Source organism: Bacillus sp. J14TS2 (assembly GCF_018333015.1).
Lineage (GTDB): Bacteria > Bacillota > Bacilli > Bacillales > Bacillaceae_C > Lederbergia.
Window position 1 is genome coordinate 1 of record NZ_BORE01000023.1, and the last position, 57671, is coordinate 57671.

Genomic DNA, 57671 nt, shown 5'->3' on the forward strand with positions numbered 1-57671 from the left:
CCTTAATTCCCATTCTCCTTTTTTTTTTGCAAAGAGACGATATATAACTGAATATTCAGTTATATATCGTCTCTCGTAGAAAACAAATCACTTGACTTTATTATCGCTTTTTTATGCAACGCTAGTGCTTACGGGTAAGGTATTGATAATGAGCTATAGGGATGGGACGATGGCCTTGAAAGAGGAAAGTGACTGAAATATGAATAGGTCTTTTAAGGCTTCTCTGGAATCTATAGAGGAAATTTATTAGATAGTAAGGTACAATTTAGAATGGAAACATAAATTGAAAGGGGAATGAACATGACAGAGCGTAAAATAAAGTGGGGAATTATGGGTGCGGGGAATATCTCGCGGAAGTTTGCCTCAGATTTAGTGCAATCGGAAAATGCTGAACTATTGGCTGTTGCTTCAAGAACCGAGGGAAAGGCGGCTACCTTTGCAAGCGAATTCAATATTGCCCGTCCTTATGATAATTATGATCAATTTTTGCAAGATCAAGAGATTGAGATTGTTTATATTGGGACATTACATACTCAACATAAAGAATGTGCATTGCAATGTTTAAAGTCTGGTAAAGCAGTATTATGTGAGAAACCGTTTACGATGGATGCAGAAGAGGCTGAGGAATTAATTCAAGTGGCAAAAGAAAATAATACCTTTTTAATGGAAGCGATGTGGACACGTTATTTACCGGCTATTGTGAAAGCAAAGAAATGGTTAGAGGAAGGGAAAATTGGCGAAGTGCGAATGCTGACAGCTAATTTTGGCTTTAATGTGGGATGGAGCCCCAAGAGTCGCTTGTTAGATAAAGAACTAGGGGGCGGCGCAATGTTGGATGCTGGTATTTATCCAATTTCTTTCGCCTCATTCATTTTCGGTCAGCAACCATCGCAAATTAAAAGCAGTGCTCATATAGGAGAAACGGGTGTAGATGAACACTTTTCTGCTCTCTTCGAGTATCCAGATGGAAAAACAGCAATGCTAAACTCAGGAGTGCGGCTTAACTTAGCCAATGATGCGTATATTTATGGAACAGAAGGCTTTATCCGCCTTCCTAACTTCTTATTTGGAGATGGTGCCTATTTACACCAATCAGGTTCAGACGTAGTCGAATTTCAAGATGATCGAAAACTTCAAGGCTATCTTTTTGAAGCTGAAGAAGCGATGGCTTGTTTAAGAGCAGGGAAGCTTGAAAGCTCCACCATGCCTTTAGAAGAAACCCACGATATTATGAAAACAATGGATGCTCTTCGTAAGCAATGGGGCTTAGTATATTCATAATCAGCTAGATTTTTAAGAGGATGTTCAAAAAGACCGATAAAAGAGACATTGAATCCTGTGTCGAACGTCAAAGTCACCATAAACGGGCAGTCTGTCTCGAACTTTCGATATACGGGGCGCCAGCGCTTTTATCCCGCATTAACGGGCAGTAATACCCCCACCTCAAGGCTTTAGAGAATACGGAGAAGCATAGGTGGGGGATACACTGCCCGTAAAAGCTCGATTGGTTCGGGCCGACAGGAAGTTGGTCACAAAGGCGTTGCGACGTACAGGACGTACTAGTGCGGGCGAAACGACAGGATGTCGTGCTTTGAGCCTGCCGACAGGACGTCGCGAATTTAGCCTTTGATCTTCTGAAATCAGTGGGGATGAAAGAAAACCCCCACTGATTGAAGGTTCACTTTATCCGGTTTGGTTCTTTTTGATTGGGGGCGGCTGCAATTAGCGCCTCTTCGTACAAAGAAAGTGTTATAAAAAAGGTTGCGTTACAAAGTAGCCGCAGTTCAATAATGAAAAAATAGACCTGCCCTCCAAGTAAGGAGAGGCGAGGTCTATTTCTGTCTACACACGACACTAAGCAAATATTAAAAGAGAGGTTTCAAATCATCCCACCTTATTCTCCAGTCCTCTAGAGGATGTGGATTTCAAGACTTTATCGAAGCTCCCATATTTTTCTTGGACGAATAAGAAGGCCACCCCTCCTAGAATACTAGGAATGGCAAATGCCATAAAGGCGCTTTGAGGGGCCACATTTGTCGCAAGTAAGAGACCAATGATAACAGGTGCTAATATTGCCCCGATCCGCCCAATGCCAACTGTTACACTAAGTCCTGTTGCGCGGATTTCACGTGGGTAAAATTCGGATATATATGGATTCACCAAATTTTGTGTGCCGCCTGTGCAAGCTCCGCCAAGAGCAATCAATCCATATAAAACGAGTGTATGTGATGTCATGCTCAGGAAAATAAAGCAAACTGCTCCGATTAAGAACATGAATAACAGTACTTTTCGATGGCCAAGTCGTTCGACAAAGATTCCACCAAGTAAGGATCCGCCAATTTGCCCAACGGCTAATACTAGGTTAAATGATAGACTCGATGTAATGCCAAAGCCCGATTCTTGCATGATTTTAGGCAGCCAAGTATTTAAACCGTAAATCATAAGCAGGCAGCTAAAGACAGCCAGCCAGAACGCTAATGTACTAACAAGACGACGATCGGAAAATAGCTTTTTCACTGGCAGTCCTTTTGCTTGTTCTTGAACAGTCGCATATTCAAAATCGTCTGTTGCCTGATAGTCGCCTTTTGGATTCACTTTGTTAAGAATGGTGGCAATTTTGCCTCCTTGTTTCCGAAGAATCGAATAGGATAAAGATTCAGGAAATTGTTTGAGGAAAAATGGCAAAGTAAGCAAAGGAATAATTCCCAACCAATAGAGAAATCTCCATCCAAGACTCTCCATGGCATACATGCCAATCAGAGAGGCCAAAATTCCACCGATTGAATAGCCACAATACATTAATGCAACCGTTAAAGCCCGATTCTTCTTCGGAGAATATTCAGTCATGATCGCAATAACAGCTGGCATCAAGCCACCCATCCCAAGAGCAGAAATAAAGCGCATAATAGTAAAAGTGGTTGCATTAGGTGCAAAACCAGCTAATAAAGAGAACAAGCTGAATAATCCCATACAAATTGCTAATATTTTTTTACGGCCGATTAGGTCAGAAAGGGACCCGAGAACAAAGGAGCCGATCATCATGCCTACTAATGAATAACTACCAATCGCTCCTGCTTCAACGGTCGTTAAGCCGAAGTCATCCATCATAAAAGGCAATCCAATTCCGTAGAGAGCGATGTCAAACCCATCAAAGGCAATGGCATAAAAGCACCATAAAAATACTAATAAATGAAATTTATTGAATTTACTTTCGGCGATAACTTGTGTAGTCTGAACAACGCGCATGTCAATCTCCTTTGTTATTTGTAATATTTCGAAAACAGAACGGAAAAATGTTGATTTCATAAATCAGAGCGAGAGGGAAGAACGGCATGTTTAGCACGTTCTTCCTCATCAAATTGTTTGTCACTATAATCTTTCTAGTTCGTAATTATTTCCAAACATCTTCGGCAAGCTCGACTACATAACGAAGCTTTTCCCATTGTTCCTCTTCGGTCAACAGATTGCCCTCTTCGGTTGAAGCAAATCCACATTGAGGACTTAGTGCTAGTTGGCTAAAATCAACAAATTGGGAAGCTTCTTCAATTCTTCTTATAATATCTTCTTTTGGTTCCAGCTTTCCGTGCTTCGAAGTGATCAACCCTAGAACAATATTTAAATCCGATCGATTGACAAAGCGCAACGGTTCAAAACCGCCTGAACGATCATTGTCATACTCTAGAAAGAACCCATCGATATTTAAATGGCCAAAGAGTCTTTCCGCCACAGGTTCATATCCTCCCGAAGAAATCCAGGTAGAACGGAAATTCCCACGGCAAATATGCATGGTTACATTTAAGTCGTCAGGACGGTCGGCTACCGCTTTGTTTAATGTATCAAGATACATGTTAATTAAGTATTCCGGATCTTTTCCTTTGGCGCGCAATTGCTCTTTTTGTTCCTCTGAACATAGGTATGCCCAAGCTGTATCGTCTAGCTGAAGATAACGGCAACCAGCATCATAAAAAGTTTGTATCCCTTTTTTATAAGCTTTTGCTAAATCATCAAAGAATTCTTCTTCATCTGGATAAACAGCAGGATCGATTTCTCCTCGAAAATGAAGCATACTTGGACTTGGAATGGCAAATTTTGCAACATGATTTCCAGCTGCCGTATGAAGAAATTTATAATCATCTAACATAGGGTGCTGAGAAAAATCTAATTTACTTGTAACTTTAATCGCACGTGATCTTGTTTGTTGTTGTTGAAATTGAATTCCGCTTCCTGCCCAATAGCCGTCAACCCCAACTAAATCCTCTAAGAAATCGAAATGCCACCAAGCTCTGCGGAATTCACCATCTGTTACGGCTTGAAGCCCGATCTCTTTTTGCTTCGCGACGATTCTCTTGATCTCAGTATCCTCAATCGCACGCAGTTGCTCTGGTGTAATTTCTCCAGAAGCTTTCTGTAATCGTGCGTTTTTAATTGTTTCCGTTCTTAATAAGCTACCAACCTGGTCGGCTCGGAAAATTGTTGTCGTCTTCGTTTGCATGAAAGTCCCTCTTTTCCTCTTAAATAAAAAAGTCTATTTGAACATCCTTTTAAATCGAATATATTGAATCTTATCATGGGAACGTATTATAGTGTAACTGAAAAAAGATATAGTTGGTTATAACTTAAGGCTATAATAGATAGAGGTAGTTCTTGCGGGATTCAAGGAATAAAATACAGTGTTGAATATGAGGGACGAAAGATGAATTTACAACAATTAAAATATGTGATTGAAATCGTTAGAAGCGGCTCTATGAACGAAGCAGCTCGGAAACTTTATATTTCACAGCCGAGCCTGTCAAAAGCAATCAAGAATCTTGAAGGGGAAATTGGGAAAACGATTTTTACTCGAACATCAACCGGTATTACCCTTTCGCCGGATGGGGCGGAGTTTCTTGGTTATGCAAGGCAAGTAGTGGAGCAAGTAGAGCTTTTAGAAAGTCGCTATTTTAATGCTGACCCATCACCACAACTTTTTTCGGTCTCGACACAGCATTATGCCTTTGCTGTAAATGCACTTGTCGAAATGATTAAGAGGCATGGTTCCGATAAATACCAATTTACCATGCGTGAGACGAGAACCTATGAAATTATAGAAGATGTTAAAACATTGCGTAGTGAAATTGGGATTTTATATGTCAGTTTGTTTAATGAAAAAGTGATGATGCAGCTGCTTAAGGAAGAGGGACTTGAATTTCATTTGCTCTTTAAGGCAACTCCTCATATTTTTGTAAGCTCACAAAATCCGCTGGCTGGCAGGTCATCGGTTACTTTGCAGGACCTAGAAGACTATCCGCGTCTTACTTTTGAGCAAGGAGAATATAACTCGTTTTATTACTCTGAGGAAATCTTTAGTACGATCCCCAGCAAAAAAAGCATTCAAGTAAGCGACCGCGCGACCTTATTTAATTTATTAATCGGACTGAATGGATATACGATCTCAACAGGCATCCTAAGCGCCGACCTTAATGGGTCCGATATCGTCTCCGTCCCACTAGAAGAAGGAGAAGTCATCTCCGTCGGTTGGATCGTCCACAAAAAAGCCCAACTCAGCCGCATGGCCAAGCTATACTTAGAAGAACTTGAACGAATTATTGGGTTTTATGTTTAGGGGGGCCTGTCCCCCGCTGTTGTAACGCATTAACGGATCGGGGGACAGTCCCCCCGTTTGCTATTTTTTTAATTCATAATAGATAAATTTTTTATCTGGTGATCTCCCCGCTTCTTTAAAACCGAATTTTAAGAAGAGGTTTGTACTAATGGCATTTTTTTCATCAATGCCAGCGTAAATAATTTCTACTTTTTGACCTATGATTGTTTCAGTATTGGTTATCAGGTCAGATAGAATGAGTGTCCCATAACCTTGGTTGATATGTTGAGGATGAATTGCCATTGGATTAATGCCTAAAACTAATCTTTCATGATCATCCTTGAAATAATTAAGAATAAAAAATGCAAGGATTTCATTCTCCATTTCCACGACTTTAAAGTAATTAGCAATATTTGATCCTTCAGACGGGTGCTCTTTATACCAAATATATTGTTGGGAGATAGGCTCATGAAAAAAGGCATATTTATTTATTAAATTGGCGTTATCGCTGAATGATGGCAATATCCAGGCGTCAATCTTTTTGTCAATTTTTATATCGTAATCTCTCCATTTCAAAATATCTACCTCCGTGTATTCGATTCTATCATTATATAATAGTTTTGAGGTTTTCAGATTATTTCATTTATACTGATTAGTATATGATGCTTAAAATAGGAGGAGCTTTGTGGACCGATTATTGCTAATCTTACCTTTGTTATTTGTCGTTCTGGTAGCTGGCTGTCAATCATCTTCTCAAATTGACCCGAAGGAATTGGAGCAGTATAAGGTAGAACAAATGGAAGATCAGGTGAAGCAGGGGGATTTTATATTTCGGCTAGTGAGTGAAAAAGAAGAGTACAGTAAAGATGAAGAAGTCAAGCTATATGGGGAGATAGAATATGTTGGAGAAAAAGGGGAAGTTTCGATCGTTCATTCTGCCTCCGCCATTTTGTTCCCAATCGATGAAAAGATACGCGGTTATCAGATTCATAGCAGCGTCAGAGAAATCGGTGTGACAACTAAGTTGAAGCAGGGAGAGCCTTATCGTGAAGCGTATGCAAAGAAAGCGGAGGTGTTTTCTGAAGAAGATCCATCCTATCATAAATTTATAGATCTCTTTTTGGAAGGTAAAGGATTCCCGACTGGCTATTATCAGGTAAATGGATACACTGATTTTTTTGCGAAGTTGGGAGAAGAGGGAGAGTATGTTAAGATTGAGGCGACTGTTGATTTTAAGGTACTAGAATGAAGGCTTAATGTTTTCCCTTTCTCGTTAAGTAGACTGACAGAAAGGGTATAGTTTGAGATTAAAAAGTCTAAAATACATAAAATTAGAAGGATGTTTTCATGAAGAAAATCGTTTTATTGTTAAGTATGGTATTGTTTTTAGTTATGGCAGGTTGTGCAAGTAATGCTATTCCGAAGGATGATGAAAAGAATGAAAATACAACAACTGAGGAGGAAAAGGGGAAAGGAAAAGGGGAAGATTCTGAAGGGAATGAAGAGGAAACCTCTAGTACACCGTTAGCCTCTATTGATGATTTCGAGAGTATATCGATTGATGAGTATGATCAAGACAATTGGATTCGTATTGAAACAGACAAGAATATGGAAAACCGTGCCTTTTTAGACGGAGATCAATTTTTTATTAATACAGAAAACAATGAAACTGTTGCTTATACTAAGGATATGAAGGAAATTTGGCATAGTGAAGTCCCTTACCCGTTTAGAAGGCCGAGTGTGAAGACAGATGACTACATTTTGGTCAATAACGAAACCGAAGAGGGAACAGAAGCATTCATCGAGGCTCTAGATAAAGAAACAGGAGACTCTGTCTATAAAATCAACCTGGATAAATATAATGATCTGAGTGATATTTATGTGATCGATGATGCCCTTTATTTTGCAGCGGGACTACGGTCAAAGCCTGATGATATGTTATTCTCGGATGAATTTACGCTATATAAATATAATGTAAAGGATGGCTCTCTTATTTGGGAACAAGAAATAGGTGCACTAAAGGAGAATTCTAAAGGTTCTTTGTTTCAGCTCGCTTTTCATGGTGATCTTGTCTATTATGTGAGCAATGAATTGCAACTAACCGCATTGCAAAAGGAGACAGGTGAAGAAGAGTGGACACAGGATTTACCTGATAATTTACGCTATTTCATTCCCATTGTTGCGGGAGATATTTTATATATTTTAGATGGAGATAGTGTGTTCCACAGCTATGATGCAACGACAGGGGAACCAGTAGATGAGTATGAATTTCCAGGAAGTATTATAGGACCAGTTGCCCCGTATCCCATTTTCAAAGATTCACTTGTGATCTACCAAAATATGGATTTTGATAGTGGAGACACGACCCTGATTGCAGCTGATATGGAGGCGGGAGAAGAAACCTGGTCCATTGACTTTGGCCAACACTTTATATTTGGTGCCTATCTTATGGAGGACACCTTATATCTTCTAACCCAAGAAGGCGGAGAAGACTCCTCTGCCCCAACAAAGGTACTAAAACTAGAACCCGAAACAGGTGAACTAATAGAAAACATCGAACTAAACGATAAAATGGCCAAAGCCGCTAACAATCAGTATCTCTATATGGAAAACTATATCAACGATGAATACTTAGCCCTCTTCTTCGAAAGAACAGCTTATTTTATTAAATAAAGTGGGGCCTGTCCCCCGCTGTTGTAACGCATTAACGGATTGGGGGACAGTCCCCGTACAATTAAAGAAGGAGTTTTGCGCTCTGTTGGTGAAACTAGTAAGTGAATGGATTAAAAGTCGCCAATGAAGAGAAGAGGGGCCTTGATGAAGACTAGAGGTAAGTTTATTCGTATGTTCAAGGTGTTGTCTTTGTTTTTTATTATATTTATGCAAATTTACTGGTATAAAGTAAGCAGGAAGTCTGAGGCGGATTGGGAAGATTTATGGGGGAGTATTGGGAGAAGATTTCGACGATTACTTTTTGAATTAGAGGGTTTGCTAATTAAGGTGGGGCAGATTATTAGTACCCGCGCAGATCTATTGCCACCAGCGTTTATTAAGGAAATAGAAGATCTTACAGACCATGTCCCCCCTTCTGCCTGGAAAGAAATTCGGGAGTCGCTCAAAGCTGAGTGGGGAAGTGATTATAGCGAATTGTTGCTTTCGATCGAAAAGGAGGCGATTGCTTCTGCGTCGATTGGAGAAGTGTATAGAGGTGTTCTAAAAGATGGCTCCACAGTGGCGATTAAAGTACAACGCCCTCATATACAATCCATTGTTCAGACCGACTTTCGTACGCTGAGCATCGTTATGTGGTTTGCTAGACATGTTGTCCCCTTTCCTAAAGGATTTATTAATCTGAAGGTCTTGTTTACAGAGTTAAAGCAAGTGATTGAGCGAGAACTCGACTTTTCCAAGGAGAAAGAAACGCTTCTTTACTTCAGGGATCGTTTTAAAGATCTTGATATTGTCCAAGTTCCGTTTGTTTATCCCGCCCTTTGTACACCTAAAGTGTTGGTGATGGAATGGGTCGACGGGGTGAAAATAACTGATTCCGAGGCTGTTGAAAGATTACCAATTACTCGTAAAGAATTGGCTCAGCGTCTCATCAAAGTATTTCTTCCACAATGGCTTGAGGCAGGGAAATTCCATGCTGATCCGCACCAAGGAAACGTTCTTGTATCCAAGGAGGGGCGGGTCATTTTACTGGACTTTGGTATGGTGGGGGAAATATCTAAAAATGACGCGGCTGCCTTTCAAAGCCTAATTGAAAGCTTCCTAGCCAAAAATTATACAAAAGCTGTTGATTGCCTAACTCGTTTAGGATTCTTACTCCCAGAAGCAGATACTAGGTTAATGGAAAAGGTTTTAGCCGAATGGATGACCTTCCAACCTGCGCAATTAACAGAAGTTGATTTGCTGGCACTGAAACTGGAATTGAACGATATGATTCAAGCGCTTCCCATTCAGGTTCCAACTCGCTTTGTTTTTCTAGGGCGTTCTTTTGTGACGATTGAAGGGATCATTGTTCATTTAACACCAGACGAAGAGCTTCTTGAATTGGCTAAGCCTGTTTTCATGGAATGGGTAATGCACGAAGGAAGTAAATGGTCCTTTATTTGGCAATGGTTTCAGGCACAGCCAGTATTCAAGATCTTTCATTCCATTAAGGAATTTTTAAAAGCACCACAAACATTCGAACGTTTGAAGGAAAATGAACAAAGAAGACAATTTCGATTTACGATCTATGAAAATCGTAAAAAACAGCTATTTCAGCTAACATTGCTTAGCCTATTAGGTATTCTTGTTGGAGCATACTTATCAAATCCGTTTATTTTAAAGTTTACAATTGCTCTATCAGTCATTTCGATTGCCGGATATACAATTAATAGTTATAAGCTAAAAAAATGGATAAAATACATGCAATAGGGGGCCTGTCCCCCGCTCTGGCAACGCGTTAACAAGGTGGGGGTCTGTCCCCGAAAGGTGTGAGTAAATGGAAATTCGTAATATATTTTGTATTGGTCGTAATTATGTTAATCACGCGGTGGAACTTGGGAATGCTGTGCCAGATCAACCGATGGTGTTTTCCAAGCCTGTGAATTCTTTAGTGTATGCGGATGGGCAGGAGATCGATTATCCAGGAGATCGCGGGGAGATTCATCATGAGCTTGAGGTTGTTTTATACATAGGGGAAGACATAGTGGATGAGGATGTACAGGTTGATAAAGTCGTGACGAAGATGGCGCTTGGGGTGGATTTGACCTTAAGAGATGTGCAATCTGAGTTGAAAAAGAAGGGGCATCCATGGCTTCTCGCAAAAGGATTTAAAAATGCGGCGATTGTAACGGATTTTTGGGATTTTCCTAGTGAGGATGCCTGTAGGAAAGAGAACTTCAGCTTGTTACGTGATGGGGAGGCCGCGCAAAAGGGTAATATAACGTCGATGATCTTCTCTTTTCAAACCATTTTAGCATATATTCAAGCAAACTTTGGTTTGAAAAAAGGAGATATCATATATACAGGAACTCCTGAAGGGGTCGGTCCCATTGCAGATGGTGAAAAATACGAATTGCAGTGGGGAGAGGAACGAAAAGGAAGTTTTACTGTTCATATGAGTTGAAAATCCCGCTTGTTTCAAACCATGCTTTCTGATAATCAAGCCTAAGATCCACAGATGGAACAAACCGTTAGGAAAATTCAGGTTCACCAAGGAAATGCCAATAGTAAAAAGCCCACTTTCTCCATCTTACTCATGAGAAAGCGGGCTTTTTTGCAGCCTAGGAAATAGCTAGTGGATAACTAGCCTGCATCGCGGTCGCCATCCAGCTCCAGCGCCTAGCCCGAGAAGCTAACAGGATGTGAGTTCATCGATGAAGACATGCGGACGTGGCGAACTTAGCCGATGTTCTGCTTAATAACCCTTCCTAGGTTCAGGAACATTTGCTTGTCGGAGGACAACAAGATGTTGGTCACAAACGGCGTAGCGACGTACAGGAGGTAGTGCGGACGAAGCGACAGGACATCGTGTTTGAGTCTGCCGCCAGGACGGAGCGATTTTAGCCTTTGAACCTCTGAAATCAATGGGGGATGAAAGAAAACCCCACTGATTGAAGGTTCACTTTATTCCACCACTTCAAGTAATCCGTGTTCTAGGCAGGTGTCGATTGATAAGGTTTTTGAATCCTTTTTGAAACGAATGATTAGGGTGTCATTTGAGCTTTGCTCAATTTCGCCTGGCCCAAATACGCGATGTTTGATTTTTAGTCCGGAAAGGAGTTTCGCGGGATCTCTGATCACATTAGGGTTATCGGGAATTCTCCCTTTCTGATTCTTATTTTGGGATATGGCTATTCTGCTAGATTGCTGTTGCTTTTCTTCTTTAGGATGAAGAATCCTTTTGACATCTAGTACAAATTTAGAAGGGCCGACCTTTTTTCCGAATCTCTTCTTATAAGTGAGCAGTTCCAATTCCCTCTTTGCTCTTGTCATGCCAACATAGAAAAGGCGCACAGCTTCTTCCATTTCTTCTCTTTTTCCTTCTTTGAGCAGCTCATCTTCAGCCTTGGTAGGGATGACTCCCTTGATTAAGTCGATCATATAGACCTTCTCAAATTCCAAGCCTTTGGAACTATGGAAGGTGGAAAGTGTGATGGCATTTTGCTGTTTATTATATTTGGATTTCTTCAATAAGGAATCCAGGTGATTTAACCGCTTTGCAAATTCAACCATTGTATTCGTTGATTTGGCGATCTCTTCCAGTGTATTCAGCACTTCTAATAAATAGTCGATGTTAAAGCCTAGCTGTTCTGACATTTTTCTGAGCACTTGTTCATAACCAAATTCTTCGCGAATAATCAGCATCACTTGAAAAGGTGTTTTCCCATGCATTTGTTGATAGTGTTTTTGGTAAGCTTTCACTTTTTCCAGTTGCCAATCTTTTAAATCGTCTAATTTGATTAAAAGATCAAAGACTGATTGATTGGTTGAGCGTTGAGTCAGTTGTTGGATTTGTGCCTTTTTTAGATAAAGATGAAACTTAGAATAAATTCGTGCAAAAATATCTACTCGAGTCACGTCATACGACAAGCGCATAAAGTTTAGTACATCTTCCACAACCCAATGACTGAAAAAGCGATTATTGGAATCCTTCATATAAAAAGGAATATGCGCTTGATCCAATGCATCCAGAAGTAAAATTGATGAAGCATTATTACGGTATAAAATTGCGATTTCGCGCAGATTCTCTTCTTTGCCAATCTGATCGACTAAATAGCTGGATTGGTATTGATAATTGTCTAATGCTTTCAATTTGATTGGCGTATAAGCTGCATTTTCAGTAAACATATTTTTGTTGTAACGATTTTTGTTTTGTTTAATAAACGTATTTGCAACACTAACGATGTCTTGGGAGGAACGATAATTTTGTACCATCATTAAAGTCTGGGCGTCTGGATACACCTTTTTAAAATCAAGTAAATATTGTGGCTCCGCAGCTCGCCAACGATAAATCGATTGGTCATCATCTGCCACGACGCATAGATTTTTGTGATTATCGACCAATTTTTCTATAAGCGCATGCTGAACGAGGGAGGTATCCTGACTTTCATCGGTCAGCACATAATCGTACTTTCGTTGATATTTAGCTAGTAAGGTATGCTCCTTTTCAAATGCCTGTTTGGCAATTGTCAGCATATCATCATAGTCGACAAGTAGTTGATCGGTTCCAGCCCTTTTAAAGCGTTCGTATTTTTCAAAAATCTGTAAGGCATGTGGAACATCACAGGAAATATTGGCCCATTTTCCCTTGGGAATTAGTTTGTTTTTAATCAGACTAATATATGTAAGCAATTCGTCCAACTGATCATCTGTTATAGCCTTGTGATTGAACGACTTAAATAAATCCCGTAAAAGCATTTTTTTATTGAATGGGCTAGGATCGGTTCCTTCAATGATCTGATACTGAATCTTCCTGTTATAGAAATACTCACGTACAACCTGAAAGGCAAGGCTATGAATCGTTGAAAACTCGACAGGGGGGAGTGTCGGAAAGAAACGTTGATAGCGTTCTTTCATATCTCGTGCGGAAGCATTACTGAAGGTCACCGCCTTGATGCGTGAAGGAGTTAACCCTATTACCTCAATTAAGTATCCTATTTTCATAATAAGAGTTGTCGTTTTTCCAGAACCAGGCGATGCTAGAAGCAGCAATGGCCCTTCTGTATTCAAAACCGCCCTTTTCTGAACATCATTCAGCGAAACCCCTAGTTCCTGTTTCTTTCTATTAAAAAATTCTTCCCCTACAAGCATCATGCAAAATCCTTTCTGTTGCTTTAGCTATTAATAGATTATTTTAACATACTGCCTAGGAGTCCATAAGGTGATGTCTACATTTTATATAATTTTGTAAATAAAAGTTTAATTCGAAAAACAATAGGTAATATAACCACTAGATGCGTTTAGCTAAATAAATAAGGAGAGTGTATATATGAATATCTTTGATATGTATGCAACATCTGGTTTCCTCCACGGTGTGCAAAACTTTGTTGTGGCCATTCTTGTATTACTAGTTGGCTGGCTGATTGCCAAAATAATTGCTGGTGGGGTGGAAAAGGCCCTCAAAAAGACGAAATTAGATGAAAAGCTTTATAGAAAGGTTCGACCTGGAGAGCCACCTGTCGATTCGAATAAAATTATCGGCAAAATTATTTATTATATTTTACTTGTCTTTGTTTTGATTTTGTTCTTTAATGTTTTAAATTTAAATATGATCGCAAACCCATTGACCGATTTAATTTCAACATTCTTAGCATTTATTCCTGCGGTCCTCAAGGCGGTTTTAATCCTTGCTTTGGCATTTGTGGTTGGCGCTCTTCTTCAATGGGCGATTGTACATGGAAGTAAAAAAATCCATGTGAACCATTTGCTTGTAAAAATAAAATTAGCCAATACCATCGAAAAAGCGGATGAATATTTAGCAACAATTGGAAAAGTGGCCTTTTATCTCATTCTACTAATCTTTATTCCTGGTGTTATGGATGCTTTAAATATTCAAGGAGTTTCGGAGCCATTTAGTGGCTTGTTGGCGACGATCTTAGCTTTTATTCCTAAATTCATTGCTGCAGCCATCATTTTTGCAGTAGGCTGGTTCCTAGCAAGAATTGTTAAAAATATTGTTGTGAATCTTTTACAAGCGGTTGGATCGGAGAAACTGGTTAGTAAGTTGAAAATGGGTAAGATCTTTGGGGATTCGGGTTTAGCTACCTTTATCGGTAACCTTGTCTTTATCCTGATCTTGATTCCAGTTACCATTACAGCACTTGAAAAATTGGACTTAACAGGCATCACTGAACCTGCGATCAGTATGTTACATGAAGTAATGAATATGATTCCGAATATCCTTATCGCTATTGCCTTAGTCTTTGTCGGAATTTGGTTAGGTAAATTCATTGGCGGATTTGTGAGTGACTTTTTAAGCCGTACTGGCTTTGATAACATGACGGCTAAACTGCAAATGGGTCAGACAAAAGCAGATACAACCAAAATGCAGGCTTCTACTGTAGTCGGATATATTGTGCAAGTATTGATCATCTTTTTCCTAACGATACAGGCTCTTTACTTAATTAAACTTGACTTCCTAGTTGGTATTGCAACTGCTATCACAGCTTATTTACCAAATGTATTGGCTGCAGTGCTCATTCTTGGTGTTGCTTTAATCTTGGCGAACATCGTTGAAAAAGTACTGATCAATTTGCTCCATGGCCCTGCAATTAAGATTTTGGCTGGATTTGCAAAATATGCGATTATTGCATTGTCTGTCTTTATGGCACTAACACAATTAGGCATTGCCACATCCATAGTCGCATCGGCATTTACCTTGATCCTTGGAGCCCTTGCTCTTGCCTTTGGTTTAGCCTTCGGTCTTGGCGGAAAGGAATTTGCTAGTAAATATTTACGTAAATTTGATGAAACCATTGAAGAAACGAAAGTAAAAAATGACAATGAGATGGAGTAATCAATAGAAGGATGTAAAATGGACGATCGAATCAGGGGAAAGCCCCTATTTGATCGTCTTTTTTTGCTTTATAAAATCTGGCAGGGAGATTCCGCACAATAAAAGTGAAAGGACCTCGGTCATGCCCGAAATGGGGAGAAAAGAGAAAAGGCGTAAGGGCGGCTGGCTTGGCCGTGTCCGAAATAGCGAAAAGCAAGAAAAAGCGTAATAGCGGGCGACCCTGGCCGTCTCCAAAATGCCGAGGAGAAAGGCTAAATCGTAAGGTCGTGTCGATTGAAGGTTCACCTTATTAATCGGTCTTATGCTCAATAATAAGATAAATGAATTGGCAAGTAATTCACATAGCCGGATTGTGAATCAATGGTTATAATAAGAGAATGATTGATTTTTGGGGGGAGAATGGCCTTGACCTGGGAGATCCTTAACATCATCGGCACACTAGCTTTTGCAATAAGTGGTGCACTGATAGCGATAGAAGAAGATTATGATATATTAGGTGTTTTTATCTTAGGGTACACAACAGCTTTTGGCGGTGGTTTGATTCGGAATCTCTTAATTGGGATCCCGATAGAAAATATATGGCAGCAAGATTTGTTATTTGCTGTTGCTTTTTTCGTGATATTGATTGTATTTATTTTCCCTAGTAAATGGATACATTTTTGGCAAAGATGGGTCGTCTTTTTTGATGCGATTGGTTTAGGGGCCTTCGCCATTCAAGGGGCTAGATATGCGGTTTCTATTGATGCACCACTTATTGCTGTGATTATTGCAGCCACCATAACTGGTGCGGGGGGCGGGATGCTTCGGGATGTATTTGCTGGCCGAAAACCGATGATTTTCCATTCAGATATTTACGCTTTATGGGCGGCATTAGCAGGTCTTTCTATTGGTTTAGGTTTGATCAAAAGTCCATCGGCGACTTATCTGTTACTGGCTTTCATTGTTCTGTTTAGAATGTTATCAGTCTACTATAAATGGAATTTACCCCGAAAAGGAAATTGGAATCGACTGCACAGGGTTCAAAGTAGTAATGCCAAAAGCAAAATGTGATTAAAAGGGGAAAGTATTTCCATGTTCGGAACCATATTCCCCCTTTTTTTTACTTTCTCTAAAAACCCCACTGATTTATCGTATTACTTTTTGTCTATTTGGTAATAATTTCTCAATAAATAAGCAACCCATTTACAATGAGGGTGATTGCGGATATTTTCGATTAACCCATGAATAATGACCAGCCCGAGAGAAGGTTTTGTTAATTCCTGTTTTAGCAAGAGTAAAGATTCCTTTTCAAGTGATTCTTCCATTTCACTAATCTTTTTCTCTATGACAGACTGCAGTTGTTCCTTGGTGATGTTAAGGCTTTTCCCGTGTTCAATTAAAAGTGTGTAATCTTGGGAAATAAACGGTTTCGTCATGTGCTTAGCTAATAAATTGGTCTTCTCTACAAGGGTTTGGGACAATAAGTGAAAATCTAATTGAATATTTTCAAATAAAAATAGCTCCGCATACATCTTCATAAAACTTTTTATACAGAAGATGAGGTCGTATTTCGTATCCTTAACTTCGTCACCGTATAATCGTTCAATCATCGATAAGATTGCCTTTTCGTGAAATTTATCATAATCATGCATTTTCACAATAAGTTCTTGGTTCACGGTTTGCATTTGTTCTTTCATAAAAATTCGCGCAAAGTTCATATGTTTATGAAAATATGTATGACATGTGTAGTAAAATTCATATAGAAGCTTATCTTCAGATGAGGTTTTGACCAAGTAGTCAATATCTGAAGTGATTTGCATCATAAAATGATCAATGAGTGTTAAAATCAATTCATCCTTGGATTTAAAAGAAAGATAAAAGGCTCCTTTAGAAATTCCACAATGATCGGTAATTTGTTGAACAGAAGTAGCTTCAAACCCCTGTTTTGCAAAAAGTTCTGACGCCTTTTCCATAATTAATTGTTTTTTTAGCATTCGAATGTTTCTCCTCTAACTTTTTTGTTGACAATTGACTAATTAGTCATTAGTATAGGTAATTAAGTTAGGAAAGTCAATTGGGGGTAGGTATTGTAGTGAAGGGTTTAGTCAATTTTGTCATAAAAAATAAATTAGCCGTATGGCTTCTGACGATTATTATTGTAGTCTTTGGTTTATATTCGGGAAGTCGCATGAAGACGGAGACCATTCCTGATATTTCGATTCCGTATTTAATGGTGATGGATGTCTATCCTGGGGCCACTCCGGAAAAGGTTATGGAAGAAGTGTCCATGCCTCTAGAAAAAAAGATAGAAAATCTAAAGAATGTGAAAGCTGTTTATTCCAACTCTTATTCTAACATGTCTAATATTCAAGTGGAATATGATTATGGAATTGATATGGACGAAGCGAATCGAGAATTAAGCTCCGCTTTAGATGATGTAACATTGCCGGATGGGGCAGAGGTCCCAGAAATTACGGCAATTAATATGAATATGATGCCTGTCGTAGCTCTTAGTGTGAGTAGCACAGAGGAAGACATTGTTGAGCTGACATCCACGGTTGAAGATATTATTCTGCCGAAAATTCAGAAGCTAGACGGTGTTGCTTCTGCATCGATCACAGGTCAGCACATTGAAGAAGTCGATCTAACATATGATGATGAAAAAATGGCTGAACTGGATATAACGGAAGACACTGTAAAAGATATGATACAAGCAAGTGATATGGCTGTTTCATTAGGACTGTATGAATTTGAAGAAGGTGAACAGGCTGTTGCGATAGACGGAAAATTCATGACCGTTGATGAATTGAAGGACATGTTAATTCCTGTTACACCTTCAGAAACGAATCCATCTCCATTTGTCAAACTTAGTGATATTGCCAAAGTGGAATTAGTTGGTAAGGTAGAATCGGTTTCACGTACAAATGGGGAAGATGCGATTGCCATTCAAGTGATTAAAGGGCAAGAAGCGAATACTGTTGATGTTGTAAATGAAGTGAAGAAATTAGTCAAAGAGGAAGAGAAGAATATTGACGGTCTTGTTATGGACGTTTCACTTGACCAAGGAGAGCCAATTGAAGATTCAGTTGCAACCATGATCGAAAAGGCTCTATTTGGTGGACTGATCGCCATCTTGATTATCCTTCTATTCCTGCGTGATTTTAAATCGACGATTATATCGGTTGTATCGATTCCAGTCTCGATTTTCATGGCTTTATTATTATTACACTGGTTGGATATTACCCTAAACCTTATGACCCTAGGGGCTATAACGGTAGCAATTGGGCGGGTGATTGATGACTCGATTGTTGTTGTGGAGAATATTTATCGGCGACTTCACTTGAAAAATGAGAAGTTAACAGGACGTGCATTGATTAGAGAGGCAACGATTGAAATGTTTAAACCGATTATGTCCTCCACATTAGTTACGGTTGCCGTATTTGCGCCTCTAGTTTTTGTAGGAGGAATGGTTGGGGAACTATTCGTACCATTTGCCTTAACGATGGCATTTGCGCTTGGTGCTTCTTTAATCGTGGCGATCACGATCGTGCCTGCTTTATCTCATTTCTTATTTAGGAAAAAGATATACGGAAAGAAGACGGAAAGTCACCATAAAGAGGTTGGTAAACTAGCGAACGGCTATAAGAAAGCTCTTGAATGGACACTGAATCACAAGGCGATTACATCGATCATTTCGATTATCTTATTAATCGGTAGTTTGACATTAACGCCTCTGATTGGATTTAGTTTCTTAGGTAGTGATGAAGAGAAAGTAATGTATTTAACCTATACACCTGCAACAGGAGAATTGGAAGAAGATACGTTAGAGAATGTAGGAAAAGTGGAAGAAGAGTTATTAAAACGGGATGATATTGATATTTTACAATTATCGATTACCGAGAGTGGCGATTCCATGTCCGCTATGATGGGCGGGGGAGCTGGTGGTGCGCTAATGTACCTTATCTTTGATCCCGATATGGATAACTTCCAAGAAGTCCGCAAAGAAATTGAAAACTATGTGTTTGACATTGGTCAATCCGGCGAGTGGAAGAGCCAAGATTTCTCCTCCATGGGAATGTCTACCAATGAAATTAGTTACTCACTCTATAGTGAAAATCTTGATAGGCTAAATGAATCTGTAGGCCTGCTAGAAGACGTGATGAACGAAAATGATGGCATTGAAGATGTTACTTCCGATGCGGAAGATCCTTATGTTGAATATACTTTTAAAGTAGAGCAAGATGAATTATTGCAATATGGTTTAACAGCTGGCCAACTTGTGATGCTGTTAAATCCAAGCTCACAAGAAGAGGTTTTAACAACCATTGAAAAAGATGGAAATGAAGTGAAAGTCATTGTTCAACAAGAGCAAGAAGAACAACCTGAATCCATTGATGAGCTTCTGGACAAACCTGTAGAAACTGCGGTTGGCACAACAATGCCCTTATCAGAACTTGTGGAAGTGGAAGAAGGCACAACTTTAAATACACTTGCACGTAGTAAAGGTGAATACTACGCAACTGTATCCGGGACGATCCTTGGGGATGATATTTCAAAAGCTACATCTGAAGTCGATAAAGCGATTGATGATTTAGATTTACCGAAAGGTGTCACAGTGGATGTTGGTGGTGTAGCTGCAGATATGACAGAGACCTTTACTCAATTAGGAGTAGCGATGCTTGCTGCGATTGCAATTGTCTACTTTATTCTCGTGGTGACATTTGGAGAGGGAGTTGCACCATTCTCAATCCTATTCTCATTACCATTTGCGGTGATTGGTTCATTTGTTGGTTTGTATATCGCAGGTGAAACGATCTCGGTATCCGTGATGATGGGGCTATTGATGCTTATTGGAATTGTCGTGACCAATGCGATTGTATTAGTCGATCGTATTGTCCGGATGGAACGTGATGGTATGGGTATGCGTGAAGCGATCTTAGAAGCGGGGGCTACACGTCTTCGACCAATCCTAATGACGGCAATTGCGACCATAGGTGCATTAATTCCATTGGCTGTCGGTGCAGAAGGTGGAGGCGGCTTTATTTCGAAAGGCCTAGCCATTTCCGTTATTGGTGGTCTAGCAAGCTCTACCCTGCTAACATTGATCATTGTACCGATCGTGTATGAGATCTTGTCCAAGTTGTTTAAGAAAAACCGGAAAGAGATTGAAGAGAATTAATTAATAGGGAACAGTCCTGTAAGGTGGTGTGACATCTTGCAGGGCTGTTTTTTTTGTAAAAAGTGAAACTTCTATCAGTGGGGTTATTTTCATCCTACTGATTCCAGAAGATTAAAGGCTAAGATCGTAACATCCTGTCTTTTCGTCTGAACTAGTACATTGCAACGCTTTTATGCTGCTTCCAGCAGGGCCGAACCTATGAGCCTTGAGGTGAGGGATACTGTCCGATAATCCGGAATAAAAAACACCCCCTTGTGGATCTCTGTTATTTTGCTTTTTTCAAATAGTCGTCCTATACTAGTTGTGAATAATGGCATATCGTTATCTCTTTCGGAATTTTTAGATCGTGTCCTATTAACTATAGAATCTTTTCTTTGTAAATAATAACTTTGTATACGAGGCAAAATAGGGGTGTGTTATGAGTAAACCGACTTTCAAGGATATAGCAAGGGTAGCTGGGGTATCCCATGGTACTGTTTCAAATGTTTTAAATGGAAAAGGAAATGTCAGTGTAAAGAAAATTCAAATGGTAGAAGCAGCAGCTAAAAAATTAGGTTATAAAATAAATTATACAGCTAAGACGTTACGGTCAGGCTCTACAAATGCAGTGGCAATCATTCTACCAAGTATAAAACTAGAGGAATATGCGCTAATGTATGAAGGATTAGATAAAACCTTAACGAAACTTGGATATCGCACACATTTATACTCGACCTACGATTTACAGCATAATGAAAATCTTATTTTAAAAGAGATTGCTGCTGAACGGATGACAGGAGTTGTAACTGTTTCTTGCTTAGACGATGCGACTAGTTACTATCAAGAGTTAGATATCGTAAAGGAACATATTGTATTTGTAAATAGAAGGGTGGCGCATGCAGAGAAATTCATAGGGTTTGACTTTGATTTGGCAGGAAAGGAAATTTCAGACTACCTTAAAACGAAAGAATATCATTCAATTGGAATCTTCTCAGATCAAATACGATTTAGTAATGAAAAGCAATTTGTAGATCGGTTGAAAGAAGGACTGTGTGAGCAAAAACAAGTAAAAATCATACATTCAACCCTTAATCAAACGTACAGCAAAGTATTTGACTTTTTCCAAGAACGACCATTTGATATTATTGTCACAACAAGTTTAAGCAAAGGAAACATATTAAAGAAGGCCTATTTATGGGGTTCTACCCAAAAAATGCCAAAAATATTATGTCTTGCTCCAACCCAGTTAAATTTTGACGAAAGTATTGAATTCTATCAATTGAATTTTCATTTTTTTGGCAGCAAAATTGCAGAATTATTAATTAACCAAGTAAATGGTAAAGAAGATATTAATCCTACTAGTTTATTTAAAAATAATGGGTTAAACAAATTCGGGGATTATCTTGATCGTGAACTTTATAAGAGTACTTTGAACTTTTTGACGATTCCAAGTCCCACAACAGATGCAATGAGTAAAATAATCCCTTACTTTAAGAAGAAAACAGGGATAGAGATAAAATTAACGATAAAACCATATGAAGAAATCTACAAGACTCTCTCTGATCCCGAAAAATATAACCACTATGATATTATCAGGATGGATATGGCTTGGCTTTCTTGGTTCGGTAAAGACGTATTTTCTCCATTAAATGGAATAGACCAAAATTTTGATCAAATATTAAATGGTTATCCAACGTATATTAAAAGGAATTATTCGGAAATAGATAAGGTTGCTTATGCTCTGCCATTTGATTCTAGTGTGCAGATGCTGTTTTATCGTAAAGACCTATTTGAGGATCAGAAGATTAAACGTATATATTTTGAAAAATATAAAAGGGATTTGCTCCCCCCTAAGGATTTTAGTGCTTTTAATGAAATGCTGTCTTTCTATACGAGTTCTTATTTTGAAAATACCTCGATAAAGTATGGTACTAGCGTTATTTTGGGAAGATCTGAGATTATGGCAGCGGAATTTTTGACAAGATATTATGCTGAGAAAGGAACTTTAATCAATAAACAAGGCCAAATTTGTTTAGATCCTACTATAGCCAAAAGGGCTTTGCAAAACTATATCGAAACGGTTAATCTTTCACAAAAGTTAGATACAAATTGGTGGGGAGAAGCTGTAACAAGTTTTGCCAATGGTGAAACGGCGATGACGATCGGTTTTGCTAATCACGTTTCTAGAATCGCTCATAGTGATATTGGCTCATTGATTGGGTATGCTGCTGTACCTGGGAATAAGCCGCTTCTAGGCGGTGGGGTTGTTGGGATTACCAAGCAAAGTAAGAATAAACGTGCAGCGATTAATTTTCTAAATTGGATCAATGAGATCGAAACGGCTGAGCAGATTACACTATTGGGCGGTACGTCTTCCAATCAAATGGTATATGAGAACCAAACAATTCGTATGTTATATCCTTGGCTGGAAGGGATGAACGAGGCGAATGATGATGGCATTAGGGACACTAAAGATAAGACCGGAAGAAGGCTAAATACAAGGAGTATTGAACAAATCATTGGAAAAGCGATCCATGAGGTATTAGTTGGTAACGTAGATATAGATAAAGGCATTCAGCAACTTAACAGACAGCTGTTAGATGCGCAAGGTACTTTAATTAAAGTGTAAAAATATGGTAAAAAGCAAAAGCGATCTCTTTTTTAAAAAAGGAGGTCGCTTTTGCTTTTTAAAAAGTCTTTTATTCAATTTTTCTAGTCTGGATCCTTATAATTATTTTTGAAAGCGGTTGACAATAATTTCGGCTTTGAATATAATGAAGTCGAAATTGACACGTTCCAAAATGCGGAGGGGTGTAATAGAAATAAAATTAAAATGATGTTGATCAGTTGATATAAGTGAAGAGGAAATTAGAAAGGACGAAAGCGAGTGAAGGATCAAAAGGCCTGATATAAAAACGAAAGAGAGGGATTTGATTATGAAAAAAGTATATTTTTTGTTATTTGCTTTCATTCTTTTACTGGCTGCCTGTAATAAGGAAGACAAAACAAACGAAATAACCACTGATGAAAACTTTAACGAAACGGGTATGCCGATTGTGGAAGAATCTATTACTCTAGAGTTTATGGCAAGAAAAAGTGATGCTGATAATTATGATGAGGTCTTAATCTGGAAGGAATATGAAAAGATGACAGGGATCCATATTGATTGGAGTCTGGTTCCAAGTTCAGGTTGGACGGAGAAACGGAATTTAGCATTGTCTAGTGGAGATTATAAGGATGTGTTTTATACGGCGGACCTTTCGAGTGCTGATTTAAGTGAATATGGTAGTCAAGGGATGTTCTTGAAGCTGAATGATTTAATCGAACAGTATATGCCTAATTTAACAGCGATCCTTAAGGAGTATCCCGAAATTGAGAAGGGGTTATATGATGCCGATGGTAATATCTATTCCCTCCCTGGTTTATATGAGCCTGATTTTTGGTCCGTTATTTCCGGACACAAGCTTTGGGTGAGAGAGGATTGGCTAGAGAAATTAGGGATGGATGTTCCAGAAACAACAGATGATTTTTATGATTATTTAACAGCAGTAAAAGAAACAGACTTAATCGGAAATGGTAAAAATGAAGAAATTCCATTTGGAAGCTATAGTCTGGATGGATTAAAGGGTTGGATGCGCGGATCATTTGGACTTGCAAATAGAGGAAGTAGTCATACCTTTGTAGATTTCGATCCAGAGTCGGATGGCTTACGGTTTATTCCTACAACAGATCGTTATAAAGAGATGCTTGAATATATGCATAAACTTTATGATGAAGGATTAATTCAGGAAAATATATTCTCTTCAGCAAATGACAACAATTCAAGCTATGCAAACGGAACAAATGGATTGCATGGAAGTACAGTATTCGTAAATACTGAAGCCATTTATGGAGAAGAAGAAGGGTCTAAATTTATTGGAATTGCTCCATTGGAGGGGCCGCATGGCGATCGAATGGTTTCCACTCAACGCTCTCCAATTGCAGCAAAAGGAGCCTTTGTTATTACAGATAAAAATGAACATGTGCCGGAAACATTAAGATGGCTAGATTATTTTTATAGTGATGAGGGTGCAAAATTTTTCTTTATGGGGATAGAAGGAGAAACGTATGAGGAAAATGAAGACGGTAAATTGGAATTTGTAGATAAAATAAAAAATAGCCCAGATGGATTAACTATGGAACAAGAACTTTCCAAATACGTCACCTACTTAGGTGGTGGATATCCAGGTATTATGAAAGAGCAATTCTTTGATGGAGCTGAAAGTATTCCGTCTTCATTAGCTGCTGCCGAAGAAATGAAACCATATATGCTTGAGGAAGTATGGCCAGAATTTTCCTACACAAGTGAAGAATATAAGAAGAGATCTACTTTAGCTGCTGATATAGAGAAGTATGTAAAAGAAATGGAAGATAAGTTTATATCAGGAAGTGAATCTTTTGAGAATTGGGATAAATATGTTAACACAATTGAAAAGATGAATTTAGAAGAGTATATGGAAATTGAAAATACTGCTTATGAGAGATACAAAGAATCATAGAAGAGGGGCCGGTCTCCTGGCTCTCTCACTGGTACATTGTAATATATTACTGATTTGGTTCAATAGAAAGTGAGTAGATAAAAACATGATAAAGGAATTTATGCAAATAAATAATTTATTAATAGAAAAGCTAAAAAATGAGCCTTTTCTCATTGTCGCCCATAGAGGGACTGCCCTAGGCAATATTATTGAGAATACGATCCCTTCCCTAGTTGCAGCATGTCAATCGGGGGCAGATATCGTTGAAATTGATGTTGTTCAGTCAACTGATGGTCAATTCTATCTATTCCATGATGGGAATGAGAGCAGACTGTTAGGGGAGAAAAGGAATATTAAACAGCTTTCGTCGGGTGAGATTGAGACATTGCACTATTATAATTCGATTCGCCATAAAATTAATTATCAAGTAGAGAAGTTAGAGGAACTATTAAAATATGTAGGAGGAACAGATTATTTAATTAATATCGATCGGTCGTGGGCATATTGGGATAGATTGTTACCATATCTCGATTCATTTAATTTAGAAAATCAGATTCTATTAAAATCTCCTGTTAAAGATTTGTATTTACAGCAACTTGAAGAACATCCAACGAAGTATATGTACTTCCCAATTGTAAAAAGTCTAGAAGATCTAGAGATCATACGAGAATTTAAAAATGTAAATATAGTTGGAGTAGAAATCATTGCCGAAAACCAAGACTCGCCGTTTTTTCAGGATGAACTTATAGAAAGCTTAAGAAATGAGTATCACTTTGTTTTTGCAAATGCTATTCGGTTAGATGATAAAGAAGTCTTGTTTGGTGAGCTAGATGATGATCTATCGATTTTAAAAGGGCCTAAGTATGGGTGGAAGCAAATTGTAGATAAAGGATGTAATGTGCTACAGACAGACTGGACAAGCTTGTTGGATCAATATCGACAAAAAGAGCGAAAGGCTTTATCCCGCATTAACGGGAAGTAAGTCCTGCATTTCGAGACACGGACATTCGCCCATAATAAGTCTTGTATTATGGGCGTTGAATAATCAGCTGGGCGCACCTTAACTAATTAATTCGGAGGGTCAACGATGAAAAACAGAAAAGTTATATTCTTTTTAATGATGTCATTGATGTTAGTTTTAGCCGCATGCAGTGGCAAGAAGTCTTCTAGTCCTGAAACACCTGAAATAAGTGAGGACGCATTGGAAAATGTAAATGAATCAGGAATGCCGATTGTGAATGAGCCAATTACATTGAAATTTATGGCAGGAAAGCCGCCTACCACAGCCGATGATTATAATGAGGTGCTGATTTGGAAGGAATATGAAGAGATGACGAATGTTCATATTGATTGGGAACTCGTCCCATTTGAAGCTAGAGGAGAAAAGCGAAACCTAGCTCTTGCTGGTGGAAAACTGCCTGATGTTTTCTATACGATGGCGCTCCCTAATTCTGACCTTTTGAAATATGGAGAACAAGGGATTTTTGTGAGATTAAATGATTTAATTGAGGAATACATGCCGAACTTGACTGAACAGTTAGAGAAATATCCTGAAATAAGAAAGGGTGCTACTTTTCCCGATGGGAATATCTATGCAATTCCAACGATCTATGACCCGGAGTTTACTTCACTTATTTTGGGAGACAAACCTTGGATTCGCAAGGATTGGCTTGAGCAGTTGGATATGGATATGCCGGAAACGATCGATGATTTTTATGATTATTTAAAGGCAGTGAAAGAAACGGATTTAAATGGAAATGGAAAGCAAGATGAAATTCCTTATGGTGGAGTGAATATCTCAAACCTTAGACAGGCATTAAATGGTGCTTTTGGGATTGGAAATAAAGGTGTTAAGCATGCTTACTTGGATGAGGATCCGGAAACAGACGACCTGCGTTTTTACCCGATTTCCGATAGCTATAAAGAACTTTTGGAGTATTTAAATAAGCTATATTCGGAAGGGCTTATTGCTAAAAATATTTATACAATTGATGACAACCAAAGCTATAGCGAAGGAACAGAGGGTCTTTACGGAAGCACGGTTATTTCAAGCACGGAAACGATTTATGGGAAGAAAATGGGCAGTAATTTTGTGGGGATGCCAGCACTAGAAGGTCCTGGTGGGAAAACGTACAATAAAGCCACTTCTTCATTAGCCCATATGGGGGCATTTGTAGTGACGAGTGAAAATGAGAATATCCCTGCAACCCTAAGATGGTTGGATCATTTCTATAGTGAAGAGGGGGCGGAATTATTCTTTATGGGAATTGAAGGCGAGACCTTCGAACGTGATGAAGACGGCAATGCTCAATATCTAGATGAAATTACCGATAGCCCTGATGGATTATCAATGGAGCAAAAATTGTCTGATTATATCACTTGGCTTGGAGGCGGTTACCCAGGAATCGTGAAGCAAGAAACGTTCCAAGGAGCGGAAGGCTTGGAATCTTCCATTGAAGCCGCAGAGAAATTGGAACCGAATATGCTGGATGAAATCTGGCCTAGTTTTACCTATACAGTAGAAGAAAGTAATAAATTATCTGGCTTGGAAGCGGATATCCATAAATATGTAAACGAAATGCAAGATAAATTCATTACAGGAACCGAGTCTTTTTCAAAATGGGACGATTATATTAAAGAGATTGAGAAAATGGGCTTAGACCAATATATGGACATCCAAGAGGAAGCATATAAGCGGTATAAAAACAATTAATAGTTTGAAATCAACAGGGGGATAAGGTTGCCTCAACACTTATCCCCCTGTTGATACAAAGGAGGCTCCTTTATGAATACGAAGCATGCAGAGGTTGAACATAAAATCGTCATGCCTGGAAGTCGTTTTTCGCGCATCCGCAAAAACTTCCTTAAAAGCTGGCAATTATATACCTTTCTATTACCAGCCCTGACTTTTTTTATCGTTTTCCACTATATCCCGATGTATGGGGTCCAAATTGCCTTTAAGGACTTTTTTGCGACGATGGGGATTAACGGAAGTCCATGGGTAGGCTTTGAGCATTTTGAACGTTTCTTTAATTCCTATTACTTTTGGCGGTTATTGAAAAACACCTTAATTATCAGCCTCTATCAATTATGTCTATTTCCACTGCCCGTCATTTTCGCTTTAATGCTAAATGAGCTCCGCAATGGGGCCTTTAAAAAGTGGACGCAAACATTAACCTATGCCCCCCACTTTATTTCTGTGGTTGTCGTGGTGGGGATGATTATTGCCTTTTTAGATCCAACGACCGGGATTGTCAATCATTTGATTGAGAAATTAGGGGGGAGCTCTGTTCAATTCCTGACAAGTCCAGATTGGTTCAGGCATATCTATGTGTGGTCTGGTGAGTGGCAAGGACTTGGCTGGGGATCGATTATTTATTTGGCGGCGCTTGCAGGGGTGAATCCGGAACTTCTAGAAGCAGCGAAGGTGGATGGAGCAACAAGACTCCAACGGATTATCCACATCAATATTCCAGCCATTTTACCAACGATTGTGATTCTCTTTATTTTGAATATCGGGAAATTTATGTCGGTTGGATTTGAGAAAGTGTTGCTTTTGCAAAACTCTTTGAACTCGGAAACATCCGATATTATTCAAACATTTGTCTATGAAACAGGTTTATTGGAAGGACAATATAGTTTCGCTGCGGCGGTTGGTTTATTCGACTCGGTCATTAATATTATTCTGCTTGTGACAGTCAATCAAATTGCGAAAAAAGTCAGCGATAACAGCTTATGGTAAAGGAGGGGAGCAACAATGAAGAATAGGAATGTATCAGATAAAACCTTTGATTTGATTAATAAAATTCTGGTCGTATTTCTGACAGTAGTCATTGTGTATCCGCTTATTTTTGTGATCAGTGCCTCAATTAGTGATCCGGCAGCGGTAAGTACAGGGAAAATGTGGCTGTGGCCGGTCGATATCACCTTTGCGGGCTATCAACGGGTCTTTCAAAATGACGCGATTTGGCTGGGATATCGGAATACGATTTTTTATACGATTATCGGGACTATCATTCACCTAATTGTGTTATTGCCTTGTGCCTACGCCTTATCGAGAAAAGAAGTGATGGGGAAAAAATATATACTGTGGATCATCCTGTTTACGATGATGTTTAATGGGGGATTAATCCCGACGTATCTCGTCATTAAAACCTTGGGGATGGTGGACACGATTTGGGCGATTGTGATCCCAGGTGTGGTTGGAGCATGGTCGATTCTTGTGGCACGAACATTCTTTCAACAAACCATTCCCGATCAGTTAGTGGAAGCTGCTAAAATTGATGGGGCTTCGGACTACTACATCTTCGGAAAAGTAGTGATTCCCCTCTCGATGCCCATTATTGCGGTAATGGCTTTATTCCATGCGGTCAGTTTATGGAATCAATATTTTACCGCTTTAATCTATCTTTCAGACGAAAAGTTGTATCCATTGCAGCTGATTCTACGGCAGATATTAGTGGTCGCACAAATTAGCCAAGAAGGTGGCGGGGGACCAGGAGAAATCGAATCTCTGGTCGAACAGGTGAAAACCGCCAGCTTAGTGAAATATGCGGTCATTATGGTCTCTTCCTTACCGCTGTTAATCGTTTATCCATTCCTTCAACGTTTCTTTGTACAAGGGGTATTGATTGGATCGGTGAAAGAGTAAATGAAGGCAAATTTAAAAGGACTTTTAAACAAAAAAATGAATGTGAAATTTCCATTCATGACAGTAGCACTTTAATGGGTTTTCTGCTTTCGCATTGTTTGTTAACTCTGTATTTAATGAGTTCCAAAAAAGACATGAAGGGTAAGCTTGCATGAATATAAGTTGATGCAATGTTCAATAAGTATTTTTGAATACTTGAATCCAATAGCTGAAAGGAGAGAAGTTGTTTATGGATCATCAAAAACATAACAATGAGAAAGCGGTTAAAATCGAGAGGAATAAAAAAGAGGAGGAAGTTATAGAAAAGGATGGAAATATTAGCAGAAGAAAGCTGCTTGCATATATGGGGTTGACAAGTGCCGTAGTTGTTTCAGGTGGATTGTTAAGCACGCTTGATAAGGCCTTCGCTGCAGACGGGAATACGGAGAAAAAGGAGAAGGGAAGTAAAACTCCTACCAATGATGATGCTGATCCGGATGCTGATCAGATTGTCTATCGCTATTCTAAAGATTCGTCTCAACGATTGGTTGGTGATAAACTACGTGAATTAATCAGTGTGAAGGATTTTGGGGCGAAGGGCGACGGAAAAGCAGATGATCAACCTGCCATACAACAAGCATTGGATTATGCTAAACAGTTAGGAGGAGCCGTTGTGTACGTTCCATTAGGAACATACAAACTAGGCGATCATCTGAGTATATACTCGAAGACACATCTGATTTGTGCCCATTCAACCGTTCTCCTTCGTTATGGTGGATATATGCTATTGAATGGAAGCAGATCAGAAGAATATGAGGGCTACGAAGGGAACGGAGATATTGTTATTGAGGGTGGTATATGGGATGCTAGGGGAAATGAAACCCAACGCTCTGGAACTGCCGTCGCATTAGGACATGGGCACGATATTACGATTCGGAATGTTACAATCAAAAATGTTTGTGACAGTCATGCGATTGAAGTGAATTCCAGTACAAATGTTTTGATCAAGGATTGTATGTTTAATGGCTTTGTAGATTCCGGTGAACGTGGCTACGCCGAGGCTATTCAAATTGATTTAGCCTCTAAAGACGGCTTTCCTGCCTTTGGAAAATATGATTTAACGACCTGTGATGGGATCACAATTCGGAATTGCCAGTTTGGAGGATCAGACGATAAAGGTACGGTGCCTTGGCCAAGAGGTGTAGGTTCCCATGCGAATTCAAGTCCACATACCCATAAGAATATTCATGTGATAGGGTGTGAATTTTATAAAATACAGAATCACTGCGTGCGATCTGATAACTGGAATAATGTTATTATCCAAGATAATGTAGGGTATCAATGTGAAGCAGGTATCGGCGTTTATTCTCGGTTTGAAGATGGATGTAAAAACATTATCATTCGGGGAAATACTTTCTATGATGTTGGGAATTACTCACAAACAATTATTGTTCAAGGAGATTTTCATAATGAAGGTACTTACGGCCTGGAAAATGTCATTGTTTCCGACAATTATATTGAACGTACCCATACAACTGGAATTTGGGTAAATCGTGTAAAGGAAATAACGATTTCGAATAATACAATCATAGATACCAATTCATCAGGTATCTATGTGAAAGAGCAAAGTGATAATGTAGTGATTTCAAATAACAAGTTAAGCCAGTTAGAGGGTACTGGTATTCAAGTGGCAACGGGAGTAACGAACGTTGATATTATTGGAAATAATATCAAGCATGTTATCGGTCATGGCATTCAATGTAATAACGATGTGGTCGATATCATTATTGCATCGAATAAAATTTTTGGGGTGCAAGGAAAAAATGTAGATGATGATCATTTAAATGACGGGTTTTTCGGTATATGGTTGACGGAAGGGATAAAACGAGTTTCCATAACAGGGAATCTATGTAAAGATGATGATTCCTATACTTCCGATGGCTCATTACGAATCACTGACACATGTAAAGATATTATTCGGACTTCGAATATATTCGCAGGGAAACGCGTAACAGATCATTCAGATTCTAAAAAAATTGGTGACTTAATAGTAGGGAAATCGGATCCAGGGAGTGCTCTGGAAATCAAAGATATCATTGACGAGCTTGACCAAGAAGGTGAGTTTGAGAGCAGTGAGGTAGTATATGCATTAAAGGAACATTTGACTGCGGTTGCGCATTTTGAGAAAACAAATAAAGCGGATAAAGTTGTTAAACATATGAAAGGCTTCAAAGGTCTCTTAGATCAGCAGAAAAACGATAAGTTAATTTCTAGTAAGGCTTACAGCGTGCTCAGTAAAGAGACTGATGCAATGGTTGAAGACTGGAGTTAGGGGTTTTCTCCTAACAATTGCAAAATCTCCCTATGGCCAAACACATTTAGGAAGCTCCTTTTACATATAGCGTTGTGAGAAGTATAGATGAATAGAACCTAGTAATTAATGAATGAATTAATCTTTTGCAAAATGATGCACATATATATTGTAAGAAGCTCTTCAATTCAGGATGAATTGGAGAGCTTTTTTAAGAATATCTTTTTATCTGGTAATTATGAAACTTGATGGTTTAAAGTTAAATGGATACGATTACTAGTCCATCTCGATCGCTGAATAAATACATCAAATACGTTAGGCAGATGATGCTAATCTTATCATTCCTGTAGCCCAAACTGGCCTTCTTGCCGTATAATCGACATAGGGAGTCCTTCTCCAGTCTTAGAGTTGGTGTAATTACTTAGCTCATTTCGACATTTTGGGGAGATACTCCTTTTTTACGTCTCGAAAGTCTTGAAGATCTATGAATTTAAATTATGAAATTAATTCAGTTGCCCTCTATGCTAAAATGGAGTGGAGAATAACGAATGGGTGATCAGATGACACAAATGATTAAAATAGCTGTCAGGACGCTTGTAGAATATGCTTTTCGAAGTGGGAGCATTGAAACGGGATTCCGTACCGCTTCCTCAATGCATGAAGGCACAAAAATCCACCAGAAGATTCAAAAAACCTATCGTGAAACAGATCAAAAGGAAGTGTATTTGAAAACGGAGGTTCCGTTTGATGATCTTACGTTTCGGATTGATGGGCGCTGTGATGGTTTGCTAATAGACGAGGATGGAATGATCACCATTGACGAAATTAAATCGACCTCGATGCCGTTGGAACAAATCACAGAGGAAACCAATCCAGTGCACTGGGCACAGGCGATTGTGTATGCCTATATTTATGCTCAGGATCATGACCTATCGGAAATACATATCCAACTCACGTATGTTCAGGTACGGACAGAAGAAGAAAAAAGATTTCAGCGGATGATGAAAAAGGAAGATTTAGCAGCTTTTGTTATAGATGTCGTTTCCCGTTATGCTGCTTTTGCGCGATTAAGGATGGACCTACGACAAAAAAGAGATGTGAGCGCCAAAGCTTTATCCTTTCCATTCGGAGAGTATCGACAAGGGCAACGTAAGCTTGCAGGTTCAGTTTATAAAACGATTCAGGAGAAAAGGACTCTTTTCGCAAAAGCTTCAACAGGAATTGGTAAGACGATTTCAACGACTTTTCCTGCAGTGAAGGCAATGGGGGAAGGACATGTGGAGCGGCTTTTTTACCTTACAGCGAAGACGATTACGCGTACAGCTGCTGAGGAAGCGTTTCGCCTTTTACAAGAGACAGGTCTAGAGCTTATTGTCGTGACGATTACGGCAAAGGAGAAAATTTGTTTTCAGGAAAAGGTAAAATGCGACAAAACGGAATGTCCATTTGCGGATGGTTATTACGATCGAATTAATGGTGCTGTTTCAGATATATTGAAACATGAAAACATGCTTACGAGACTCGTGATTGAGAAATATGCTCGTAAACATATGGTTTGTCCTTTTGAGTTTTCACTTGATTTGGCCTATGCCGCGGATGCAGTGATCTGCGATTATAATTATATGTTTGATCCCAGGGTATCCCTTCAACGGCTTTTTGAAGAAGAAAAGAAAAAGACTGTGTTACTAATTGATGAAGCCCATAATCTAGTTGATCGGGCAAGAGAGATGTATTCAGCCACTGTTGTCAAATCCCATTTTCTTGATTTATATCGTTTATACAAAAAGGATCACAAAGGGATTGCAAAGGCGGCCAAAAAAGTGAATGACCAAATGCTTGAGAAGAAGAAGCAGAACCAAATGCTTGAAAAGTCATTAGATGACAAGCTTGTGCAAGTGGTAGATGCTTTCACCTTTAGGGCTGAGGAAGAATTAGTAAAAGGCGAAGAAGTGGATGAGCTTTTATTGGAAACCTATTTTGAAGCCCAGGCATTTGTAAAAATTGCCCGCTTGTATGATCAACGTTTTACGAGTTATCTGACTGTCAATGGTAGTGAGGTCGAATTAAAGCTATTTTGTTTAGACCCGTCGGCCCAATTAGAACAGATGGGAAAAGGATTTCGCTCCAAAATTTTCTTCTCAGCCACCTTGACCCCTGCAGGCTATTATATGAACTTGCTTGGTGGGAAGGAAAACGATTATGTGCTCTCCATTCCGTCCCCTTTTGACCGAGAGCATGTCGAAGTTATGATTCATCCGTTATCCACAAGATATCGTGATCGAGATAATACATTGGAACCGATGGTACAGTTTATGGTTGACACCTTGCAGAAAAATGCTGGGAATTTTCTTGTATTTTTCCCCTCGTATCAATATATGCGGATGGTCTATGAGCATTTCATCACGATGGCACCAGATATGAAGACGATTGTGCAAGATGGGGGGATGACAGAGGAACAACGTGAGGACTTTTTGGCGGCCTTCCAGGAAAATAAGCATTCAACAGATCGTCTAGTAGGATTTGCGGTGCTTGGTGGTATATTCTCTGAGGGGATCGATTTAAAAGGAGAACGACTGCAGGGTGTGATCATTGTTGGCGTGGGATTGCCGCAAATTGGCCTGGAGCGCGATATTATCAAGGATTACTTCCAAGCAATTGGTCATAATGGATATGATTACTCGTATGTTTATCCCGGTATGAATAAAGTGCTGCAAGCAGGTGGTCGATTAATTCGGACAGATTCGGATCATGGGATCATTGCTTTAATTGACGATCGGTTCTTGCAACCAAAATACCAAGCATTGCTTCCCTTTGAATGGCAAAACTTTAGGATTGGCAATGATAGAATGTAAATAAAGTTAATTCGACAAAATCAGATGCGTGCCAGGCACCTTAAGAAAAGGGGGGAAAACACTTGAATGGTAGGATAAGTAAAGAGAAAATCATAGAAATGTGTGGTACAGTTTCCTTTAAAAGAGGGAAGGCTTATTTTGAGGCGGATAAGGTGAGGATTAATAGTGTTGGTTCTAGTCGTTGTGAGGCGACTGTTACTGGAGTGGAGGATTTTCAGGTTACGATTGAAAAGGATGAGAGTGGCGGGATTCGGACGAAGTGTAGCTGTCCGCCGTTGCCATCTATTAAGCATGATTGTCAGCACATTGCGGCTGTATTAGTTGCGATCCACGAACGTCAACATAGCAACAAGTCCTCATCTCCCCAAAACCATGCACTTACGGAAGGCTTGTTTCACTTGTTTGATGCTGAAGAAAAGCAAACTAGCCGGCATCAGTTTCATTTTGAGAACCGGGAAGTACTGGACATCACGTTCTTCTGTCAGTCTGTCAGAGTGAAGGATGGCCCAAATATGGCGGGGATCGGAGTGGAGGTAGGAACGAACCATGTACCTAATCTCCGAGAATTCCTAGAAGATGTGAAGAGAGGAAATTCGAGTCCACTTACCTCCTCTTTTGCTTATGATCCACAGAGCCATTGTTTTCGAGAGGAAACAGATGCTGTCCTTCAACAGCTTATTCAAGTAACAGAAGACGAAGAGATCTATGTGGATACATTACCAGACAAAACAGAGTGGGCGTTCAGCAACGATATTTTACTTATCCCACCCTCTTCTTGGGAGCGGCTAGTCCCTTTACTATCCAGTGCTCCTTTGGTGAAGTTAATTCATGGTGGGCAACAGTTTGACCGGTTTTGCCGATCTGACGAGCCATTGCCTTTACAATTTGATCTTTTGGGGATGACGAACGGTGACTATCAACTCAAAATTGAAGGATTACAGCTGATGACGGTATTGACTGCTTATCGCACCGTTCTTTTCAAAGAAAAGGTTGTTCTGCTGGAAAGGAAAGCGAGTGAACGTCTTTCAGAGTTAAAACAGATGCTGACATCTTCTCGCTCCAATCGAATTTTAATTCCGCGCCCCCAAGTTCGTGATTTTTTAGTAAAAGTAGTGCCTGGTTTGAAAAAGTTAGGAAAGTTCCAGCTAACAGGGAACATTTCTGGAGAATTCTCGGGGACACCATTGGTTGCTAAATTATACTTGGATCGTGTTAAAAACCGCCTCCTTGCTGGATTAGAATTTCATTATGATGGGCTTGTTATTTACCCGCATGAGCGAGAAGTAGAGACAGGCCCCGTACTGATTAGGGATGTGGAAAAAGAGGCAATGATCCTCCAACTTATGGAGGAAAGTTCTTTTGCTCAAACAGAAGGTGGCTATTTTTTGCATAATGAAGAATTGGAATACGATTTTTTGTATCATATCCTTCCTAAAATGGAGAAGCTTGTGCACGTATATGCCACAACTGCTGTAAGAAGTAGAGTTTTTAAAGAGAAGGCCCATCCGCGAATTAAGGTAGGGTTCAAAAAGGAACGGACGAATTGGTTGGAATTTAAATTTGAAATGGATGGCATCCCCGAAAGGCAGATTCGTGAGGTTTTGGCTGCACTTGAAGAGAAGCGCAAGTATTATCGTTTACGGAGCGGTGCTTTGCTTTCTCTTGAGACTAGGGAGTTTGCAGAAATCCAACGCTTCCTTCAAGCTGTCCCGATTCAGGATGAAGATCTGGAAAGTGGTCTGAATGTGCCCGTTGTCCGTGGCTTCCAACTTATGGATTCGACTAATGATCCAGATGTATTCAAGCTAGAGACTTCCTTTCGTCAGTTTTTAAAAGAAATTCAAGATCCGAATCAATTGGACTTCGAAGTGCCGAAACTTGTGGAACCAATCTTATATGAATATCAGAAGCATGGTTACAGATGGATGAAGGCTCTTGCTCGTTTCGGTTTCGGAGGGATCCTTGCCGATGATATGGGACTTGGAAAAACCTTGCAAAGTATGGCGTTTATTTTATCTGAACAGTCCGATATTCGTAAGCAGAAACGGCCAGTTCTTATTGTTTGTCCGTCCTCCCTTACCTATAACTGGCTCAATGAGTTTGGCCAATTCGCGGCTGATCTTAAAGTTGTGGTGATCGATGGTCAAAAGGCGAAACGGCTGACTTTACAAAGAGACATGACTGCTCACGATGTTGTAATCACTTCTTATCCATTATTACGAGCAGATATCAAATGGTACGAAAAACAGTCTTTTCATACAGTGTTTTTTGATGAGGCACAGGCATTTAAAAATCCTTTTACCCAAACGGCAAAAGCAGTAAAAAAGGTGCATGCCGATCATTACTTCGCTCTTACTGGGACACCAATTGAAAATTCATTAGAGGAGCTTTGGTCGATTTTTCATGTTGTTTTTCCTGAACTATTTCAAGGGTTAAAGGATTACAGTAATCTTTCAAGAAAAAAGATCATTCGCAGGATTCGTCCATTTTTATTACGAAGAACGAAAGCAGATGTACTTGCAGAATTACCCGAAAAGACCACAGCACAGGAATCTGTGGAGCTACTTCCAGAGCAGAAAAAACTATATGCAGCCTATTTAGCTAAATTAAGGCATGACACATTAAAACATCTGGACAAAGATACGCTTCGAAAAAATAAGATCAGAATCCTTGCTGGTTTAACACGATTGCGGCAAATATGTTGCCACCCGGCTCTGTTTGTGGACAGCTATAAAGGGAATTCAGCGAAGTTTGCACAACTGTTTCGGATTTTAGAGGAAGCAAGGCTTTCTGGAAGGAGAGTATTGGTTTTCTCGCAGTTTACAAAGATGCTTCAACTTATTGGGAGGGAATTAGCAAAGCAAGGATGGCCGTATTTCTATCTTGACGGGCAAACCCCATCAGAAGAACGATTAGAAAGATGCCATCGTTTTAATGCAGGAGAACGTCATGTTTTTCTTATTTCCTTAAAAGCAGGTGGAACAGGACTTAACTTAACAGGTGCTGATACGGTCATCCTCTATGATACTTGGTGGAATCCTGCTGTGGAGGAACAAGCCGCAGATCGTGTTCACCGAATTGGTCAAACAAAGTCTGTCCAAGTGATCAAACTAGTCACCCGTGGCACAATTGAGGAAAAAATGAATGAACTCCAAGAGAAAAAAAGACACCTCATAGATGAAGTAATTGATTCAAAGGAAAATTTCCCTTCCTTGCTTACAGAAGAGGATATTCGAGAAATACTGATGATTCAAAAGGGTATGGACGATGTCGTAAACTAGAAGAAATTGGTATCCTTAAAGAGCTTTGCCAAAACTGATATGAAGGAAATCCCCCGTCTTAAGCGCATCTTAATGGTTAAGCGGGGGAATGTTTTATAACGCTTCTTTAATCACTCTTTTACAATATACCACAGACAGCATGCCGAAAATCGAATATAAAGCAGTATAGATCACCATAACAATTAACATGGGTGTCCACAATTCTGTGCCAAAAAGGAACCAACCTGATTTGACAGCGAAATAGCTATGAGATAGACCGACAACCAAAGGAATACCAAAATTAAAGAGTTGTTTGGCCTGAATCCCTCTTACTAAATCTCCTTGGGTGAAGCCTAGTTTTCGTAATATCGTATAATTTGGTCTTTCGTCTTCACTTTCATCCATTTGTTTAAAATACAGGATACAACCAGATGTAATTAAAAAGGTGAGGCCCAGAAAGGCAACGATAAACATGATTAGTCCCATGCTCAATTTCTGATTAATACTTACCTGAAGCTGAGACAGGTTTTGCGAATTCTCGCTAAAATCAAGACTTTGAAACAGATCATTGGCCTCTGCCAATTTCTCATTGTCCTTAAGATTGATTCCAATAAATAGCGAGGAATCCATCTGGATATCTGGGTTCAGATCATTCTTCAAACGTTGAAAAACGGTGTCCTTGACAATGGCAGTAGGCAGACCGCCGGACGTGAAATTATAAGGAATAATGGTTTTATCTTCTAAGCCGATATATCTTTGCTGAATCGTTTCTTTTTGTCCTCTCCATTCGATATCGCCTTTAGCTTTGAAGGACATCATTGTATTTAAGGCATTATTGACCCCTGTGAAAAGTGTTTCTCCCTGTTTTAAATCTACTTCCTTGACGTCTTTATCGCTAACAACGGAAAGGGTCATGGTATTTGGATCAAAGTTTACCTCTTCCAGATCTACTTCCAGTATTTTCTCCACATTTGCCTCTACTTGGAGGACATCAATTTGTGTTTCACTATAATCTATATTTTTTTCCATTAAGGCCTCTTTGAATTGGTCCGCATCTTCAACACTTGTTAATGAAAAATGAGCGGGTACATTGCTTTCTGCATTCTTTTCCGCAGAATAATAGGAAATATAGCTTAAAGATAGTAAGCCAATGGCAAGTGCAGAGACGGTTGTGATAATCGTTAATAGCAGGGCATTTGATTTCATACGAAACATAATGGAAGAGAGGGATAACACTTCATTTATATTTAAGTATCCCTTTTTCCTTTTTCGGATGATATTTGTGATGAATGTAACAGATCCTTTATAAAACAAGTATGTGCCAATGATCACTGAACCAAGAATAAAAATCATTGCTAAGAAGAGTTGAATCATATCAGAAAAGTCCCCATCAAATAATTTTGATGAAATATAATAGCCTGAAAGGATAAAAATAATCCCCAATGCTCCAAAAATAATGTCAAATAGGCCGATTTTTTTCACTCGTCCTTCTGCTGATGAAACCACTCTAAATAAGGATAGAATCGTTTGTCTCTTTATAAACATATAGTTCATGAGCAGGATGAAAAGGTAGATGACAGCAAAAACGATTAGTGTTTGAATCAGGGCTTCTATAGAGAAGCGAAGCTTGGTGCTTGCCTCAAGGCCCACCACTTTAAATAAGATCATCATGATAAGTTTTGAACTAGAAAAGCCGACAAAAATACCAAATAGCAAGGATCCAAAATAGAGAATAAAGTTTTCTGTGCTTAGAAGCTGGAAAATTTTATTTTTTGTCATTCCAATCAGCTGAAACAAGCCGATTTCTTTACTGCGACGTTTAATAAAGAGTTGATTCGCATATAAAAGGAAAATGGTGACAATAGAAACAAGGAGGACAGAAGCGGCCCTAAGTCCAGCGGCACCTTTCACAGAACCTTTTGTTTCGTCCATAGCTGGATCATATTGCAGGGTAACAAAGGCAAAATATAGTGCAACACTAAAAACTAAGGCAAACACATAGAGATAATAGTTTTTAATATTTTTCTTAAGACTACGAAAGATGAGTTGATTAATATTCATGTTGTACCCCGCCTAATATAGCTTGTGTCTTCATAATATCCTCGAAAAATGCTTGTCTTGGTTGTTCGCCTTTATTTAACTGAGAATAGATTTGTCCATCCTTTATAAAAATGACTCTGCTACAGAAACTTGCTGCGGTTGGATCGTGCGTGACCATAATAATGGTAGCCTTTCGTTTTTGATTTAATTCGCTTAGCTTTTTTAATAAACCTGCAGCTGATTTTGAATCAAGTGCTCCTGTTGGCTCATCAGCAAAAATAATACTTGGCTGGTGGATAAAGGATCGGGCCGCAGAGGTGCGTTGTTTTTGACCACCTGATATCTCATTTGGATACTTATCTTTTATCTCTTCAATACCTAGTTCTGTGGCAACTGTTGTAAATTTTTGTTGAGCTTCCTTTCTGGCTATCTTTGCTATAGATAGAGGCAATAGAATATTTTCCTTGACCGTTAATGTGTCTAATAGATTATACTCTTGAAAGATAAAGCCTAAATGATTCTTCCGAAATGTTGCCAACTCTTTTTCCTTCATATTGGTCATTTCTTTGCTATCAATTGTAATGGTTCCGTTACTCGCTTTATCGATAGAGGAAAGTACATTAAGTAAGGTAGTTTTTCCTGATCCAGATGCTCCCATAATGCCGACAAATTCCCCTTGGTCCACACTAAGATCAATTCCCTTTAGCACTTCCTGTTTATTAAATTTATTGCCATAGTGCTTATATAATTTGCTTGCTTCTAATATCTTCAAAACGACACACTCCTTTAAAAGGTTGTTCAAAAGGTCCGGTAAAAATGACACTACGAATTTCTTCGTCTCTTTTATCCTCCTTTTTGAACACGCATTTTAATCAATAATTTCATTATAAAGAGCGTAACCTTGGTTTGCCTTCGATTTGCCGAACAAAAGAGGAAAGCATGTGACATTATTGTCACATGCTCGAAATATGATGAAATTCATTTATCTTAGGAAATATTAATGTAAAAGTTGTGCCTGCTTGAGGTCTTGAGCTAACGCGGATTTGAATGAATAGCGAATCGGCTGCTTTTTTGGCTAGGTATAGCCCCATCCCTGTTGCTCCATTATCTTGATGTTGAGATGTCGAGGTAAAGCCCTTGTCAAAGATCCTTGGTAGGTCTTTTGGGTCAATTCCCCGCCCAAAGTCTTGAATTTCTACTTGTACATGCTTGTCTTGTTGATAGGTTTTGATGAGTATATCTGCTGATTCACTGTATTTAATCGCATTTGTTAATAATTGTCTAATGATAAAAGCCAACCATTTGCTATCACTAAAGACTTCGGTTTCCCCTAAATCTACATCAAAGCCAATTCCCTTTTGCATACACCACGATTGCAAGGCTTTAATTTCTGGGAAGATAACTGATTTAATCGCAATTCTTTCAATATGCAAATCATTTTCAATAAAGGGCATCCGTTTTTGATGAAGTTGTTGATCAAGCAGTAAGTAAATACGTAGCCATTCATGTGTTAATTGTGTTTTCATAGTGTCATCTTCTAAACGATCAATGATTAACTGCATTGCTGTTAATGGTGTTTTCACTTCATGTATCCAAGATAATAGATCATCTTTCTCTTGTTCTAAGCTGAGGAAGTGAGTAGTACTTTCTTTTTTCAGTTGTTGTGTTTGATTGGCTAACGCTTCTTCAATGATTTGCTCAAAAGGACTTTCCGCTTGAATGATTGTTGTTAAATCAAGGTCAGGACTCCATTCGTTTAAGCTTTTATAAAACCTTGTTTCCTTTTGGTAGCGAATGACTAGAAAAATGATAAAAAGAAAACTGGATAAAAAAGTGATGTAGAGAATAGGTGTTAACGGAATGGATGGATCAATATACGCAACAAATACAAGGAGTAGTTGTAGAAAAAGAAATAGAAAAATCCAGCTATATCGTTCAATGATAAAGCGTTTAATCATATGAAACGTCCTTTTCTACAGCGAGATATCCTTGTCCAACTTTGGTTTCAATATAGCGTCCTAAACCAAGTTGTTCTAGTTTTTTCCGCAATCGATTTACATTTACAGTTAAAGTGTTATCACTGATAAACCGTTCATCATCCCATAAGTATTTAATGAGCTCGTCTCGAGTGACAATTTTGTTCTTTTGTTCGATCAATACTTTTAAAATGAACATTTCATTCTTTGTTAATTCAATCGATCCGCTCTCATGTTGAACCACGTTTTTTTCGTAATCGACCGTTGCGCTGTTCCAAGCTTTAAGCAAGCTTTCTTCTGTATTGTAATTGTAAGTACGCCGAAGAATGGCTTGGATTTTTGCGATTAACACATCAAAATGGAACGGTTTTTGGATATAATCATCTGCTCCCAGCTGCATGGACATCACCATATCTGTAGGATGATCCCGTGAAGATAAAAATATAATGGGAACTTTTGAATGGGAGCGGATCATTCGGCACCAATGAAACCCATCGAATTTCGGTAACTGAATATCGATCAGCACTAAATCAGGTTTTAACGTTGCAAATTCTTGCATGACCATATTAAAATCGGTAATTCCATATACATCATAAGACCATTGCAATAATCTCTCTTTTATTTCCCGGAAAAGAGTTGCATCATCTTCAATAAGTAAGAGCTTGAACACTCGATTCACCACACTTTTAACAAAGAATAGATTTGATTTTAGCCATTTCTTCAAAGGTAAAAACTAGAACGATTTCCTTAATGTGTACTATTTTACATGATTGCCTATACGAAAGTAATTTTTATGAATTGGAAAAAAGCGGAACGTACTCTCTATAGCTGAACAAAATAGTACTAAAAAGGATAAAACTAAATCCGTTGTCTCATACTATAATGAAATCTAAAAGTGAGGTCACTTCAATGAAAAAGCAAATTTTGATCCTAGCAATGATTTGCTTGTTTTTCGTACAAGCTCATACTGTAGTTGCGTCTGAACGATATAAATATGAAGAAACTGGAAATGCAATTTGGGACGTAAAGACAAATGAAAAAATAGTTGCCATTACCTTTGATGATGGCCCACATACCGTATACACGCCAGAAATACTGGATGTCTTAAAAAAATATAATGCAAAGGCAACTTTTTTTGTGATGGGAGTCCATGCTAAGAAATTTCCTCAACTTGTTTATAGAGAATTTACAGAGGGTCATGAAATAGCGAATCATACTTTTAATCATGTCAACGGTAAGAACTTAAAAGAGGAATTAAACAGTACCGCTCATATTATTGACCACATTACAGGAACGAAACCGACTCTTTTTCGTCCAGTAGGTGGACAGTATAATGATTTTATAATCAATACAGCTGCTGATAATAATTATTTAGTGGTTCTATGGTCATGGCATCAAGATACGTATGATTGGAAGAGACCAGGAGTAAATCGTATTGTAAATAAAGTGACTTCGGGTGTAAAACCTGGGGATATTATTCTTCTTCATGATGCTGGGGGAGATCGCACTCAAACTGTAGAAGCACTTGATAAAATTCTGGACTATTTACAAAAAAATGGTTACGAGGCGGTAACGGTTTCTGAACTGTTATATCGCTCTATTTCAATCATTCCGCATTCCATTATTTCAATACCATAAGAACCCTAATAACGATCTCGATATGATATTTAATTAAAAAAGAGGGGCGTTTTGAAAAAACCTCTCCCACCCATAATTTAATGGATGGGAGAGTGACCATCTTAGTCGATCATACGCCTTTGATACACGATGATCACTAGGGCAAAAACAGCAACCAACCAACCAGAAATTATTAGAAAATTCGGTAAAACATCTAGAAATCCTCCCCCTGCTTGACTCTCTGTTGCTAAGTGGATTATTTGAACACTTGGTAGATATTCCGCCACTTTTAGGAATGGGTATTGATCTGCCATGTTGGTCAAGGCTGGTCCAAGTGTGAATAAACCAAAGAACGGTAGAATAATGACAGATGCTTCCATAACTGATTTTGTTAACAAGCCAAGCAATGTTCCCACACCGATATAAAACAGGGTTGATAAAACCATTGCCAAAGAAATAACTGCTAGATTTGTTGGCTTATATTCGGTTAGAAAGGCGGAAATGAGGATAATAAGGATCGTTCCGATAAAGCTTAACAAACTTTTTCCAGCTAAAATTTCCATTGTGCTTGCAGGAGAAAGCATAAGTCCACGTAAAGTATTCTTTTCTTTTTCTTCTGCGATTAACGCACATTGAATATAAGCTCCGACTAAACAAAAAGTTAAATTGAAGATCAAATAATGATCGAAAACGGCTAAAGTTCCCATTCGACTGTAAAATGCCGCTAAAATTAATGGCATAACAGCAGATGTGGACACAAAGTAATTTTTCATAATATCCTTATAATCTTTTTGAAAAATTGCCATAGAACGTTTAAATGAAAATATCATGCCAATTTCCTCCCTGTTATCTCTACAAAAATATCACCAAGTGTCGGTTCGTTTGAATAGATGGATTCTACTTTATTGTCAGTCATGAGCTTGTGTAAAGCATCTGCACCATTAGGTCCTTTATCAATAACTTTCTTTTGACCATCTGTTAATACGATCGTTAAAGTATGGTCAGCAAATGTTTGCTTCAAATCATGGGGAGCTCCTAATAATTGGATAGCTCCATTGTTTAGAAAAGCGACACGATCACAAAGTGTTTCCGCTTCATACATATCATGTGTTGTAAGGAAAATCGTTGTTCCTTGTGCTTTTAAGCCTTCTAATCCGCTATAAATATGCTTGGTGTTTACGGGATCGAGAGCTGATGTTGGTTCATCAAGGAATAACAGATCTGGTCGATGTAAAAAGGCTCGTGCCAAGGTGACACGTTGGAGCATTCCTTTTGAGAGTTTGGATACGATCTTCTTCGTGGCTTCTTGCAAATTGACCATTTGCAACACTTCCTCGATCCGCCCAAGAGACACATCATAAAGGTCACAGAAAAGCTTTAAATTATCATAGACAGAGAGTCGTCCATATAGCCCGCTATTATCTGTCAATACTCCAATTTTTTTACGATAAGTCGGTTCCTTTAATTTCGTAACAGGAACTCCTAGGACATAGGCTTCGCCATCCGTTTGAATTAATTGGCCTGTAAGAATTTTAATCGTGGTGGTTTTCCCTGATCCACTTGGACCTAAGAATCCAAATGTTTCTCCTTTTTTAACATGAAAAGATACATCCTTTAATGCTGTTTGGTTTGAAAATAATTTGGCCAAGTTTCTTACTTCGATAATGTTTTCCATTTGTTCACTCTCCATAACAAGCTCCCCTCAGGGCCTTGATTTTGTTCTGCCTTTATCTTAGTAAACAATGGAGAAACAGACATTATATCCGTGCTGAAGAGAGCTATTGTAAGGTGAACGGAGTATTAAAAGCGATGGATGATTCTTATTTCAGCCCCAAAATCTCTCTTAATTCAACCATTTTATTTTTAGATAAGGGAATAGAAGATTTTTTTTCATCTGTCAGCACTAAAGAGAAGCTATTTCTTGTAAACGTTATGACCTCACGAACCTTTTGCAGATTGACAATATAAGAGCGATGACAGCGGAAAAAGCCATAAGGATAAAGTCTCTTCTCTAATTCAGCCAGAGTAAACACGCTTGGATAGGCTTCTCCTTTTATGTAAATAAGGGATTGGCCCTGGCTGCTTTCGATATAATCAATTTCAGGAGGATCAAATAAAACGATCTTATCGTTTACCTTGGTGGGGATTTTTTCGAAATGAGCAGGTTGCACGATAATTTCTTCTTCCCTCTCTTCGGAGTGGGTTTCCTTTTGGTTCTCCTCTTCTTCAGATAAAATATCAAGCTTTTGCAAACCTGTTTCATCTAATCGATACACTTTGTTGGTGACAGATAGAGCGGCTTCCAGATTGCTTGTAAGAATTAGAACCGTTTTTTCTTGTTGTTTTAAATTCCTCACGATCTTCATAAATACTCGTTTTGTTTCCAAATCAGCATTTTGATCAGGCTCTTCAAAGACATATAAGAGTGGATTCTGAAAAAGCAGACGACCAAATTGAATTCTGCGTTTTTCAGATAAAGACAGTTGTCGAACGCGTTCATTTTTCTTTGTGTCTAATTGAGTGATTCGAAGACCTTCTTCTATTGTAAGCGGAGAGTCGTATAATTTTTGAAAGAAGGAAAAATGGTCTTTTACTCGCAATCTCTCATAAAGTCCATCATCCAAATAGCAAAAACCTGTATAGCTAAAAAATTCTCTTTTAGCTGATTCTATGGAAACACCGTTGACGTATATTTCTCCATTTGAAGTCGGTATCTCTCCCATAAACATTTGCATTAACACGGTTCGTCCATTTGTATTTGTATGGATGACTACCACTTCCTGCTTCGGGACATCCAAACTAAACGCAGGGAATATTAAAGTATGACCATCCTGCTTCTCTATATTTTTTATTGATAAAATATTCATCTCATCACCTTGTTCATCATAATCATTACAGCACTTCATTATTATAACCGAGAATGAAGGCTAGTTTATGATTTTGTAGAGAATAATCTTTTCCCAGGAAATATTGTCGAATTTGAGTGGGAAATTTTAACAGATAAGGGGTAGTGGAATTTTGAATTTTTAGTTAAAATGAAGAGAATAGTAGGGAGCGAGGGGAAAAAATGTATCAAGCGATTTTCGATGCAGATACGTATATTGCCATATTAGAACCAAGACATGCGGAGGAATTATTTGCTTTAATCGATGGAAGTCGAGAAAGTATTGGCAAATGGCTAACATTTCCAACAGTTACAAATGAGATCCAAGACACAAGGAATTTTATCAAAAGATCGTTAAATAGATTAGCTGCGAACGATGGCTATTGGGCTGGCATTTGGTACAAAGGGCAACTAGCTGGTTCCATTGGTTTTTTGAACTGGGATTGGGGAAATAAAAAGACAGAAATCGGTTATTGGTTAGGGAAGGAATATGAAGGACTGGGGTTGGCGACAAAAGCTTGTACATGTTTGATTACACATGCCTTCTCCGATTTACAATTACATAAAGTTGAAATCAGAATGGCGACTAAGAATGCAAAAAGTAAGGCAATTCCAGAACGATTAGGATTTACGAGCGAGGGTGTCATAAGGGATGAAGAATTTCTTAATGGGGAATATCATGACAAAATAATTTACGGTCTTCTAATGGACGAGTGGAAAGAGCTAAATAGAAACAACGAGTGCTAGGTAAGTGACACTCGTTGTTTTTTAAAGGTTACTTCGGAGATGAACAGTTTTTGTCCAGTTTCAGGCGCCATTGGCTCGAGGCTCGCAGGAGCGAGTCCATCGGCGTTGCGCCAGGACGGCGCGAATTTAGCCTTTCTTCCTAGTTCAAGGTGCTTGCGCTTTTGTTCTTGTTAAGGAAATTATAAAATTGCAGCTTGTGGATAAGTATGTACGTTGCGGTTGGTGTCTAGCTCCAAGCTCCATCGGCTCGAGGTCAAATAACCTGAGCCAATGAAAGGCAAAGAACGCCTTTCTTTGTCTCAGAACATTTGCTTGTCGCCGATAGGCGGGCGCCTTGCGCTTTTCTTGTCATTTGTGAGCCAGCATGTGCTCTAGCGTCTGTTTGATGCCATCTGGATAAGAAGTGCGGGGGAGTGGTCCAATTTCCCTTTCGTATTTGGTCCCATCTAGTACAACAGGGTCTTCGTTTAAGTAAAACATCTCCACTACTTCACGCATAGTTGGATCGAAAAGGCCGACTAGTCTAATCATTCCTTTGTTAACAGTAAAGACTGGCTTTTTATATCCATTAATATTATAAACAATGCGGAGGATTTCCTCTCCTGTGATCACATTATACCCCGGAATATTCCAATTTTGTCCAAAGGCTTGTTTATGCAGGGCAAGATTGACAAGCGCTTTGGCACCATCAGGTGTATAGATGAACTCCCGAGCTATTTTTTTGTGACCAACGTATAGTGCACTTTTATGTTGTATGACATTTTCTAAGGTGAAGTGTAAGAGCGTATTCTCTGCATTGGGACCATAAAAGTCTGGTAAATGAGCGAATAATGCCAGAACATTTGATGCCTTTATTCGTTTCTCCACCTGTAAACGAACTTTTCCCTTTTTGGTGTGCGGGTTTTTAGGTGTCTCTTCCGCTACTTTACTTCCGGGAGATTTTCCATAAGCATAAATATTCTCAACCAAAACTAACTTTGCTTCCGTCGCTTCTGCAACATGAATGATTTTTTCAAAAAAGGGGAGAAGCTTTTCTTCCCATTGCTCATAAGGAAGATTGGCTGATTGAAAAATCGTATCCACGTGTTCTGCTGCAGAGAGAAGGTCATTCTGATTGAATATATCTCCTGAGTATATCTTTACACCTTTCTGTTCCCCATATAAGGCTTGTAGTTTATGCTTTGAACGGGCAAATGCGATAACATCGATCCCTCTTTCCAATAATTCTTGAATGAGTGCATAGCCCATGCCTCCCGATGCTCCTAATACAAGTGCTTTTTTCATGCTAGAACCTCCAACTTCATTAATTGACCACTGTTCAAAATAGAGGATAAAAAGAAAGTTAAGGTAACAACCCAAAAAACAAACTCTCAATTATTATGAATAAGGCTTTTTAGAAGAAATTCCACATGCAGTTTTGCCATATCTTTTACATCTTCATAGTTGACGACATGGCGGAGATAATGAGTGACAAAACCATGTAAAGAAAGGAAAAGCGACCAGATATCGTGAATAGTGACCGATTTATCACATAAAGATTGTACATTACTGGCAAACATTTCATATGTGTTACTTGGTTCTTGGTTGATAAAATTACGAACTTCCTCATCTTTAATTAAAAACATAATCTCATAGTGACTTTGATGGGTTAAACCAAAGCGGATAAAACCAAGTAGGATATTTCGTAATTTTTCCTTCGGCTCCAAAGCCTCGTCCATGATCTTCTGTAATTCCAATTCCAGCATTTTAAAATGCTCTTCAACTAAGGCATAAAAAAGCTCTGCCTTATTGGTGAAATGGTAATAAATTGCTCCATGGCTGTATTCTAGTTTTTTGGCAATTTGCCTCATGGAGACATGCTGATAGCCTTTATCGATAAATAAGTTCCTTGCAGCATCCATTATCATTTCACGAGTTAATTCCTGTTGGACTGATTTACGCGGTGACATTGTGACCTCCATGTATTGACCAGTGTTCAATTAAATAATACTTGTGAATGGCTTTGAAGTCAATGACTAATGTTAGATGGGGAAGATAGTATTGCAAGAGTATGGTCGATCGCCCGTTTTCTCCATCTGAATCCCCAAATTAAGGCTTATACATAGAATATAGTACAAAACATTTTCATTCAACGGATTCTCTAATCCCAAATTGAAAACTTTAAACAAAGGTTTATAAAATGGGGAAATGTTAACAATGAGCTACATGAGAACTCATTGGAGGTGGTTCATAATGAAGATGGAGATGGCTATTCAAGTCATTGATAAAATGCGTCTATCTAATGGCGCTTATACAGCCAGTCTTTCAAAAGATTACAATTATGTATGGATTCGTGATGTCGTTTATACAGTCCTGCCTTTTTTACATGACCGATCTGAACGCTATGAAAAGGCCTATCATGCTTTGTTTGATTTATTTAAAGACTATGAATGGAAAATCGATATTCATACGAAACAGAAACCCGTATATTTATTTGAATATATTCACTCTCGATATTCGTCGGATTTAAAGGAAATCGACGTAGAATGGGGTCATGCTCAGAATGATGCGGTTGGCGCCTTTTTATGGGGAGTGGGAGAAGGCATGAAGCATGGGCAGAAAGTGGTAAGGGATGAAGCGGATCTACGAATTGTGCAAAAGCTTGTTGATTATCTAGAATGTTTACAGTATTGGCAAGCTGAGGATAACGGGATGTGGGAAGAAAACATTGAGTTACATGCTTCCAGTGTCGGTGCCTGTCTGGCTGGTTTAAAAGCGGTGAAAATGTTAGTCCATGTAAAAGAGGATCTGATTCGAAAAGGAGAAGAAACATTACGCTTTTTATTGCCACGAGAAAGTGAAACAAAAGAAGTGGATTTGGCCTTACTTTCATTAATCTATCCGTATCGATTAGTTGATCGGGAAACAGCGTTGACGATTGTCCGGCAAGTGTCGACTCGTTTAGAGCGGGAAAGAGGCTGTATTCGATATGAAGATGATCAATATTATAATGAAGGAAGAGAAGCAGAGTGGTGTTTTGGCCTTCCCTGGTTGGGACTATGTTACCTTGAGCTAGGGATGGACGGTCAAGCTAATGAATATGTAGAAAAAACTATTCGAAACATACCTGACAACTGGGAAATCCCCGAATTATATATTGGTGGAAAAAATGAACCCAATGGAAACACTCCACTCGCATGGTCGGTCGCTTTATCCTATTTATTTTTAAAGAGAGTGGCCAATAATAAAATGGCCGTAGCTAGTGAGGTTCGCAAATAAGAAGACTTCGTTAGATCATAATACCCTGAATTTAGCTACCTAAATTCAGGGTATTTGTCTGCAGAGAAAGGGGTTTCCTTGAAACCATGTGCGCCTTACCGTAATCCCTTCAAAATTGATTATAAGAGGTTAAGTGTAAATTATGTACTATTCCATTAAGAGGGAATTTACAACCGTTATAATGGGTAATAGGCGCTTTAAAATTGATAAAAAAACGCTTATTAACCTTCGTTTTCAAGTGATAAACTATGGTATGCTAATAGAAGTTAAACACAATAATTTAGGAGGTTTTCAGTAACTCAATATCTATTAATAAAACGAACTGGATTTAGGAGGAAATAATGAATTTTACTGTTATCGTTTTGATCATTGCTGCTGTTTTTATTGGGGCATTAATACGTGCAACATTTGGGTTTGGAGAAGCTGTTGTGAGTATGCCGTTACTTGCCTTATTACCAATTGATTTACACACATCCATTTCTTTAATTGGTTTAGCCGGACTTACTGTAGCGCTATTTACTGCTATTTCGGGATGGCGTTATATTGACCGTTCCGCTTTAATACGCTTAGTTATTGGGGCTTTAATTGGAATTCCAATCGGTATCCTATTCATTGTCAAACTACCTGCAAGTATCATTACTGTGGGACTTAGTATTTTTTTAATTGGTTATGGCTCTTATTCTTTTATTAAAGTTTTGCGGGCAAAAAGTAGTGTACAACCCAGACTTGAGGCGAGCTTTTGGTCACTACCGGTAGGGATTATATCTGGTATTATGGGGAGTGCCTACAATACACATGGTGTCCCGGTTGTTGTTTATGGAACTTTACGGCGTTGGGAGCCTCAGCGTTTTCGGGGGACGTTGCAGGCCCATTTTTTAATTTCGGGAGTTTTTGTGGTAATTGGTCAGGCTCTTGGAGGATTATGGACAGAAGATCTTTTTCTTTTATTTGGATTATCTTTTCCTTCTATTATTATTGCGACTTTATTGGGAATTTTTTTACATCGTCGCATTCCCAATGAAAAGTTTGAACGTTATGTATTTCTTCTCATTATCATACTGGGTATTTTGCTGTTACTGAATCCAGCGTGAATGAAGAAGCACTTTTTACAAAGACCGAGGAGGAAGGATCCCCTCGGTCTTTCACTTCCCTTAAACAAATCCTCTCATTAATACGATCCTTAAAAATCACAGTCTGAAAATAACTACGTATATCTCCCCCGTTTAAATGACAAAACTAGTGATTTTTCATCGAAGGATTCGCATTTTTCGCAACGAAATAGATTACTATGGATTTTTTTAAATGATTTCAAAAAGAAGGCTTTATAGATTGGGATTTTTAACAAATTTTAGAAGCTCGCCGTAACGTTAATGGTGGGGAAGGAGGAGAAGCGCAAGGAAGAAGCGTCCTATCGTGACGTTAATGATGAAGAAGAAGGAAAAGCGTAAGGGCGCTATAAGACGGTATAAAAATTACCTAGCGTTGAGATCCAGTTCCAGCGCCTAGCCCCTCGAGGTCAAATAACCTGAGCCAATAAAAGTCAAAACCGGACCTTTTTTGTCTCAGAACATTTGCTTGTCGGAGGCCAACAGGATGTTGGTCAGAAAGGCGTTGCGCCAGGACGGCGCGAATTTAGCCTTTCTTCCTAGATCAAGGCGCTTGCGCTTTTCTTAAGAAAAATAAAAATATGGAATATTCCCAGGAAAAGCGAAATAGGATAGTGGAGGTGTCAGATTGCAAGACATGATCAGTGGTGTAGAGGAGTGGCTTCCAAGTGAATATGAGCGATATCTTTTTCATGAGGGAACACTCTATGAAGCTTATAAAATGCTTGGAGCACATATCGTGACCGTGAATGGGGTCCAAGGTGTGCGATTTACAGTTTGGGCTCCCAATGCTTTATCGGTGTCCGTTGTGGGAGATTTTAATCAATGGGATGGTAGTCGGGCCGTCATGGAAAGGATCAAGCATTCAGGCATATGGGGATTATTTATTCCAGGATTACGAGAGGGGCTTTTGTATAAATACGAGGTCAAGACAGCAGCCAAGGAAATTTTACTGAAGGCTGACCCATATGCTTTTTATTCGGAAAGGAGACCGAATACGGCATCCGTTACTTATCAATTGGATACATACCAATGGAAAGATCAAAAATGGTTGGAACAAAGAAAGCGAAAAGATCATTATCATCAACCAATGCTGATTTATGAAATACATCTGGGAACATGGAAAAAGAAAGATGATGAACGTTTTTATTCCTATCGTGAGTTGGTAGATGAACTGATCGCATATGTGAAGGAACATGAGTATACCCATATTGAATGTATGCCTCTGATGGAGCATCCCTATGACCGATCCTGGGGGTATCAAATTACAGGATATTATTCGGTCACTAGTCGTTTTGGGCTCCCAGAAGATTTTATGTATTTTGTCGATCAATGTCATCAACATGGAATAGGAGTCATTATGGATTGGGTTCCTCTGCATTTTTGTAAGGATGATCACGGTCTTGGTCGCTTTGATGGAACCCCATTATATGAACCGATATATCCTGAGCAAGCGGAGAGGAGAAATTGGGGAACATATAATTTTGATTTTAGTAAGCCGGAGGTAAGGAGCTTTCTTATTTCAAATGCCCTATTTTGGCTCGACGTTTTTCATATAGACGGTTTCCGAATCGATGCAGTTTCTTCAATGATTTATTTGAATCACGATAACGCTGGATCCGTTCCATTGAAGAATCACCTAGGAGGGGAAGAAAATCTTGAAGCAATTACGTTTTTAAAAAGATTGAATGAAGTTGTTTTTGAGAAGCATCCCGGGATATTGATGATGGCAGAGGAGGCAACGGATTATCCACTTGTGAGCGCTCCAACCGACAAAGGGGGGCTCGGTTTTAATTATAAATGGAATATGGGATGGACCAATGATGTCCTTCGCTATATGAAATTGGATATATCGGATCGTCCAGCTCATCATCAGCTTTTAACATTTTCCTTCTTCTATGCATTCTCGGAAAATTTTGTTCTTGCTTTTTCGCATGATGAGGTTGTCCATGGTAAACGCTCATTACTGAATAAAATGCCAGGAGACTATTGGCAGAAATTTGCGCAAATGCGCTTATTATATGGATATTTTTTTACCCATCCAGGGAAAAAGCTTCACTTTATGGGAAGTGAATTTGCTCAATTTGATGAATGGAAGGATTTGGAACAGCTTGATTGGAATTTATTTGATTTCGAATACCATCAGAAATTCAATGCGTATTTTAAAGGATTAAGTCAATTTTATAAAAAAACAAGTTGTTTATGGCGATTAGATCATGAGCAGGAAGGTTTTGAATGGATTGCCCCAGATGATGCAACGCAAAGTGTGATCACCTTTATCAGGAAGGGGAAGAGAAAAGGAGATTACTGTGTTGTTCTGTGTAACTTCAGCGCAAATGTCTATGAACATTATAAAATTGGTGTGCCATCAAATGGAAGCTATATAGAAGTTTTCAATAGTGATTGGGCAATGTTTGGAGGCTCTAATCAGCATAATTCCGATTCGATAAAGGTGGATCAAACCCCTTATCATAACCAACGATATAGTATGAAAGTTACCGTTCCCCCATTAGGAATGAGCATCTTCATGAAGCAAACAAAAAAACGACGGAGGAGTGGTTTTTATAGTGTCTAAAAAAGTGATAGCTATGCTACTTGCAGGAGGACAAGGAACTCGACTTGAGGGATTAACGAGGGAAATAGCCAAACCAGCTGTTCCGTTCGGTGGAAAATATCGCATTATTGATTTCACATTAAGTAATTGTACACATTCTGGTATCGATACGGTTGGGGTGTTAACGCAGTATCAACCCCATGTTTTAAACAATTATGTTGGTGAAGGAAGGGCATGGGATTTAGATTGTCGCTCTGGTGGTGTCTCTGTTCTTCCACCTTATAAAGGGCAAGATGGAGATCATTGGTATAAAGGAACGGCCAATGCCGTTTTCCATAATTCTCATTTTATTGATCTATATGACCCTGAGTATGTCCTGATCATATCTGGTGACCATATTTACAAAATGGACTATAACAAGCTGCTTCAAGCCCATGTGCAAAAGAGAGCTGATGCATCGATCGCGGTCATTCAAGTACCTTGGGCCGACGCTCATCGTTTTGGCATCATGGATCTAGACCAAACTGATAAAATTATTGAATTTGAAGAAAAACCATCCTTTCCACAGAGCAATCTCGCCTCTATGGGGGTTTATTTATTTAACTGGAAATGGCTTAAACATTACTTAACTGAAGATGATCGAAATGAGACATCATCGAATGACTTTGGTAAAGACATCATTCCAAAAATGCTTGCAGATCAAAGAAAGCTATATGCTTATCGGTTTAATGGATACTGGAAGGATGTAGGAACTGTCCAGAGCTTATGGGAAGCAAATATGGATTTTCTTGATGATGATACCGGCTTCGCCTTAGATGATCCAACCTGGCGTATCTATGCGGGAAATGCGAATCATCCTCCTCACTATATCGCACCAGCGGCTAAGGTAAAGCAATCCCTGATTAATGAAGGATCGATTATATATGGAGCAGTCGAGCACTCGGTGATATCATACAATGTCTATATTGGAGCAGGGTCCATGATTAAGGATTCAGTGATTATGCCGGATGTAAGGGTTGGAAAAAACGTGAAGATTGAGCGCGCGATCATTGGCAAAGGAACCGTAATTGAAGATGGAGCTGTTATTGGGTCCACAAATCGTTTGGAGGACATTACCTTGTTTGGGGATGACGAAATCATCTCGGAAAAGGTGCAGACTGTACTTTAAGATAGGATATGCATGATAAGGAAAGGACGTTGGAGATGAAAGTTTTAGGGGTTATTAATTTAATGAATGAAAAGCCATTTTTAAAAGAATTAACGGAACATCGGAGCTTAGCTTCGGTTCCATTCGCGGGGCGATACCGCTTTATTGACTTTACTATGTCCAATTATATGCATGCAGGAATCAAACAGGTAGCAGTGTTTACGAACGACAAATTCCGCTCGGTTATGGATCATCTAGGCTCGGGAAAAGAATGGGATTTGGATAGGCATAATGGTGGTTTGTTTATGCTGCCTGCTGTCCAGCAAGATAAAAAGTTAAATGGAGATATTCAGGCCTTCTATGATTATCTTGACATGTTCCGACGTTCACCAGCAGAAGTTATAGTCCTTTCACCAGGTTATCATGTTGGAAAAATAGATTATCAGGACGCTCTTCGGCAACATGAAATGAGTCAAGCGGATATAACGCTCCTCTACAAGCATTATGACGGTGACTCGATTCGAGAACCAATCTATCATACATGCCAATTACGAGAGGACGGTAGTATAGTGGATCTCGATCTGTTTTCAGTTCCGCATAGAGGAGATCCCATTTGCTTGGAAACGTATATCCTGAAAAAATCATTATTCATTGAAATGATTGAACACTGCTATCAAAATAATCAACAGGACTTTTTAAAGGATGGCATCAAAGCCAATATCGAGCAGCTTGATGTGCAAGGTTACTCCTTTCAAGGACATATGCCTTTTATTCACTCAACCGAAAGTTATTATGCTAGTAATATGGCGTTTTTACATCCAGACATTATTCGTTCCTATTTTTATGAACAATGGGATATATACACAAAAGTAAAGCATGAGGCACCTGTTAAATATTCAGCTGCATCCAATGTTTCCAATTCCTTTATTGCTAATGGCTGTGAGATCGAAGGAACCGTAGAAAATAGTGTGCTTTTTCGCGGAGTGACCGTGAAGAAAGGAGCGATTGTACGAAATAGCATTATTATGCAGAAGGGAGAAATTGAGGAAGGTGCTTATATAGAAAATATTATCACGGATAAACATGTGAAAATTAGTGAGAAGAAAGCTTTGGTTGGCGAGACCGGGCTAAAGGTGATTAAAAAATCGGAAATCGTGTAATGGAGGACGTTTATGAATGTATTGTTCGCAGCTTCAGAGTGTGTGCCCTTTATAAAAACAGGAGGTCTTGGAGATGTCATTGGGGCATTGCCAAAGGCCTTGCAAGATCAAAATGTAAAAGTAAGTGTCATCTTACCTAAATATGAAGATCTCCTTTTTGAACATAAGCAACAATTATCTTTTGTGACAAGCATCCAAGTACCTGTTGGCTGGCGATCGCAACATTGTGGAATTGAGCGAATTTTAATGGACGGGATTCATTACTACTTTTTAGATAATGACTACTACTTTAAGCGGCATGGCAGCTATGGATTCTTTGATGATGGAGAACGTTTTGCTTTTTATTCACGAGCAGTACTAGAAGCCTTGCCTTATTTAGAGGATCAACCAGATATTATTCATTGCCACGATTGGCAAGCAGGTCCAATTAGTGTTTTATTAAAGGCTCATTATCAAAGTCATCCGTTTTATCGTCACATTCAAACCGTTTTTACGATACATAATCTACGCTACCAAGGCGTGTATCCAAAGTCCGTTTTAGCCAATCTATTGGATTTAAGTGAATTATATTTTCATATGGATGGTTTAGAGTTTTTTGGGAACGTTAGTTATTTGAAAGCTGGTTTGGCTTATTCGGATCTTATCACAACTGTCAGTCCCACTTATGCGATAGAAATTCAAGACCCATATTATGGAGAACAGTTGGATGGTTTTTTGCGAACAAGAAAGGGTGAGCTAAAAGGGATTTTAAATGGGATTGACACTGATCTATATAATCCTATGACAGCCCCATTTATAGAGCAAAATTATGATGAACTGATAGGGAAAGGGAAAAATAAAGAGAGGTTACAAGAATCCCTCGGCTTAATTGTCGATCAAGAAGTGCCAGTGCTGGCAATGGTCACCCGTTTAGTCGAGCAGAAAGGCTTAGACCTTGTCCTTCACGTCTTTCATGAGATTATGAATAACGGTGTTCAATTTGTGTTACTTGGAACAGGAGAAGATAAGTATGAACAGGCCTTTAAGGAACTAGCCGCACAGTTTCCAGTACAGGTTTCTTTTCTAAATTATTTTGATGAGGGGCTAGCTCACAGAATCTATGCTGGTTCTGATCTATTCCTAATGCCATCACAGTTTGAACCGTGTGGAATCGGCCAGCTCTTGGCACTACGCTATGGCAGCCTGCCGATTGTTAGGGAAACAGGGGGATTACGCGATTCCGTTGTCCCATACAATGAATTTACGAATGAAGGATATGGTTTTTCATTTGCGAACTATAATGCCCATGATATGCTTTACACCATTGAAAGAGCCGTTTGGTTATATCGCTACCAACCTAAAAAGTGGAAACTGCTAGCAGAAAAGGCCATGAAACTCGATTTCAGT

General features: G+C 38.9%; 40 protein-coding genes (1 of these 40 running past the window's edge). 26 read left to right on the plus strand and 14 right to left on the minus strand.

Features of this window, described 5'->3' with window-relative positions:
* The first annotated feature begins 300 nt into the window (after positions 1 to 300).
* Positions 301 to 1281 (plus strand): Gfo/Idh/MocA family protein, encoded by a 981-nt coding sequence (locus KI375_RS24380; RefSeq protein WP_212975980.1) that lies wholly within the window; start codon positions 301 to 303, stop codon positions 1279 to 1281.
* Between the two features lie 603 nt (positions 1282 to 1884).
* Here KI375_RS24380 and KI375_RS24385 read toward each other — a convergent pair.
* Entirely contained in the window at positions 1885 to 3246 is a 1362-nt protein-coding gene (locus KI375_RS24385) for an MFS transporter (protein WP_212975981.1), read from the minus strand.
* 145 nt (positions 3247 to 3391) lie between these two features.
* The gene (locus KI375_RS24390; protein WP_212975982.1) at positions 3392 to 4492 is read right to left on the minus strand and encodes a 5-methyltetrahydropteroyltriglutamate--homocysteine S-methyltransferase; all 1101 of its coding nucleotides are present in this window, start codon (positions 4490 to 4492) and stop codon (positions 3392 to 3394) included.
* A gap of 201 nt (positions 4493 to 4693) precedes the next feature.
* On the opposite strand from KI375_RS24390, the gene KI375_RS24395 reads away from it, so the two are divergent.
* On the plus strand, positions 4694 to 5602 hold the full coding sequence (locus KI375_RS24395) for a LysR family transcriptional regulator (RefSeq protein ID WP_212975983.1): 909 nt from the start codon (positions 4694 to 4696) through the stop codon (positions 5600 to 5602).
* 60 nt (positions 5603 to 5662) lie between these two features.
* Here KI375_RS24395 and KI375_RS24400 read toward each other — a convergent pair whose 3' ends face one another.
* Positions 5663 to 6157: a GNAT family N-acetyltransferase gene (locus tag KI375_RS24400; protein ID WP_212975984.1), complete on the minus strand. Its 495-nt coding sequence runs from the start codon at positions 6155 to 6157 to the stop codon at positions 5663 to 5665.
* A 109-nt stretch (positions 6158 to 6266) separates the two neighbouring features.
* Between KI375_RS24400 and KI375_RS24405 the strand changes: the two genes are divergently transcribed.
* The 4 genes from KI375_RS24405 (at position 6267) to KI375_RS24420 (ending at position 10697) form a co-directional block, all read left to right on the plus strand.
* Entirely contained in the window at positions 6267 to 6830 is a 564-nt protein-coding gene (locus KI375_RS24405; RefSeq protein ID WP_212975985.1) for a hypothetical protein, read from the plus strand.
* 98 nt (positions 6831 to 6928) lie between these two features.
* On the plus strand, positions 6929 to 8254 hold the full coding sequence (locus KI375_RS24410; RefSeq protein ID WP_212975986.1) for an outer membrane protein assembly factor BamB family protein: 1326 nt from the start codon (positions 6929 to 6931) through the stop codon (positions 8252 to 8254).
* Positions 8255 to 8398: 144 nt separating this feature from the next.
* Positions 8399 to 10003, plus strand: coding sequence for an ABC1 kinase family protein (locus KI375_RS24415; RefSeq protein WP_212975987.1), 1605 nt, complete (start codon positions 8399 to 8401; stop codon positions 10001 to 10003).
* Between the two features lie 67 nt (positions 10004 to 10070).
* Complete coding sequence (locus KI375_RS24420; protein ID WP_212975988.1) at positions 10071 to 10697, plus strand: fumarylacetoacetate hydrolase family protein; 627 nt, start codon at positions 10071 to 10073, stop codon at positions 10695 to 10697.
* Between the two features lie 500 nt (positions 10698 to 11197).
* On the opposite strand, the gene KI375_RS24425 is transcribed toward KI375_RS24420, so the two are convergent.
* On the minus strand, positions 11198 to 13384 hold the full coding sequence (locus tag KI375_RS24425) for an ATP-dependent helicase (protein WP_212975989.1): 2187 nt from the start codon (positions 13382 to 13384) through the stop codon (positions 11198 to 11200).
* Positions 13385 to 13562: 178 nt separating this feature from the next.
* On the opposite strand from KI375_RS24425, the gene KI375_RS24430 reads away from it, so the two are divergent.
* Positions 13563 to 15089, plus strand: a complete 1527-nt coding sequence (locus tag KI375_RS24430) for a mechanosensitive ion channel (protein WP_212975990.1) — start codon at positions 13563 to 13565, stop codon at positions 15087 to 15089.
* A 405-nt stretch (positions 15090 to 15494) separates the two neighbouring features.
* Positions 15495 to 16139: a trimeric intracellular cation channel family protein gene (locus KI375_RS24435; RefSeq protein ID WP_212975991.1), complete on the plus strand. Its 645-nt coding sequence runs from the start codon at positions 15495 to 15497 to the stop codon at positions 16137 to 16139.
* 83 nt (positions 16140 to 16222) lie between these two features.
* On the opposite strand, the gene KI375_RS24440 is transcribed toward KI375_RS24435, so the two are convergent.
* Positions 16223 to 17062 (minus strand): TetR/AcrR family transcriptional regulator, encoded by an 840-nt coding sequence (locus KI375_RS24440; protein WP_212975992.1) that lies wholly within the window; start codon positions 17060 to 17062, stop codon positions 16223 to 16225.
* Positions 17063 to 17160: 98 nt separating this feature from the next.
* On the opposite strand from KI375_RS24440, the gene KI375_RS24445 reads away from it, so the two are divergent.
* The 10 genes from KI375_RS24445 (at position 17161) to KI375_RS24490 (ending at position 37817) form a co-directional block, all read left to right on the plus strand.
* Entirely contained in the window at positions 17161 to 20247 is a 3087-nt protein-coding gene (locus tag KI375_RS24445) for an efflux RND transporter permease subunit (protein ID WP_212975993.1), read from the plus strand.
* 418 nt (positions 20248 to 20665) lie between these two features.
* Positions 20666 to 22855, plus strand: coding sequence for an extracellular solute-binding protein (locus tag KI375_RS24450; protein ID WP_212975994.1), 2190 nt, complete (start codon positions 20666 to 20668; stop codon positions 22853 to 22855).
* 307 nt (positions 22856 to 23162) lie between these two features.
* Positions 23163 to 24764 carry an extracellular solute-binding protein gene (locus KI375_RS24455; protein ID WP_212975995.1) on the plus strand — a complete coding sequence of 534 codons (1602 nt, stop codon included), beginning with the start codon at positions 23163 to 23165 and terminating at the stop codon, positions 24762 to 24764.
* Positions 24765 to 24849: 85 nt separating this feature from the next.
* The gene (locus KI375_RS24460) at positions 24850 to 25725 is read left to right on the plus strand and encodes a glycerophosphodiester phosphodiesterase family protein (RefSeq protein ID WP_212975996.1); all 876 of its coding nucleotides are present in this window, start codon (positions 24850 to 24852) and stop codon (positions 25723 to 25725) included.
* A gap of 105 nt (positions 25726 to 25830) precedes the next feature.
* Positions 25831 to 27456, plus strand: a complete 1626-nt coding sequence (locus KI375_RS24465) for an extracellular solute-binding protein (RefSeq protein WP_212975997.1) — start codon at positions 25831 to 25833, stop codon at positions 27454 to 27456.
* 72 nt (positions 27457 to 27528) lie between these two features.
* Positions 27529 to 28485, plus strand: a complete 957-nt coding sequence (locus KI375_RS24470; protein WP_212971941.1) for an ABC transporter permease — start codon at positions 27529 to 27531, stop codon at positions 28483 to 28485.
* A 15-nt stretch (positions 28486 to 28500) separates the two neighbouring features.
* Positions 28501 to 29394, plus strand: coding sequence for a carbohydrate ABC transporter permease (locus KI375_RS24475; RefSeq protein WP_212975998.1), 894 nt, complete (start codon positions 28501 to 28503; stop codon positions 29392 to 29394).
* Between the two features lie 229 nt (positions 29395 to 29623).
* On the plus strand, positions 29624 to 31705 hold the full coding sequence (locus tag KI375_RS24480; protein WP_212975999.1) for an FIMAH domain-containing protein: 2082 nt from the start codon (positions 29624 to 29626) through the stop codon (positions 31703 to 31705).
* 539 nt (positions 31706 to 32244) lie between these two features.
* Positions 32245 to 34536: an ATP-dependent DNA helicase gene (locus KI375_RS24485; protein WP_212976034.1), complete on the plus strand. Its 2292-nt coding sequence runs from the start codon at positions 32245 to 32247 to the stop codon at positions 34534 to 34536.
* A gap of 62 nt (positions 34537 to 34598) precedes the next feature.
* Positions 34599 to 37817 carry a DEAD/DEAH box helicase gene (locus tag KI375_RS24490; RefSeq protein WP_212976000.1) on the plus strand — a complete coding sequence of 1073 codons (3219 nt, stop codon included), beginning with the start codon at positions 34599 to 34601 and terminating at the stop codon, positions 37815 to 37817.
* Between the two features lie 93 nt (positions 37818 to 37910).
* Here KI375_RS24490 and KI375_RS24495 read toward each other — a convergent pair whose 3' ends face one another.
* The 4 genes from KI375_RS24495 to KI375_RS24510 all read right to left on the minus strand — a co-directional run bounded on the left by KI375_RS24495 (position 37911) and on the right by KI375_RS24510 (position 42482).
* Positions 37911 to 39857, minus strand: coding sequence for an ABC transporter permease (locus KI375_RS24495; protein WP_212976001.1), 1947 nt, complete (start codon positions 39855 to 39857; stop codon positions 37911 to 37913).
* Complete coding sequence (locus KI375_RS24500; RefSeq protein ID WP_212976002.1) at positions 39847 to 40608, minus strand: ABC transporter ATP-binding protein; 762 nt, start codon at positions 40606 to 40608, stop codon at positions 39847 to 39849. Before KI375_RS24500 ends, KI375_RS24495 begins: the two co-directional genes overlap by 11 nt.
* A gap of 181 nt (positions 40609 to 40789) precedes the next feature.
* A complete protein-coding gene (locus tag KI375_RS24505; protein WP_212976003.1) occupies positions 40790 to 41794 on the minus strand; it encodes a sensor histidine kinase in 1005 nt (334 codons plus the stop codon).
* Positions 41787 to 42482 carry a response regulator transcription factor gene (locus KI375_RS24510; RefSeq protein WP_212976004.1) on the minus strand — a complete coding sequence of 232 codons (696 nt, stop codon included), beginning with the start codon at positions 42480 to 42482 and terminating at the stop codon, positions 41787 to 41789. The genes KI375_RS24505 and KI375_RS24510 overlap by 8 nt, the downstream gene beginning before the upstream one ends.
* Positions 42483 to 42721: 239 nt before the next feature.
* On the opposite strand from KI375_RS24510, the gene KI375_RS24515 reads away from it, so the two are divergent.
* A complete protein-coding gene (locus KI375_RS24515) occupies positions 42722 to 43450 on the plus strand; it encodes a polysaccharide deacetylase family protein (RefSeq protein ID WP_212976005.1) in 729 nt (242 codons plus the stop codon).
* Between the two features lie 101 nt (positions 43451 to 43551).
* Here the strand turns inward: KI375_RS24515 and KI375_RS24520 are convergent, their stop codons facing one another.
* The 3 genes from KI375_RS24520 to KI375_RS24530 all read right to left on the minus strand — a co-directional run bounded on the left by KI375_RS24520 (position 43552) and on the right by KI375_RS24530 (position 46296).
* Positions 43552 to 44259 (minus strand): ABC transporter permease subunit, encoded by a 708-nt coding sequence (locus tag KI375_RS24520; protein WP_212976006.1) that lies wholly within the window; start codon positions 44257 to 44259, stop codon positions 43552 to 43554.
* The gene (locus tag KI375_RS24525) at positions 44256 to 45104 is read right to left on the minus strand and encodes an ABC transporter ATP-binding protein (RefSeq protein WP_212976035.1); all 849 of its coding nucleotides are present in this window, start codon (positions 45102 to 45104) and stop codon (positions 44256 to 44258) included. Before KI375_RS24525 ends, KI375_RS24520 begins: the two co-directional genes overlap by 4 nt.
* A gap of 145 nt (positions 45105 to 45249) precedes the next feature.
* Positions 45250 to 46296, minus strand: coding sequence for a LytTR family transcriptional regulator DNA-binding domain-containing protein (locus KI375_RS24530; RefSeq protein ID WP_212976007.1), 1047 nt, complete (start codon positions 46294 to 46296; stop codon positions 45250 to 45252).
* 200 nt (positions 46297 to 46496) lie between these two features.
* On the opposite strand from KI375_RS24530, the gene KI375_RS24535 reads away from it, so the two are divergent.
* Positions 46497 to 47060, plus strand: a complete 564-nt coding sequence (locus KI375_RS24535) for a GNAT family N-acetyltransferase (RefSeq protein WP_212976008.1) — start codon at positions 46497 to 46499, stop codon at positions 47058 to 47060.
* A 348-nt stretch (positions 47061 to 47408) separates the two neighbouring features.
* Here KI375_RS24535 and KI375_RS24540 read toward each other — a convergent pair whose 3' ends face one another.
* On the minus strand, positions 47409 to 48344 hold the full coding sequence (locus KI375_RS24540; protein WP_212976009.1) for an SDR family NAD(P)-dependent oxidoreductase: 936 nt from the start codon (positions 48342 to 48344) through the stop codon (positions 47409 to 47411).
* A gap of 86 nt (positions 48345 to 48430) precedes the next feature.
* Complete coding sequence (locus tag KI375_RS24545) at positions 48431 to 49009, minus strand: TetR/AcrR family transcriptional regulator (RefSeq protein ID WP_212976010.1); 579 nt, start codon at positions 49007 to 49009, stop codon at positions 48431 to 48433.
* Between the two features lie 283 nt (positions 49010 to 49292).
* Here KI375_RS24545 and KI375_RS24550 point away from each other — a divergent pair, with 283 nt between their 5' ends.
* The 6 genes from KI375_RS24550 to glgA all read left to right on the plus strand — a co-directional run.
* Positions 49293 to 50318 carry a glycoside hydrolase family 15 protein gene (locus tag KI375_RS24550; RefSeq protein ID WP_212976011.1) on the plus strand — a complete coding sequence of 342 codons (1026 nt, stop codon included), beginning with the start codon at positions 49293 to 49295 and terminating at the stop codon, positions 50316 to 50318.
* 341 nt (positions 50319 to 50659) lie between these two features.
* Entirely contained in the window at positions 50660 to 51409 is a 750-nt protein-coding gene (locus KI375_RS24555; protein ID WP_212976012.1) for a sulfite exporter TauE/SafE family protein, read from the plus strand.
* Between the two features lie 652 nt (positions 51410 to 52061).
* The gene (gene glgB / locus KI375_RS24560; protein WP_212976036.1) at positions 52062 to 53999 is read left to right on the plus strand and encodes a 1,4-alpha-glucan branching protein GlgB; all 1938 of its coding nucleotides are present in this window, start codon (positions 52062 to 52064) and stop codon (positions 53997 to 53999) included.
* Positions 53989 to 55146, plus strand: a complete 1158-nt coding sequence (locus KI375_RS24565) for a glucose-1-phosphate adenylyltransferase (RefSeq protein ID WP_212976037.1) — start codon at positions 53989 to 53991, stop codon at positions 55144 to 55146. Before glgB ends, KI375_RS24565 begins: the two co-directional genes overlap by 11 nt.
* A 35-nt stretch (positions 55147 to 55181) precedes the next feature.
* Complete coding sequence (gene glgD, locus KI375_RS24570; protein ID WP_212976013.1) at positions 55182 to 56285, plus strand: glucose-1-phosphate adenylyltransferase subunit GlgD; 1104 nt, start codon at positions 55182 to 55184, stop codon at positions 56283 to 56285.
* 12 nt (positions 56286 to 56297) lie between these two features.
* Positions 56298 to 57671 carry the 5' portion of a glycogen synthase GlgA gene (gene glgA, locus KI375_RS24575; protein ID WP_212976014.1) on the plus strand. The gene runs 78 nt beyond the window's last position, so only the first 1374 of its 1452 coding nucleotides appear in the window; the start codon lies at positions 56298 to 56300; its stop codon lies off the right edge, out of view.

Bases quoted from the DNA above. Each gene is read 5' to 3' on its own strand.
- KI375_RS24550 (WP_212976011.1), top strand. From the start codon at position 49,293: ATGAAGATGGAGATGGCTATTCAAGTCATTGATAAAATGCGTCTATCT.
- KI375_RS24545 (WP_212976010.1), bottom strand. From the start codon at position 49,009: ATGTCACCGCGTAAATCAGTCCAACAGGAATTAACTCGTGAAATGATA.
- KI375_RS24450 (WP_212975994.1), top strand. From the start codon at position 20,666: ATGAGTAAACCGACTTTCAAGGATATAGCAAGGGTAGCTGGGGTATCC.
- KI375_RS24410 (WP_212975986.1), top strand. From the start codon at position 6,929: ATGAAGAAAATCGTTTTATTGTTAAGTATGGTATTGTTTTTAGTTATG.
- KI375_RS24380 (WP_212975980.1), top strand. From the start codon at position 301: ATGACAGAGCGTAAAATAAAGTGGGGAATTATGGGTGCGGGGAATATC.
- KI375_RS24465 (WP_212975997.1), top strand. From the start codon at position 25,831: ATGAAAAACAGAAAAGTTATATTCTTTTTAATGATGTCATTGATGTTA.
- KI375_RS24440 (WP_212975992.1), bottom strand. From the start codon at position 17,062: ATGCTAAAAAAACAATTAATTATGGAAAAGGCGTCAGAACTTTTTGCA.
- KI375_RS24495 (WP_212976001.1), bottom strand. From the start codon at position 39,857: ATGAATATTAATCAACTCATCTTTCGTAGTCTTAAGAAAAATATTAAA.
- KI375_RS24505 (WP_212976003.1), bottom strand. From the start codon at position 41,794: ATGATTAAACGCTTTATCATTGAACGATATAGCTGGATTTTTCTATTT.
- glgB (WP_212976036.1), top strand. From the start codon at position 52,062: ATGATCAGTGGTGTAGAGGAGTGGCTTCCAAGTGAATATGAGCGATAT.
- KI375_RS24555 (WP_212976012.1), top strand. From the start codon at position 50,660: ATGAATTTTACTGTTATCGTTTTGATCATTGCTGCTGTTTTTATTGGG.
- KI375_RS24420 (WP_212975988.1), top strand. From the start codon at position 10,071: ATGGAAATTCGTAATATATTTTGTATTGGTCGTAATTATGTTAATCAC.
- KI375_RS24390 (WP_212975982.1), bottom strand. From the start codon at position 4,492: ATGCAAACGAAGACGACAACAATTTTCCGAGCCGACCAGGTTGGTAGC.
- KI375_RS24385 (WP_212975981.1), bottom strand. From the start codon at position 3,246: ATGCGCGTTGTTCAGACTACACAAGTTATCGCCGAAAGTAAATTCAAT.
- KI375_RS24425 (WP_212975989.1), bottom strand. From the start codon at position 13,384: ATGCTTGTAGGGGAAGAATTTTTTAATAGAAAGAAACAGGAACTAGGG.
- KI375_RS24530 (WP_212976007.1), bottom strand. From the start codon at position 46,296: ATGAATATTTTATCAATAAAAAATATAGAGAAGCAGGATGGTCATACT.
- KI375_RS24415 (WP_212975987.1), top strand. From the start codon at position 8,399: ATGAAGACTAGAGGTAAGTTTATTCGTATGTTCAAGGTGTTGTCTTTG.
- KI375_RS24460 (WP_212975996.1), top strand. From the start codon at position 24,850: ATGATAAAGGAATTTATGCAAATAAATAATTTATTAATAGAAAAGCTA.
- KI375_RS24470 (WP_212971941.1), top strand. From the start codon at position 27,529: ATGAATACGAAGCATGCAGAGGTTGAACATAAAATCGTCATGCCTGGA.
- glgD (WP_212976013.1), top strand. From the start codon at position 55,182: ATGAAAGTTTTAGGGGTTATTAATTTAATGAATGAAAAGCCATTTTTA.
- KI375_RS24475 (WP_212975998.1), top strand. From the start codon at position 28,501: ATGAAGAATAGGAATGTATCAGATAAAACCTTTGATTTGATTAATAAA.
- KI375_RS24485 (WP_212976034.1), top strand. From the start codon at position 32,245: ATGACACAAATGATTAAAATAGCTGTCAGGACGCTTGTAGAATATGCT.
- KI375_RS24515 (WP_212976005.1), top strand. From the start codon at position 42,722: ATGAAAAAGCAAATTTTGATCCTAGCAATGATTTGCTTGTTTTTCGTA.
- KI375_RS24480 (WP_212975999.1), top strand. From the start codon at position 29,624: ATGGATCATCAAAAACATAACAATGAGAAAGCGGTTAAAATCGAGAGG.
- KI375_RS24540 (WP_212976009.1), bottom strand. From the start codon at position 48,344: ATGAAAAAAGCACTTGTATTAGGAGCATCGGGAGGCATGGGCTATGCA.
- KI375_RS24525 (WP_212976035.1), bottom strand. From the start codon at position 45,104: ATGGAAAACATTATCGAAGTAAGAAACTTGGCCAAATTATTTTCAAAC.
- KI375_RS24430 (WP_212975990.1), top strand. From the start codon at position 13,563: ATGAATATCTTTGATATGTATGCAACATCTGGTTTCCTCCACGGTGTG.
- KI375_RS24455 (WP_212975995.1), top strand. From the start codon at position 23,163: ATGAAAAAAGTATATTTTTTGTTATTTGCTTTCATTCTTTTACTGGCT.
- KI375_RS24395 (WP_212975983.1), top strand. From the start codon at position 4,694: ATGAATTTACAACAATTAAAATATGTGATTGAAATCGTTAGAAGCGGC.
- KI375_RS24535 (WP_212976008.1), top strand. From the start codon at position 46,497: ATGTATCAAGCGATTTTCGATGCAGATACGTATATTGCCATATTAGAA.
- KI375_RS24520 (WP_212976006.1), bottom strand. From the start codon at position 44,259: ATGATATTTTCATTTAAACGTTCTATGGCAATTTTTCAAAAAGATTAT.